General features: G+C 66.9%; 65 protein-coding genes and 2 pseudogenes (1 of these 67 running past the window's edge). 14 read left to right on the top strand and 53 right to left on the bottom strand.

Features of this window, described 5'->3' with window-relative positions; all coding sequences use genetic code 11:
* The 4 genes from ACWD35_RS17235 to ACWD35_RS17220 form a co-directional block, all read right to left on the bottom strand.
* Positions 1-1,477, bottom strand: the 5' portion of a protein-coding gene (locus tag ACWD35_RS17235) for a DNA primase family protein (RefSeq protein ID WP_451352074.1). 365 nt of this gene lie to the left of the window's left edge; 1,477 of the gene's 1,842 nt are visible here — the first part of the coding sequence; its start codon is at positions 1,475-1,477; the stop codon falls past the left edge of the window.
* A gap of 1,341 nt (positions 1,478-2,818) precedes the next feature.
* The gene (locus tag ACWD35_RS17230) at positions 2,819-3,211 is read right to left on the bottom strand and encodes a hypothetical protein (protein WP_451352073.1); all 393 of its coding nucleotides are present in this window, start codon (positions 3,209-3,211) and stop codon (positions 2,819-2,821) included.
* A 181-nt stretch (positions 3,212-3,392) separates the two neighbouring features.
* Positions 3,393-4,199 (bottom strand): CPBP family intramembrane glutamic endopeptidase, encoded by an 807-nt coding sequence (locus tag ACWD35_RS17225; RefSeq protein WP_451352072.1) that lies wholly within the window; start codon positions 4,197-4,199, stop codon positions 3,393-3,395.
* Positions 4,200-4,219: 20 nt separating this feature from the next.
* Positions 4,220-6,073, bottom strand: a complete 1,854-nt coding sequence (locus tag ACWD35_RS17220; protein WP_451352071.1) for a DHH family phosphoesterase — start codon at positions 6,071-6,073, stop codon at positions 4,220-4,222.
* Positions 6,074-6,274: 201 nt separating this feature from the next.
* Between ACWD35_RS17220 and ACWD35_RS17215 the strand changes: the two genes are divergently transcribed.
* Positions 6,275-6,610 (top strand): histone-like nucleoid-structuring protein Lsr2, encoded by a 336-nt coding sequence (locus tag ACWD35_RS17215; protein WP_451352070.1) that lies wholly within the window; start codon positions 6,275-6,277, stop codon positions 6,608-6,610.
* 87 nt (positions 6,611-6,697) lie between these two features.
* Here the strand turns inward: ACWD35_RS17215 and ACWD35_RS17210 are convergent, their stop codons facing one another.
* Positions 6,698-7,192 (bottom strand): SLOG family protein, encoded by a 495-nt coding sequence (locus tag ACWD35_RS17210; RefSeq protein WP_451352069.1) that lies wholly within the window; start codon positions 7,190-7,192, stop codon positions 6,698-6,700.
* Positions 7,193-7,303: 111 nt separating this feature from the next.
* Entirely contained in the window at positions 7,304-7,510 is a 207-nt protein-coding gene (locus ACWD35_RS17205; protein ID WP_451352068.1) for a hypothetical protein, read from the bottom strand.
* Positions 7,511-9,839: 2,329 nt separating this feature from the next.
* Here ACWD35_RS17205 and ACWD35_RS17200 point away from each other — a divergent pair.
* The 5 genes from ACWD35_RS17200 (at position 9,840) to ACWD35_RS17180 (ending at position 13,338) form a co-directional block, all read left to right on the top strand.
* Positions 9,840-10,310, top strand: a complete 471-nt coding sequence (locus ACWD35_RS17200) for a hypothetical protein (protein ID WP_451352067.1) — start codon at positions 9,840-9,842, stop codon at positions 10,308-10,310.
* A 58-nt stretch (positions 10,311-10,368) separates the two neighbouring features.
* The gene (locus ACWD35_RS17195) at positions 10,369-11,667 is read left to right on the top strand and encodes a ParM/StbA family protein (RefSeq protein WP_451352066.1); all 1,299 of its coding nucleotides are present in this window, start codon (positions 10,369-10,371) and stop codon (positions 11,665-11,667) included.
* Positions 11,667-11,888, top strand: a complete 222-nt coding sequence (locus ACWD35_RS17190) for a hypothetical protein (protein WP_451352065.1) — start codon at positions 11,667-11,669, stop codon at positions 11,886-11,888. The genes ACWD35_RS17195 and ACWD35_RS17190 overlap by 1 nt, the downstream gene beginning before the upstream one ends.
* Positions 11,885-12,643 (top strand): N-6 DNA methylase, encoded by a 759-nt coding sequence (locus tag ACWD35_RS17185; protein ID WP_451352064.1) that lies wholly within the window; start codon positions 11,885-11,887, stop codon positions 12,641-12,643. Before ACWD35_RS17190 ends, ACWD35_RS17185 begins: the two co-directional genes overlap by 4 nt.
* Before the next feature lie 62 nt (positions 12,644-12,705).
* Positions 12,706-13,338, top strand: coding sequence for a recombinase family protein (locus ACWD35_RS17180; RefSeq protein WP_451352063.1), 633 nt, complete (start codon positions 12,706-12,708; stop codon positions 13,336-13,338).
* A gap of 83 nt (positions 13,339-13,421) precedes the next feature.
* On the opposite strand, the gene ACWD35_RS17175 is transcribed toward ACWD35_RS17180, so the two are convergent.
* The 44 genes from ACWD35_RS17175 to ACWD35_RS16960 all read right to left on the bottom strand — a co-directional run bounded on the left by ACWD35_RS17175 (position 13,422) and on the right by ACWD35_RS16960 (position 42,538).
* A complete protein-coding gene (locus ACWD35_RS17175) occupies positions 13,422-13,682 on the bottom strand; it encodes a hypothetical protein (RefSeq protein ID WP_451352062.1) in 261 nt (86 codons plus the stop codon).
* Positions 13,683-13,721: 39 nt separating this feature from the next.
* Positions 13,722-13,991 carry a hypothetical protein gene (locus tag ACWD35_RS17170; RefSeq protein ID WP_451352061.1) on the bottom strand — a complete coding sequence of 90 codons (270 nt, stop codon included), beginning with the start codon at positions 13,989-13,991 and terminating at the stop codon, positions 13,722-13,724.
* A gap of 1 nt (position 13,992) precedes the next feature.
* Complete coding sequence (locus ACWD35_RS17165; protein WP_451352060.1) at positions 13,993-14,541, bottom strand: hypothetical protein; 549 nt, start codon at positions 14,539-14,541, stop codon at positions 13,993-13,995.
* Positions 14,542-14,702: 161 nt separating this feature from the next.
* Positions 14,703-15,596 (bottom strand): hypothetical protein, encoded by an 894-nt coding sequence (locus ACWD35_RS17160; protein WP_451352059.1) that lies wholly within the window; start codon positions 15,594-15,596, stop codon positions 14,703-14,705.
* A gap of 359 nt (positions 15,597-15,955) precedes the next feature.
* On the bottom strand, positions 15,956-17,008 hold the full coding sequence (locus ACWD35_RS17155; protein WP_451352058.1) for a hypothetical protein: 1,053 nt from the start codon (positions 17,006-17,008) through the stop codon (positions 15,956-15,958).
* A gap of 214 nt (positions 17,009-17,222) precedes the next feature.
* Positions 17,223-17,471, bottom strand: a complete 249-nt coding sequence (locus tag ACWD35_RS17150) for a hypothetical protein (RefSeq protein ID WP_451352057.1) — start codon at positions 17,469-17,471, stop codon at positions 17,223-17,225.
* A gap of 164 nt (positions 17,472-17,635) precedes the next feature.
* Positions 17,636-17,938, bottom strand: a complete 303-nt coding sequence (locus tag ACWD35_RS17145) for a hypothetical protein (protein ID WP_451352056.1) — start codon at positions 17,936-17,938, stop codon at positions 17,636-17,638.
* A gap of 182 nt (positions 17,939-18,120) precedes the next feature.
* Positions 18,121-19,800, bottom strand: coding sequence for a PcfJ domain-containing protein (locus ACWD35_RS17140; RefSeq protein ID WP_451352055.1), 1,680 nt, complete (start codon positions 19,798-19,800; stop codon positions 18,121-18,123).
* A 421-nt stretch (positions 19,801-20,221) separates the two neighbouring features.
* Positions 20,222-20,869, bottom strand: coding sequence for a hypothetical protein (locus tag ACWD35_RS17135; protein WP_451352054.1), 648 nt, complete (start codon positions 20,867-20,869; stop codon positions 20,222-20,224).
* Positions 20,827-21,369: a hypothetical protein gene (locus tag ACWD35_RS17130; RefSeq protein ID WP_451352053.1), complete on the bottom strand. Its 543-nt coding sequence runs from the start codon at positions 21,367-21,369 to the stop codon at positions 20,827-20,829. The genes ACWD35_RS17135 and ACWD35_RS17130 overlap by 43 nt, the downstream gene beginning before the upstream one ends.
* Before the next feature lie 745 nt (positions 21,370-22,114).
* Positions 22,115-22,759 carry a hypothetical protein gene (locus tag ACWD35_RS17125; RefSeq protein WP_451352052.1) on the bottom strand — a complete coding sequence of 215 codons (645 nt, stop codon included), beginning with the start codon at positions 22,757-22,759 and terminating at the stop codon, positions 22,115-22,117.
* Positions 22,760-22,790: 31 nt separating this feature from the next.
* Positions 22,791-23,414 carry a hypothetical protein gene (locus ACWD35_RS17120; protein ID WP_451352051.1) on the bottom strand — a complete coding sequence of 208 codons (624 nt, stop codon included), beginning with the start codon at positions 23,412-23,414 and terminating at the stop codon, positions 22,791-22,793.
* Between the two features lie 102 nt (positions 23,415-23,516).
* Complete coding sequence (locus tag ACWD35_RS17115) at positions 23,517-23,756, bottom strand: Panacea domain-containing protein (protein WP_451352050.1); 240 nt, start codon at positions 23,754-23,756, stop codon at positions 23,517-23,519.
* Between the two features lie 10 nt (positions 23,757-23,766).
* Positions 23,767-24,291 carry a hypothetical protein gene (locus ACWD35_RS17110; RefSeq protein ID WP_451352049.1) on the bottom strand — a complete coding sequence of 175 codons (525 nt, stop codon included), beginning with the start codon at positions 24,289-24,291 and terminating at the stop codon, positions 23,767-23,769.
* 55 nt (positions 24,292-24,346) lie between these two features.
* Entirely contained in the window at positions 24,347-24,604 is a 258-nt protein-coding gene (locus ACWD35_RS17105; RefSeq protein WP_362283471.1) for a hypothetical protein, read from the bottom strand.
* Between the two features lie 209 nt (positions 24,605-24,813).
* Entirely contained in the window at positions 24,814-25,218 is a 405-nt protein-coding gene (locus tag ACWD35_RS17100; protein ID WP_451352048.1) for a hypothetical protein, read from the bottom strand.
* 19 nt (positions 25,219-25,237) lie between these two features.
* The gene (locus tag ACWD35_RS17095; protein WP_451352047.1) at positions 25,238-25,672 is read right to left on the bottom strand and encodes a hypothetical protein; all 435 of its coding nucleotides are present in this window, start codon (positions 25,670-25,672) and stop codon (positions 25,238-25,240) included.
* Between the two features lie 661 nt (positions 25,673-26,333).
* A complete protein-coding gene (locus ACWD35_RS17090; RefSeq protein WP_451352046.1) occupies positions 26,334-26,636 on the bottom strand; it encodes a hypothetical protein in 303 nt (100 codons plus the stop codon).
* Positions 26,637-27,055: 419 nt separating this feature from the next.
* The gene (locus tag ACWD35_RS17085; protein WP_451352045.1) at positions 27,056-27,304 is read right to left on the bottom strand and encodes a hypothetical protein; all 249 of its coding nucleotides are present in this window, start codon (positions 27,302-27,304) and stop codon (positions 27,056-27,058) included.
* Between the two features lie 345 nt (positions 27,305-27,649).
* Positions 27,650-28,141, bottom strand: coding sequence for a single-stranded DNA-binding protein (locus ACWD35_RS17080; protein WP_451352044.1), 492 nt, complete (start codon positions 28,139-28,141; stop codon positions 27,650-27,652).
* 441 nt (positions 28,142-28,582) lie between these two features.
* Complete coding sequence (locus tag ACWD35_RS17075; RefSeq protein ID WP_451352043.1) at positions 28,583-28,900, bottom strand: hypothetical protein; 318 nt, start codon at positions 28,898-28,900, stop codon at positions 28,583-28,585.
* 190 nt (positions 28,901-29,090) lie between these two features.
* Complete coding sequence (locus tag ACWD35_RS17070; RefSeq protein WP_451352042.1) at positions 29,091-30,017, bottom strand: hypothetical protein; 927 nt, start codon at positions 30,015-30,017, stop codon at positions 29,091-29,093.
* A 34-nt stretch (positions 30,018-30,051) separates the two neighbouring features.
* Positions 30,052-30,225 (bottom strand): hypothetical protein, encoded by a 174-nt coding sequence (locus tag ACWD35_RS17065; RefSeq protein ID WP_451352041.1) that lies wholly within the window; start codon positions 30,223-30,225, stop codon positions 30,052-30,054.
* Positions 30,226-30,286: 61 nt separating this feature from the next.
* On the bottom strand, positions 30,287-30,865 hold the full coding sequence (locus ACWD35_RS17060) for a hypothetical protein (RefSeq protein ID WP_451352040.1): 579 nt from the start codon (positions 30,863-30,865) through the stop codon (positions 30,287-30,289).
* 41 nt (positions 30,866-30,906) lie between these two features.
* Positions 30,907-31,227, bottom strand: coding sequence for a hypothetical protein (locus ACWD35_RS17055; protein ID WP_451352039.1), 321 nt, complete (start codon positions 31,225-31,227; stop codon positions 30,907-30,909).
* A gap of 95 nt (positions 31,228-31,322) precedes the next feature.
* Positions 31,323-31,487, bottom strand: a complete 165-nt coding sequence (locus ACWD35_RS17050) for a hypothetical protein (RefSeq protein ID WP_451352038.1) — start codon at positions 31,485-31,487, stop codon at positions 31,323-31,325.
* On the bottom strand, positions 31,484-32,041 hold the full coding sequence (locus tag ACWD35_RS17045) for a hypothetical protein (protein WP_451352037.1): 558 nt from the start codon (positions 32,039-32,041) through the stop codon (positions 31,484-31,486). Before ACWD35_RS17045 ends, ACWD35_RS17050 begins: the two co-directional genes overlap by 4 nt.
* 2 nt (positions 32,042-32,043) lie before the next feature.
* The gene (locus tag ACWD35_RS17040; protein WP_451352036.1) at positions 32,044-32,583 is read right to left on the bottom strand and encodes a hypothetical protein; all 540 of its coding nucleotides are present in this window, start codon (positions 32,581-32,583) and stop codon (positions 32,044-32,046) included.
* A 72-nt stretch (positions 32,584-32,655) separates the two neighbouring features.
* The gene (locus ACWD35_RS17035; RefSeq protein ID WP_451352035.1) at positions 32,656-32,832 is read right to left on the bottom strand and encodes a hypothetical protein; all 177 of its coding nucleotides are present in this window, start codon (positions 32,830-32,832) and stop codon (positions 32,656-32,658) included.
* Between the two features lie 56 nt (positions 32,833-32,888).
* Positions 32,889-33,197, bottom strand: a complete 309-nt coding sequence (locus ACWD35_RS17030) for a hypothetical protein (RefSeq protein ID WP_451352034.1) — start codon at positions 33,195-33,197, stop codon at positions 32,889-32,891.
* Positions 33,198-33,242: 45 nt separating this feature from the next.
* Positions 33,243-34,142, bottom strand: a complete 900-nt coding sequence (locus tag ACWD35_RS17025; protein ID WP_451352033.1) for a hypothetical protein — start codon at positions 34,140-34,142, stop codon at positions 33,243-33,245.
* Between the two features lie 2 nt (positions 34,143-34,144).
* Complete coding sequence (locus ACWD35_RS17020; protein WP_451352032.1) at positions 34,145-34,822, bottom strand: hypothetical protein; 678 nt, start codon at positions 34,820-34,822, stop codon at positions 34,145-34,147.
* Positions 34,819-35,334, bottom strand: coding sequence for a hypothetical protein (locus ACWD35_RS17015; RefSeq protein ID WP_451352031.1), 516 nt, complete (start codon positions 35,332-35,334; stop codon positions 34,819-34,821). Before ACWD35_RS17015 ends, ACWD35_RS17020 begins: the two co-directional genes overlap by 4 nt.
* Positions 35,321-35,665 carry a hypothetical protein gene (locus tag ACWD35_RS17010; RefSeq protein ID WP_451352030.1) on the bottom strand — a complete coding sequence of 115 codons (345 nt, stop codon included), beginning with the start codon at positions 35,663-35,665 and terminating at the stop codon, positions 35,321-35,323. The genes ACWD35_RS17015 and ACWD35_RS17010 overlap by 14 nt, the downstream gene beginning before the upstream one ends.
* A gap of 110 nt (positions 35,666-35,775) precedes the next feature.
* The gene (locus ACWD35_RS17005) at positions 35,776-36,447 is read right to left on the bottom strand and encodes a hypothetical protein (RefSeq protein WP_451352029.1); all 672 of its coding nucleotides are present in this window, start codon (positions 36,445-36,447) and stop codon (positions 35,776-35,778) included.
* A gap of 2 nt (positions 36,448-36,449) precedes the next feature.
* Positions 36,450-37,037, bottom strand: a complete 588-nt coding sequence (locus tag ACWD35_RS17000) for a hypothetical protein (RefSeq protein ID WP_451352028.1) — start codon at positions 37,035-37,037, stop codon at positions 36,450-36,452.
* Positions 37,034-37,204: a hypothetical protein gene (locus ACWD35_RS16995; RefSeq protein ID WP_451352027.1), complete on the bottom strand. Its 171-nt coding sequence runs from the start codon at positions 37,202-37,204 to the stop codon at positions 37,034-37,036. The genes ACWD35_RS17000 and ACWD35_RS16995 overlap by 4 nt, the downstream gene beginning before the upstream one ends.
* 140 nt (positions 37,205-37,344) lie before the next feature.
* Entirely contained in the window at positions 37,345-37,929 is a 585-nt protein-coding gene (locus tag ACWD35_RS16990) for a hypothetical protein (RefSeq protein ID WP_451352026.1), read from the bottom strand.
* Positions 37,930-38,385: 456 nt separating this feature from the next.
* Complete coding sequence (locus ACWD35_RS16985) at positions 38,386-38,730, bottom strand: hypothetical protein (protein ID WP_451352025.1); 345 nt, start codon at positions 38,728-38,730, stop codon at positions 38,386-38,388.
* 904 nt (positions 38,731-39,634) lie between these two features.
* A complete protein-coding gene (locus tag ACWD35_RS16980) occupies positions 39,635-39,850 on the bottom strand; it encodes a hypothetical protein (protein ID WP_451352024.1) in 216 nt (71 codons plus the stop codon).
* Positions 39,838-40,308, bottom strand: coding sequence for a hypothetical protein (locus ACWD35_RS16975; protein ID WP_451352023.1), 471 nt, complete (start codon positions 40,306-40,308; stop codon positions 39,838-39,840). Before ACWD35_RS16975 ends, ACWD35_RS16980 begins: the two co-directional genes overlap by 13 nt.
* A 240-nt stretch (positions 40,309-40,548) precedes the next feature.
* Positions 40,549-41,310, bottom strand: coding sequence for a hypothetical protein (locus tag ACWD35_RS16970; protein WP_451352022.1), 762 nt, complete (start codon positions 41,308-41,310; stop codon positions 40,549-40,551).
* Positions 41,311-41,411: 101 nt separating this feature from the next.
* The gene (locus tag ACWD35_RS16965) at positions 41,412-41,948 is read right to left on the bottom strand and encodes a hypothetical protein (RefSeq protein ID WP_451352021.1); all 537 of its coding nucleotides are present in this window, start codon (positions 41,946-41,948) and stop codon (positions 41,412-41,414) included.
* 140 nt (positions 41,949-42,088) lie between these two features.
* Positions 42,089-42,538 (bottom strand): homing endonuclease associated repeat-containing protein, encoded by a 450-nt coding sequence (locus ACWD35_RS16960; RefSeq protein ID WP_451352020.1) that lies wholly within the window; start codon positions 42,536-42,538, stop codon positions 42,089-42,091.
* 789 nt (positions 42,539-43,327) lie between these two features.
* Between ACWD35_RS16960 and ACWD35_RS16955 the strand changes: the two genes are divergently transcribed.
* The 3 genes from ACWD35_RS16955 (at position 43,328) to ACWD35_RS16945 (ending at position 45,771) form a co-directional block, all read left to right on the top strand.
* Entirely contained in the window at positions 43,328-43,903 is a 576-nt protein-coding gene (locus ACWD35_RS16955; RefSeq protein WP_451352019.1) for a hypothetical protein, read from the top strand.
* Between the two features lie 285 nt (positions 43,904-44,188).
* Complete coding sequence (locus tag ACWD35_RS16950) at positions 44,189-44,599, top strand: hypothetical protein (RefSeq protein WP_451352018.1); 411 nt, start codon at positions 44,189-44,191, stop codon at positions 44,597-44,599.
* On the top strand, positions 44,596-45,771 hold the full coding sequence (locus tag ACWD35_RS16945) for a hypothetical protein (protein WP_451352017.1): 1,176 nt from the start codon (positions 44,596-44,598) through the stop codon (positions 45,769-45,771). The genes ACWD35_RS16950 and ACWD35_RS16945 overlap by 4 nt, the downstream gene beginning before the upstream one ends.
* Before the next feature lie 338 nt (positions 45,772-46,109).
* Here the strand turns inward: ACWD35_RS16945 and ACWD35_RS16940 are convergent, their stop codons facing one another.
* Both ACWD35_RS16940 and ACWD35_RS16935 read right to left on the bottom strand, forming a co-directional pair.
* Positions 46,110-47,141, bottom strand: coding sequence for an XRE family transcriptional regulator (locus ACWD35_RS16940; RefSeq protein ID WP_451352306.1), 1,032 nt, complete (start codon positions 47,139-47,141; stop codon positions 46,110-46,112).
* Between the two features lie 138 nt (positions 47,142-47,279).
* Positions 47,280-47,492, bottom strand: a pseudogene (locus ACWD35_RS16935) (helix-turn-helix domain-containing protein); the annotation flags it as partial.
* A 206-nt stretch (positions 47,493-47,698) separates the two neighbouring features.
* Here ACWD35_RS16935 and ACWD35_RS16930 point away from each other — a divergent pair.
* From ACWD35_RS16930 to ACWD35_RS16910, 5 genes are all read left to right on the top strand, one after another.
* Complete coding sequence (locus ACWD35_RS16930; RefSeq protein WP_451352016.1) at positions 47,699-48,700, top strand: Gfo/Idh/MocA family protein; 1,002 nt, start codon at positions 47,699-47,701, stop codon at positions 48,698-48,700.
* Positions 48,697-49,956 carry a DegT/DnrJ/EryC1/StrS family aminotransferase gene (locus tag ACWD35_RS16925; protein ID WP_451352015.1) on the top strand — a complete coding sequence of 420 codons (1,260 nt, stop codon included), beginning with the start codon at positions 48,697-48,699 and terminating at the stop codon, positions 49,954-49,956. Before ACWD35_RS16930 ends, ACWD35_RS16925 begins: the two co-directional genes overlap by 4 nt.
* On the top strand, positions 49,953-50,414 hold the full coding sequence (locus tag ACWD35_RS16920) for an NUDIX hydrolase (RefSeq protein WP_451352014.1): 462 nt from the start codon (positions 49,953-49,955) through the stop codon (positions 50,412-50,414). Before ACWD35_RS16925 ends, ACWD35_RS16920 begins: the two co-directional genes overlap by 4 nt.
* A gap of 83 nt (positions 50,415-50,497) precedes the next feature.
* Entirely contained in the window at positions 50,498-50,869 is a 372-nt protein-coding gene (locus ACWD35_RS16915) for a hypothetical protein (protein WP_451352013.1), read from the top strand.
* 218 nt (positions 50,870-51,087) lie between these two features.
* Positions 51,088-53,463 carry a DNA topoisomerase gene (locus ACWD35_RS16910; RefSeq protein WP_451352012.1) on the top strand — a complete coding sequence of 792 codons (2,376 nt, stop codon included), beginning with the start codon at positions 51,088-51,090 and terminating at the stop codon, positions 53,461-53,463.
* 639 nt (positions 53,464-54,102) lie between these two features.
* Here ACWD35_RS16910 and ACWD35_RS16905 read toward each other — a convergent pair.
* A pseudogene (locus ACWD35_RS16905) lies at positions 54,103-54,365 on the bottom strand (ISAs1 family transposase); the annotation flags it as partial.

Here is a 54,365-nt window from a genome sequence, read left to right as displayed (position 1 = left end):
GCCGCCCGCGGAACTCTTCCCAGAAGGCGCGCACGGGGTCGTTGGCCTCCTTGTACTCGGCCAGGACTTCCTTGGTGGCCACCGGCTCTGAGAGCTGGTAGTAGTCACCTGGAGATGACGCACCGGCGCGGTTGATCGCGTACCAGAAGACGTACTCCAGGACCTCGCGGCGCTGGAGGTAGTCGTCCTTGATGTACTTCTTCTCGGTTCCGGTGAAGCTCTTGGTGAAGGGCACGAAGAGCTGCCGGCGGTAGAACGACTCGGACTTGTCTTTCACGCGCGGGAACTCGTTCAGGCACTGGACCATGAAGCCGAAGAACTGGTAGGCGATCGGCATCCGGTACTTGCGGTTGATCTGGATGACGTCGTTGGTCACGATCGCCTTCAGGTTGGCCGCCTTGTCGATGAAGGTGCCGACATCGTTCTCGTCGACGATGATCGCGTTGGCGCGCACCAGCGGTTCGAGCGCGAAGTCCTTGCCGAAGTCCGAGAGCGGGATCGAGGTGTGCGCGCCGCTGCCGACGAGGTTGCGCATGAGCGCGCAGAGCGTGCCCTTACCGTTGTTGCCCTGCTCGGAGTAGAACCAGGCGGTCTTGCCCCAGCGCACGTGCGGCCGGATGATCGCGCCGATGATCTCCCAGATCAGGTCGGCGAGGCCCTCGTCACCGGGCTGGTCGAAGAGCTCTTCGATCCAGGCGACGACTTCCCAATCTCCGTCCTCGGGGTGCGTGATGACCTGCTGCGGGGCGTCGTCCACGTAGTCGACGTCGTTCTTGGTCAGCAGCACGATGGCGGGGTCGAAGGGGTGGACCTGCTTGGGCTCGAAGTGGAAGTCCTTGCCGAAGATCGTGACGTCCAGCGGCTCGGTGCCGTAGAAGACGATGCCGTTGCGCGCGGCGATGAAGTCGCGGTTCGTGCTCTGGTGCCGGCGCGGGCTGTCCTCGCGCAAAACGGCCAGGACCTCGGCGAACTCCTTGAGGGTCAGCTGGGTGTTGTACATGCGCGCTGTGGTGCGGATGTCGTCCTCGCTGGTGGTGTACGTCCCGCGCGCGCGGCCCGCGGCCTGGTACATCGCCAGCAGGTCGTACTCGCGGTCGGTGTCCTTGGCGTTGGGCGCGATCCGGATGACGTGGTGCAGGCGCAGGAGGATCTGCGCGACCTGCCAGTACGTCAGATATCTCGGCAGGGGGTACTTCTCGGCGGCCACGGCCGCCTTGAAGTTCTCGGCCTTGATGACGCCGCCCACGATCGCCAGCAGCTCCTTCTCCAGCACGCGAGGCGTCGGAGGATCGGTCGGGTCGATCTGGTCGAGATAGGCGGCGGTGACGTAGGTGACGATCTCGTTCTGCGGAGCCATGTCGTCGCGGTTCGAGAAGTACCCCATGACGCTGGCCAGGACGTCGGCGACGGGGTTGGTGCGCGGTCCGGCGCCGGAACCGGCGACAGGTACGGATACGGGGGCATCAGGAGGCGTCATGTTGCTGCTTTCTCGATCATGATCGAGTTCCTGCCGGCGATGAGTGGGAAGCCGATTGGACTCGTAATCGAATGGAACGTGATCTTGACCCTACGTCATCCGAGTGCTCTTTTGCAACGATTGCGCCACCAGTCAATAAGGGAATCAACTGAGGTCACGAATGATGACAAATGGAGGTCAGAAAGGGCCACCGACAGGTACCGGAGAGAGCGCGCGACCGCCACGGCCATGCCACACGCGCCGCGAGCCTGAGTGGGACGTGAGAACCAGTGACTCCGTCAGGCACATGCCCCACGGACTCACTGGCTTCTCGTGCTCGACCACGCACCCGCGGGCGGCGTGAGCCGCCCGGCCCGCGGTCGAGGTTCGGAGGAGTTCTTCCGACCGGCCGAGCCAGCTGCCACCAGAGCATCGACCGGACGCTCTCCAGGAGGATCCCGAGAGCCGCATGCCCACATACCCTCTAGGGGTAACCGAGCGTGTACCACTTGACGTGGTACACCTGTTTTCCCAGGTCAGAGCAAGAATTCCGGGAGTTCAAGAGCAAGTTGTACCACGTGGCATTTTCTACGTGGTACAGGTGTTTACCCAGGTCAGGCAGGATTTGCATACCCCCCGTACCACCTGTACCAGGAAATTCAGACTAGATACACGCGCGGGGGGATAAGAGAGCAGACTGGCGAGCTGGTGCTGGAGCCGCCTGGATCGCTCCCGAACGCGCCCCCTATGTAAACGGTCAAAAAGACGTGGTACTCGTGGTACATGGGCGGGAAACACTGGCTGACCAGACAAAACGTCGTACCACGTCGACGCTCCCACGTGGTACACCCGATGCGGGAAAGAGCCTCGCGGTACAGGTGTTTGCCCAGGTCACACAGGGTTTTCAGGGGTGTACCACGTCTCGTGGTACAGCTGGCAGCTCGATGCGCCCAGCCCCCTGGCGACCAAGTCGAGGCGGACTTCCACGCCGAGCCGCCGTGCGGCTCCCAGACGGCGCAGCCGAGTCTCAGCGGGACCGGAAGCCGCATGGAACGTCCTCGGCGTCCTGAGGCTCACAGAAGGCTCCTGACGCGTCCTCCGAGCGGGAGCCGGAACCCCGTCCGAGTCGTTCGCCCATAAGGCCCCACTGGAAGTGAGAGGGCATTTGACTGACATTCGCTGCTCATTGCGAGCGATCCACTACAGCTGCTATCGTTGACGCCAGGTGATCGATGTTGCACTGGAACGTGAAAACAGAGAGGCCGGAGAGCATCCCCGTGGGAAGGGAGCTCTCCGGCCTCTTTGCATGTGCTGATGAGTGCGAGGCGTGGATGGCGCGAATCACCCAGGGGTGACCGTGCTTCAGCCTCGCCGGTACCCCGCATTGGGGGACTCGGAACTGCGGCTACGGGATCGCTCGTCTGCTTCGACGACGTAGAGGATCTCGTAGGAAATCGTGGTGTTGAGGTTGAGCCGGTTCTTGCTCTGGCTCTTCTCCATCGTGATCTTGCGGAAGCCACGAACGGCCTCAGCGCGATCGAAGAACCGTCGTAGCCTCGAGTTCACGCGCTCACAGGCCCGTTCGGCCGTGACGCCCATGTCGGAGACGACGAAGACATGCGTGTGACCGCGATCGAAGGTGGGCTTCTCACCAGTGTCGAGGTCCAGACGGATCTTCGCACGGCTGATGTTGAGCGTGTCGGGACGGACGAGCTGTCCGCGCGAGTCGTACGTGCAGGCGCTGACGATGGCCATGGTGAGATCCTCTCCTCTCCTGATGAGTATGACTGAACAGTTACTTTCAGTCACACCGCCGGTGACCGGATCACCCCGGTCACCACGAGCATGCCCTCCGCACGAGGGACCGGCGGCCGAAAGGCCGCCAGGTCCTCGACGGAGGGCACCATCGTCTTTCAGAAGAGACTGAGGGCCTCACTCATTGCGTCGTGGACGCGTCCTTCCCGTCCCGGACTGTCGCCTTCGGCGCAGTCCGGCCGGCGACCCGCCGGTGGAGCCCCATGGCACAGCCAGCGAAGGCCAGGCACAGGAGCACCGCGGAGACGGGGTTCGCCAGTGCGCCGAGCACCTGTGCTGGGACAAGAGCGGCAGCGAGGTTGAAGCCCAGGTGCAGGAGCACGCAGGGCCACAGCACACGCGCGCGTTCGTAGACCAGGGCCAGGAGCACCGCCAGCGGCAGAGTCGAGGCGAACTGCACGGCGTTGCCGTGCAGCAGGCCGAACACCACGGCAGTGACCAGCGTCGAGGCAAGGATGCCCACCCGCTTGCGCAGCAGCGGGTAGATCAGTCCTCGGAACAGGAACTCCTCCCCCGCCGGTGCCGCGACCAGGGTGAGCAGAAGAGTTGCCACCGCTCCGGCCGCGTGCCTGGTCTGGTTCGACGCGTCGAAGCCGGCGGACCCGGCGGTGACGTAGATCCACAGGGCCAGCGACTGGCCGGCAAGGAAGGCCAGCACTGCGCAGCCCAGGACGGCCCACCCGAAGCCCGGGGTCTCTTTCCTCGGCAGCGGGGCCGGCGCATATGCGAGCCACCGGGGCCGCTGAATCCTCACCGAACCGACCAGGACGACGACGAGCATGCCCAGGACGGCGGTCGCAACGATCGGCTCTCCGATGAGGCGGACTGCGAAGGTGCCGAGGGTGAGGTAGACCGCGACGGCGGCGAACGGCACGAGGACGCACCACCCGATGCCGAGCAGACGCGAGGTGATCGGTGACGTCGTCAAGGTCTCCTCCTCTACGGGTCTCAAGCAGCCGTGGTGATCTGCTCGTTGATGACGGCCTGGACGCGGGTGTCGCCGCGGAAGGTGTTCAGCTGCAGCGTCGCCGTGAAGCGCAGCGTCCCGGGCTCTGTGCGGCTGGCGCGCTGCACGAAGCCCCGGAGCATGTCGAACTTCTCCTCGGCGACGTTCCACCACAGGCAGGACAGGCCGGACCGGGTGACCAGACGCAGGTGCTGCGATTGGGATCCGATCCGGTCCACGCGCAGGCCCAGGGGCTCGATCGCGATCTCGGCGACCGGCGCGGTGAAGCCGTGCCCGAAGGGCTTGAGTCCCTCGGTCCGGCGCACCAGCTCGAACAACGGCTGCAGGTCCTCGAGGCCGGCGTCGCAGTCGGCGTCCGGGCCGAGCACGAGATCACCGTTCGGTCCGTCGGTGCTGACGGCGAGCAGGGCGACCTGGGTGGCTTCCTGCAGCACGGCGACGAGGTCGCCGAGCTTCTCGGCTTTCGCGACGCGGACGCCGCAGGCCTGCTGGTGTCCGATGGCGCTGAGTCCGTCGTGCGGTTCCAGGCTGGTGATGATGTCGAACCAGCCCGGCGCGCGACCGGAGCCGCTGACGAAATCGTCGGGGCCGGCGGGACGGTTGATGACGACGACCGGGTGGCGGTTGAGCTCCATCATCCGGTTGGCCAGCAGCCCGTACATGCCCGGGTAGGCGTCCGAGAAGTACACCCACGGGGCCAAGGGTTGGTCCCCGGTGGTGAGTTCTTCCATGTGTTCGATGACCAGCTGCTTGCGCAGCTCGTTGCTCTCGATCACCTGGTGGGCGGCCTTGAGCTTGACGTCGGCACCGGCGGCCGTGAACACCGCGAAGCACGGCTCAAGCGAGGCCCCCGTGCGGCGCGGGCTGTTCATCGCCGGGGCGAGGTAGAAGCCGAAGAAGCCCTCGTCGAGGTCGTCGACGTCTCGGATCTTGCCGATCTGCGCGAAGGCCTTGAGCACGATCGCGAAGCCCTCGAAGGCCCGGAGGAAGACCGGGTGGTGCGGCTCGGTGCGCAGCAGCTGCATCAGGATCGACTGCTCGACGTCGATGGCATCGGGATCAGCGTCGAACCCACCCCAGGGATTGGGGATCGTCTTCGACGCGGCGACGCGCAGCAGGCGGGCGATCGAGATCGCATCGCGCACCAGCTGGCGGTTCTCGTACAGCACGGGCATGACGTCGGAGACGGTGCCCAGGCCGGCGAACAGGCGCAGCAGGTGGATCTCCCAGAGCTTCTCGGGCCGGTGCACGCGGGTGTAGGCCTCGATCACCTGGTAGAGCACGTGGGCACCGCAGATCCCGGTGTGGGCGTAGGTCTCGTCGATCCGGCACGGGTCGACGGTGATGTCCGCGGTCGAGCCCGGCGCGAGCTCCTCGTGGTGATCGGTCACCAGCGTCGTCCAGCCCAGGGCACGCGCGGCAGCGATACCGCGGTGGGAGTTCACTCCCCCGTCGCAGGTGAGCAGGACCCGCGCGTCGGGCCACTTCGCGTGGATCTCGGCGATGTCCTCGGGCGCGAGCTCGTGGCCGCGGCGGTAGTCGGGCAGGTGCAGCTCGACGTCGAAGCCGAGCTCGGACAGGCCGGCGTAGCCGAGGACACCGGAGGAGATGCCGTCCATGTCGAAGTCGGGGGCGATGGTGATCTTCTTGCCCGTGGTCCGGGCGTCATGAAGGGCCTCGACCATCTCGGCCAGGTCCAGGAGCTCGTCGTGTTCGGTGGCCTCGATCTCCTTCAGGTACTGATCCGACCACCCCCGGCGCTGGCACAGCAGCTCGAAGAGGTCAGTGTCCTCGTCGGTGAGCGAATGGCCGTCGACGGTATGGAGCGTGGACATGGTGGAGGCCTCTCGATCGGGGTCGTTGGGGAACGGGGTACGAGACCCCCTTGTCGATACTGTGATTTTAGCAGTGGCATTGCCTCTTTCTGCTCATTCAGCAGTACTTCTGAGTCTTATTCGGGCTCTCAATGGCACACTTATCCCGAATGACCGCAACAGACTTTCCAAGGTCCTTGCGTATCGGCTACTCTCGCCGGTATGGCCATTCGAAGCATTGTCGAGTCAGATCTCAGTGGTAAGCCGGATGCGGCTACACAGATGTTTGGCTTCGGTGACACCTGGTACGAAATCGATCTCACCGCTGACGAGCAGAAGAAGCTTGAGGAAGCGCTGAAGCCGTACCTGAAGGCTGGCCGGAAGGCCGGGCAGCCGGCACCCAAGAAGCGAGTCGTGCCCGAGACGACTGCCGAGGAGCGCGACAAGATCCGCGAGTGGGCCAAGAAGGAGGGCCACGAGTTCGCGGACCGGGGGCGCATCCCGAAGACAGTCATGAAGGCCTACGACGAGGCGCACGGCATCGATCGGAGCAAGTAGCGCTGAGCCTGGTGTTCGCCTCCTGGCAGACTCCTCTCATCCGACCCTGAAGGGCCCTGCAGTGTCTGCAAGGCCCTTCGTGCGTCTTCAGAGCGGCGGCAGCGACGGATGGATCACGTCGGCCGTCGTGATCCCCGCAGCTCGTGCGCGAGCCCTGCAGTGCATGGTGCCGTGCGAGAAGTGCCCCGGCGTATGCGGCAAGAGCTGCTCCCGGCCTCGCTGCGGGCACCCCGGTTTCCGGCAGAGGTCGAGGAAGGCCGTGCACAGCACCTGAGCCCCGGTCTCACGGAAGACCTGGGCGGCGTCAACCATCTCCTGGTTGCGCTGGAAGCCGGCTGTTCCCCCGTGGGTCGCCCAGTCGGCGGGGAAGGGGCGGATCTCGAAGCCGGCGGCCCGCCACAGGCGCTCGGCCATGGCGTCGGCACCCTCGGGGCAATGCCCCGAGATGAGTACCGGCCGGGTGACGTTCTCCGCTCCCCAGTCGCGCCAGGCGTCGTTGAACGCCGAGCGCATGCTCCGCTCGTCGTTCCAGCTGCGTGAACCGGTGACGAGGACGACGTGCGAGAACGATTCTGGAATCATTTCAGCAATCATTCGAGTCTCTTCTCCTTGTGACTCGGCGGTCTCCGGAGCTGGAGTCGAGAGCTGAGGCCACGCTGTCCGGGCAGGCGCGGCGGCCTGCATGTCGCTGGTTCATACCGGCCGGCTGGTACCGGGCTCAATGATGGCCAGGTCCATCTCCCGGTGGAGCTCGACGCGGATCTGGTCGTCATCACACATCGGCATGAGGTGGACGGTGTACATCCCGTCATCGCGGCGGGAGACGTGCACGGTGACGACCGGGCTGCTCTCGTCGTCGAAGTCGACGTTGCCGATGTCCTCGGGATCACCGGAGCGCATCACCTCGGCGACGGCTTCGCTGTTTCGGTTGCCACAACTTCGGCTCGCAGCGGGCTCCGGTGTTGTAGGGCGAGGTTTCGGGCTGGGACTGCGTCATGGTGGTGCCTCTTCGTGGACTCGGGTGCGGGTGGCGACCATCGAGTGCGGACTCCGGTGGCGTCCGTGTGATCTCGATGTTCGGCCCAGCCCCCGTGCCAGCTCCGCTGGCTGACGACCCGGAAGATCTTGCTGGCGTGATCTGCTCCCGGATGGATGCGCAGCGAGCCGTCGCACGGGTCGTCACTTCTCACCTGAGCCAGGCGCGCAGCGCCCGGCGATCCACCACTGCTGCACCCTCTGCTGCGGCGGCCACACCTGTGGACAACTGCAGCGGGGCAGCAGTGGGGATTCCTCTCTCAAGCGCAGCGCTGGGCATAGCCAGAGGGAGCGCCAGCGACCGACGGACCGGCGAGCTTGCGAGCGGTGGAACCCGTCGGCCATGCCGACTAACACGTCCTCGGAGCGCAGCGGAGAGGCCGAGCGGAGCGAGGGTCCGCAGGACACGTGTTATCAGGTTCCCTTATGCCCTTTTGCTTCCTTGTCGTCGTCCTCGCTGTTCCACGGCTGGAGCGTTAGCGGAAGCCTGGAACATCAGGGGAAACGGTCCGTACCTTCTTGATCCGTACCCCTCCCTTTCTTCCGCGTAGCGGGGGTACGGGTTCGGCTGTTTCGCCTGGTCATCGCACCTTTTGGGTGTACTGCTGTTTCGACGTCCGTGATACGGCCGTACCCCCACGCTGATCCGTCCTCGTGAGGCACGAGCGAGGCCGGGGGTACGGGTCTGCTCCTGACGGGGCGCAGCCCCGGTTCATCGCTCTGCTGCCGTCGGCGGCACAGTCTTCGCCGCGCAGCGGATCCGTCCTCTCGCGACACCGTCGCTTCGGCTGTGGATAACGCTCTGCTCCACCGCTCGCCGCGGCGGCGCAGCCGGCCTGGCCCCGTCGCGTCGTGCTGGCTGCACCGACGTGGATTCACCTCGCTCCGGTGCTGCCGCGGCAGCGTGCCAGCACTTTATGCACCGCGTCCGAGGCGGGTGTTCTGCACTGTGTCGACGACGCACGTTCCGGCCCCGGGCTGTGCTCCTTTTCGCGCTTGCGCGGCGAGCCCGGGGTGTTCCTTCGTGGACGCATCAGAAGGAGAGAGGCCCGACTGCTGCGACCAGCTGCCCATCGGGCACAGCGAGCAGCTCCAGCGTCATCAGGCCGTTGTCGTCATCTTCCAGGGGCTGCTTCCGCAGCAAATGCCTCTGCTCTTCCTCTACCTCACGGGCCTTTGCTGCGGAAGCAAGTCGTTCCTCGCACGCTCGCTGTGTGCGGGGGACTGCTCCCCCTTCGCCCCTTCTCCCTCTGCGCTCCTCTGCGCGACCATGACGGCCCGATGACGCCCCTGTACCGACCGTCTGTAACCATCGCAAACGACCCCAGGGTGGAGCCAAAACTTCCCGTTCCTCACCCGGGGCCAGAACTCCCCCCGTTACCCCGGGGCCAATTGAGGCCGTCCTAGACAGACCGTCGCACCAGCGCTGTGCCAGCACCGTGCCGACGGCTCATCGGCGGCTGTGCTGATCTCGCTCCGCCGGCGTTCCGTGGCTGCGCTGCCGTGCCCGCCGACGGGCTTCAGCAAGGGGCACAGACAGGCTTTTCGGCTCCATGAAACAGCAATGAAACAGCGTCTCCCTCGCGTCTCCGGGGTGACTCGTCGGTACACGAACGAGACTCGACGGGGACACCGATAAGACGCCGACTGATGCCGGTGTACCTCTTGGAGTTCTGCGCACGTCCCCACGGTGTCTCGTGCGCGCCCCGGCAGTACCACATTGGCGTTGCGCACAGAGCCTTCGGAGGACTCACCTGTGCGGGGATGTCGGGTGGCGCCTCCCAGGAGACACGACCGGGGCACCACAGGGACGCCGTTCGTACTTCGCTGTGCCTCTTCTGGATCAGTGTCGGTACCGCAGGTGTCTCGCAGGTGCCCCGGGTGAGCACCTGCTGCGTCGCAGGTGGGGCTCATAGGCGCATGATGCCGGCGGCTTGCGCGCGGCCGCCCCAGGCGGGGGCACTGCGGTGTCTCGTAGGTGTCCCTGCCAGCACTCGACAGGGACATTATTGGCACCTCACTCGTGTATCGAATGGGACTTGCATAGGACTCGATAGGGACACTAGGGTGGACTCGCGTTGATTCGCATTCGAGAGGAAACGCGAAGGGTGGTGAGTCCATGTGACAGAGAGAGAGGCATCCGGCGAACGATCGGATGAAGTGCAGGAGCGAGTGGCAGGGCGAGGTGAGTTCAATGCCGAATCAGTCGGGTGAACCTCGCAAGGTCCGCTGGACCGTGCCCGCTGCCGACACCTCGGTGATCGAGTGGCTCGATCAGCAGGAGAACATCTCGCAGTCGCTGCGACTGCTCATTCGGGAGTCCATTCAGCGCGACGGATACGTCGACGTCTACTACAAGCCCGTCGAGCAGCTGCCGCGTCGTGGTCGGCCGCCGCTGGAGAGCACCGAGCAGCACGAGGATGACGAGGCCACAACCGATCGCAGTCCGGCCGCCAGGCCGGTTCAGCCGCAGCCGCAGCCCGTGGTAACCGACCAGGCCGACGCCGTCGTCGAGAAGACAGCACCAGCGCCGGTAGCCCAGCCTGAGCCGGTTCCCGCACGGGTTGAGACGGCCGAGGAGCCCGCGGCAAGCGCCCCCAGCGCATCGCCGGAGCCGCCGAAGCAGGCATCCATCGACGAAATCATGGCGAGTACTCGGCGCTGAGTGACGCGGTGAATTTCATTTTCCAGGCAGACAACGCAGACACCGAGGGACCGAATTCATGAGCGCCAACAGCAACGACATCATCACTCTCACCGGCGGCATCGACGTCGGCAACGGCTACGTCAAGGGCGTCATCCAGAACACGAAGCAGGGGACTTTCGACGAGCTCGATCTGCCCAGCGCGGTCGTCTCGACTTCCCGCACCTCGCCGAAGGTGCCGCTCCCCGACGCGGATGCGGCCTCCGTGCTGGCCGGCGACTTCTACAACCAGATTGACTGCTCGCTCACCACTCCCCTGGTGGCGGCGTCGGACCGCCGGATCTTCGGCCGCGCAGCCCTGTCTGTGCGTGGCTCGAAGTTCACCGAGTTCGAGGTGTTGGGCAAGCACTCCAAGGCCGATCAGGAGCTGAGCAAGGTTCTGGTCCTGGGTGTCTTCGCCGCGAAGGCCCTGCGCGACTACGTCCGCGAGAACGGCGCGCTGCCCGATCACGAGCTGCGCGTGCAGGTGCGCGCCGGCCTGGCGTTGCCGATCTCTGAGTTCGTCGCGCGTCGCCACGCCTACGCCGCCGAGTTCATCGGTCTGCTGGGCAGCGCGGATCCGACGGTGCACCTGGTGACGATCAAGAACTTCAGCACCCCGGTCTCGGTGCGTCTGCAGTTCGTCGACGTCCAGGTGATGGCCGAGGGTGCCTCCGCGCAGTTCGCCATCACCGACAAGGGCGAGCCGCTCGCACAGGCCCTGCTCGATGATCTGCGCGCCCGTGACGCGTCCATCGTGGAAGGTGTCTCTGCCTCCGATCTGGTGGCGGTGCAGAACACCATCGGCGTCGACGTCGGCGAGGGCACCGTGAACTTCCCGGTCTTCACCGACGGCCGGTTCAACCCCGAGGCGGCCGACACCCTCGACGAGGGCTACGGCACCGCGCTGATGAACGCCATGGAGCGCATGAGCGAGTCGGACGCCACGCTGCAGTTCTCCTCGCGCAAGCAGCTGGCCGACTTCCTCCACGCGGAGCCGTCGGTGCTGGTGAAGAACCGTCACCAGCGCGCCGCCGGCTTCGTCGAGGACGAGGCCAGCTACCTGGTCGACGAGATCGTCTCCTCCTTCGGTGACGTCCTCTCCCAGGCCGGCGCGACGACCGAGGTCGTCTACGTCTACGGCGGTGGCTCGGGCCCGATCAAGCACCTGCTGCACCCGGCGCTGCTGAAGGCCGCCGGTGATGTGCCCGTGCTCTACCTCGACTCGAGCTACTCGCGGCACCTGAACCGCGAGGGCCTGTACATCGCGGCTCGCCACGTCGAGCAGCAGGCCCTCGCCGCGAAGCCCGCGGGCAAGCGCAGTAAGGAGGTGGCCTGATGTGTGAGGTACTGGATGCGACCTCGAAGGCCGAGGTCGAAGAGATCAGCAGCCGCATCGAGTTGTCGGACGAAATCGTGCTCGTGTTCATCCGCGATGGGGCGCTGGTTCTGCTTCGCGAGCAGGCCCTGCGGAAGCTGCTCGGGTCGGATGAGGAGCTTCCGGGCTCCGCCGCGGTCCTCACGGTCGGCTCGAAGAGCAGCCCCGAGCCGGGCGCATGAGCGGCTACCACGAGATCGTGAAGTTGCTGGCGGCGAACACCGGCGCGAAGCGGATGAGCGAAGTCTTCGACAACTTCGTCGAGATGGCGGCGCTGGCTCTGCGCAACGCCGTGGACGTCCGCGGGAGCGAGGCCTGGGAAGCGCGCGGAGGGCAGTACCTCCAGATCGCCGGCCGCTACAGCAGAACGGAGCTGGACCGCTTCGCGCACGCCCTGGCGCTGGTGACCACGGAGATGGAGCGCGAGCCCTGCGACGTGCTCGGCCGCCTCTACATGGAGTTGGAGCTCGGCAACGAGCGGCTCGGCCAGTACTACACGCCCTACGACATCGCCCAGCTGATGGCCGAGATGCAGATCGACTCGGTGGTCGAGCAGGTGCAGAGGGACGGCTTCGCCGATGTGTATGAACCCAGCTGCGGCGCGGGCGCGTTCATGGTTGCTCTGTCGCAGGCGATGCTCGAGCACGGCCTGAACCCACAGACGCGGCTGCATGTGACGGCAGAGGACATAGCACCGCAGGCCATGCACATGATCTACGTCCAACTGACGCTGCTGCACATCCCCGCGGTGGTGCGCCGTCGCAACGTCCTCACGCTGGAGACCTTCGAGTCGTGGCCCGCTCTCGCTCATGTCCTGGGCGGTTGGGGCCGGAAGCTCAGGGTGGTCCGGGCGATTAATGGATCACGGCGGTTGATCATCGCCCCGCCTCAGGAGACCACCGAAAAGCCCGCTGATGCTCTGGAGGTGCAGCGATGACGATCACGCAAGAACGAACCGATCTCTCTGACGTCGAGAGCGACGACGCGTCGGCCTGACGCGTGCACTCGCGATGCATCGGCGAGGACACCGAGATCTTCTTCAAGGGCGGCGGGTCCACCCTCAAGGCGAAGAAGATCTGCGGTGCTTGTCCGGTCCGTCAGCAGGGCCTTGAGCTGGGCCTGGAGCGCGACGAGTGCTTCGGCAGTCCGGTCCTGGCCGAGATGATCGCAGACCTGGAGCCGGGCGACGAGGTGACCGTCTTCAACCGCGAGGTCGTTGGCGACGACGCTGCCGCGGCGACCGAGGAGAAGGGCGCGACGCTGCACAGCGTCACGGAGTCGCATCAGCCGACGAGGACCTTTGGCTACGTGCGGACGGCGAACGGATCCGCGGATTCGCAGCGTGCCGACATCGTGAAGACGGTCGGCGCGATCCGGATCTTCTCGGACGAGGGCGTCTCAGGAACCACCGCAGGCACTGACCGCCCCGGGCAGGCCGGCGACGAAGTCGTCGTCTGGCAGTACGACAGGCTCGGACGGACCTTCGAGGCGATGCAGGCAGTCGTTGAGCTGATCACCACGAAGGGTGCGACGCTGCGCAGTCTCACGGAGTCCCCCGCCGAGGGGCTGTTTTCGATGAAGTTCATGATGGCCGTTGCCGAGTACGAGCACGCCGGGAAGCTGAAGGAGTAGGAGCACCGCCGTCCGCCGGCGAGAAAAGAAGATCCCCGTGGAGCACACGTCTCCGCGGGGATCTTCGGCGTTCAGTGTGGGTGTCAGGCACACCGTTCAATGCGCGTGGCCCCCGAGTCGCCCTGAAGCCCGGTGGCCAGGTCGTACCAGAAGCCGCTGCTCAGTCGGACCAAGGTCTTTTCCTCCCGACCTCCCCAGCCGGGGATGGCGGGGACGTCGCGTCGGTCGAGGACGGCGGTCGTGCAGATGGTCTCCCCGGTGTTCTGGTCGAGGCTCTTGACGACAACCTTGTCGCCGACCTGAAGGTTCGCGAGATCATTCGTGCTGATGGTGCTGGTGCTCATGGCGCTGTGTTTCTTTCGGATCGGATCTGGACTGCGGTTTCAGTTCTGGGTTGCGCTCATGAGTGCCTTCTTCGCGCGGTGCTTCTCGGCAAGAGCCCGAAGGGTACGCAGGAGGATCCACCAGCACACGCCACTGAAGGCGATGCTGACGATGATTGGCGTGTACTGGCCGGTCATGACGCAGAAGACTGCCGCCGGCGCGAGGACGATCACGTTTGTCGCGATCATGAGGGTGAGGAGCACCCGGCCGATCGTCTTGGCGGCGCGGTCGCGCCACGTCGAACCCGCGGTGCTGGTGGTGGCGTTCATGTCAGTGCTCTTCCTCGATGATGTAGATCTTCTCGGCGACGTAGGCGTCGTCCTGCTCCTCGGCTGCACTCTCGACTTCATGGGAGATCTGGCTGATCACGGGGATCAGCGTCAGCCGGTCGAGCTGGCATTTGGTGCGGATGGTGATCACGGCGGTGGAGAGGCCGGCAGCAGACGGGAACGTCACGTCGTCGAGCTCCGCGTGTGTGCCACGGATGCTGTAGCTCGCCGCAATGGGCGCCGTCTGTCGCGGCAGCTCCGGCATCTGCTCTGCGCGTGCGTGCAACGCGGCGCTCACTGCGCCGTGAACATCAGCGAACTCGCTGGCGTGCAGGACCACCGGCGCAGCGTGCTCGTAGCCCGCCGCCACCTCAAAGGCGACCTTGGCGGCCTCGACGGCGCACGTCGGACAGTGCGGTCCCGGGTAGACCTCGTCTCGCCCCGTCATCTCGGAGCACAGGTGGCAGCGCGCGGGCCCCCGGTCCGGAACGCAGTCGCAACACATGTGCTCCGTCGTCGAGAGATCAGTGTGTTCGAGGGGCTGGCTCATGGCTGCGCTCCTGGCGCTGGACGTGATCTTTCGAAGACCAGACCGGATCAGCTCCGCTGATCAGGCAAAGAGAGACCCCCGCCCAGCGAGCGTGATGCTCAGCAGGCGGGAGTTCTGCGGAGTTCACCTGCCGACGCCCAGAGGCAAGCAAGGCTGCTTCGTCAGCTGGTCTTCTTCGGTTTCGGGACGCGGCAGGGGCCAGGGCCTTCACAGCAGGCGGCTTCGCCGGGGTTGTCCCACTGGCAGGTCGGGCAGGGCCAGAGAAGGCCGGCCGCGAACGCCGCCTCGCGGATTGCCTGCTTCTGGCGGTCATCGGCTGCGTCGAGCAGCTTGTTCAGCAGATCCCGCCTGGGATTGCCCTCTGCACTGTCATCCAGTACCACGGCGTCTTCGACTTCCACGCGCAGCGGCACGGTGCCGTCGGGACGGACCAGCCGGTCTTCCGCGGAGTCGAGGTGCACGGAGACCCGGACGGCGCCGGCCTCGTGGTCGAGGTAGGCAAACACCAGGACACCATCGACCTCGACGCAGGGGAGGTCGTTGTCGTCGGTCTGCGGGTGGAAGATTGCGCCCCGGTTCGCCTGCTCGCTCGCCTCCTCGTCGGGGAAGCGGTAGTCGAGCGGCACAATGCGGGTCCGCCCGCGCCTGGCGATGTCCTGTGCGTAGAGGTTGTATCCCTCGTCCGGGCGGCTGTTGCGCTCGGGGCCGTAGTAGAGCCGCACGGCCTCGCAGTCGTCGGTGGGCGGCTGGTCGGGGACGTCTTCCTCACCAACGAGGTTGTCCCAGGCCCCGCGTACGTACTCAGCGAGACCGGCCAGTGCGCAGTCCTCGTCAACGTGGAGGGTCATCTCGTCCTGGTGGCGATCCCAGCGGCGCAGCACCCAGGCCTGGCTCGCCGGGCGTGGACTGATGAAAGTCACTACCTCGGGGAAGGAAGGCTGCTGGTCAGCATGCTCGGCGAGCATGGCATCGCGTGCACGGTCGAGGGTGTCCTGCTGGTGCTCGGAAAGGTCGCTGGGATCGATGTCCTCCCACAGCTCCACGGCCGTCTTCACGAGGCATTCGATGTCCATCGGGTTGAAGCGTGTCGCAATCACGGGGCTCTCCTTGAATAGGGATAGGGGGTGTGGCTCAGGGCCAGCACCGACGATCGCCCCTGCTCATCGCCAGAAGAGCGGCGTGATCGTCGGGGTTCTCGGGCGGGCTGGGCCGCACGCCGGTCGGTCGCGCGGCGGGGGGACCGGCCGCCAGTGGAAGGGACGGTCGGCCGTTCGGGTCGGCCTGCACCGGGGGTGGGGGCGTTCCGGCGCCGTCCTTGAGGCGGTGCGCCCCGGCGTGGCGCACCGAGCCCGTCCTGCGAGAGCAGGCCAACGGCCCCGCCCCCGCCGGTCGGCGCAGGCCGTGGGGGCGGGGTTCAGCGCAGGCCCATGCTGGCCTCGATCGCGTCGCCCTCCTCCTGCTGGTCCTGCCAGCAGGGCTCGCATGGGTCGCTCTCGGAGCACTCCGGGCGGGGCTGGCCGTTGGGGCACAGCTCACGGGCGGCCCCGGCGGGCTGGGCGGGGATTCCGCCGGTGCCGCACTCGCACGTGTGGGCGCAGCGCTCACAGTCCTCGCAGACCTGGTGCGGGCAGCAGCCGCAGGGCAGGAACCGGTTCGGCGGCAGGATGCAGCGGTGCATGGCCTCTGTGGCGGCATCGGCCTCCTCGCACTCCTCGCGCTTGCTGAGGAGTGCCTTCACACAGGCCTGGCACGACACGTCGGTGCCGGGGGCCTCGAGGCTGCTCTCCGTGTCCTGCGGGAAGTACGTGCCGCACGCGCCGGTGTCGCCGATGCCGCCGTCCATCTGCCTGGTGGCGTGTACGGCGTAGCCGCGGTTCGCCTTCTTCCGGCTCGGGTAGCCGTCGCGCCCGGCATCCCGCTCCAGCTTGGCCAGGGCCTGGCGTACGGCGTCGGCGTCGGCGTCGGTGCGGATCCCGACGGCGCGCAGCGACTTGCACGGCCACGGCACCTGACCGCCGATCGTGTGCTCGCTGCTCCGGCACTCCGGCCGGTGCGTCCCCTTGCAGACCTTCGGCGTCGCGCAGCACCCGTGCCGGGGGTTGGCCGTCTTCGGGTGCAGGGCGAGCATCGCGCCCTGGAGACAGAGCGCGCCCACCGCGGCGGCGGCCCGGACCGCGTCCTCGTGGGCGTCGAGCAGCGCATTCGCCTCCTCGTGGAACATGGGCCCGCCGGCCTCGGGGGCGACGAGTTGGTTGAAGATCGGGCGCCGGGTCCCGTTCAGGGTCGGATCCGGAGTCTGCCCGCCCAGCTCGTCGGCCTGGTCGTCCAGCCGCAGAGCTGAGATGAGGATGGCGTCGTGGGTCTTGGAGTCGGCCGTGTCCGGCAGGTTCAGTTCCGTGCGGCGCAGGAACTTCGCGGCCCGGCGCAAGGCGGGGATGTCCTTCGGGGTGAATTCGACGGTGACCATCGGCGTCCTTATGTTGTAGGAGGGTTGATTCCGGCCACTCGTAGGATCGGGAGACCCAGGAATGCCGGGTGTGGCACACAGGCGGCCTCGTCGGTCCGCTGGCGGCGGAGCCGATGCCGACGACTGGCTCGTGCGTGAGGTTCACGGCGACCTGGTCGTACATCAGGGCGCTGTTGAGCCGAACGGAATGCGTGGGCCACGTTCGCCGGGGTGTTCAGCTCGGTATGTCCGGGAGGTCGAGCACCCGCCACTGCTCGCCGTGCCAGAACTGCCAGGTGGCGGTGTCGGGGTACTGATCGTCCAACTCGCTGGCGATCTCGACGAGGAACGGTGAAGCAGCGTCAGCGTGCAGGCCGAGCCACAGTGGCGGGATGGTCAGGCGAACAAGGACGCCGTTGAAGCAGTGGATGTCGATGCCGCGGAAGACTCCCATGCCCAGATTGGCGGCGACGGTCTGGGCCAAGCTGTGCTCGGCGAGGAGGTGATCGAGGACCCGTCCAGGTCCCGCCGCGCGACCGGCGCGGCCATCGTGGTCGTGTTCACCGTGTGCTCTCCCCCCTCTGTCCGTGCACAGGCCCCCGCGCCCCGGTGGCGAGTTGCCGGCGGGGCTCGAGAGTCTGGGCACGGTCAGGAGTGGGCGCCCTGGTTGATTGCGTCGCGGGTCTGCGCCGTCGCGGCGTGGACGGTCCACGCAGTCTGGCCCGCGTCGGTGATCGTGTAGCCGTGCCCGTCTTCTGTGTACGTGGCGAGCCCGAACCTGACGAGATCGCGGCAGGTGGTCAGCGTCCTGGTGTGGTGCGCGCGGTAGGGCGTGCGGGCCAGATCGCCGAGCACTGCCCAACGGTGCTCGGTCATCGGGTGCCGGGTGGTGGTGGTCACGGTGACGTCAACGAACGTCTTTCCGGCGTGGTCAAGAGCAGTGGTCTGCACGCGGAATCCTCTCGTCTCTCAATGTGGGGATGTGGGCCGCGCGTAGGAGTCGGTGTACGGAGTCGCCTCGGGGGTCGCCTTGTCCCTGCAGTCCACGTGCTCCTCCGGCATTACGGGTAGCAAGAGAAGGACCCCGGCCTGATGCCGGAGCACCAGGTCGGGGTCCCCGTAGAGATTTGGCGTCAGTGAGTCCTCTGAGGCAGTCGCAGCCCGTCCACGCCCAGAGCATCCGAGTGGAAGCTGACTTCCATGGCGCCCAGCCCGTCGACGACCTGCTGGGCCGCTTCGCCGAGCTCACGCACGGCGTCGCGGTTGTTCTTCCCGAGGATCTGCTCTACGCCATGCGACTGCGTGATCTGCAGGTTCAGACGCACGCGGCCGTCCGCTTCGCAGACCGCGGCGAACACATCCAGCTCCAGCTCTCTGGCGTACCCGCCGATGCAGTTGTTGAGCATCGCACCCCAGCGGGAGAGCGTCTCGGCATCACGGGCGACGACGAGGCTCAGACCGGGGGCTGCTTCCCGGCCATCCAGCAGTGCGGCCGTCTGCAGTGCCCATTGGTGGCGCTGGGCCTGCTTCGCGATCCGCTCGAGGCGGCGGGCCTCCTCGCGTTCGTAGCGCTCACGATCGCGGGCAGCCATCAGCTCGCGCCGATGCTCCTCGATCAGACCCAACGCCTGCACGCGGAACGCCTCGTCCTTCCAGAGGTCCCAGTCAGCGACCTGGGCCGTGCCCTCGGAAAGCAGCCGGATCTCGCGGTTGTAGTGCTCCATCTCGCGAAGGGCGTAGATCTCCTCCTGCATGACACGCTGGGCCATGCGGCCCCGGGGGTCGTGCCAGCGCTCGATTGCGGGCAGGTCCCGGACCAGGTGCTCGAGGTCACGGGAGCCGCGGACCCGGCGCTGCCCGCGGGCAGCGATGATCTCTGGAAGGAGGTCGAGGTCACGGGTGACGGCCAAACGGTGAGCCGTGCAGTCGGCTGCATCGGCCAGCGTGCGCCGCGCCTGGTGGACGGGCTCCTTGAGGATCCGTCGCAGCACCGGCTGCGGAGTCCGGCGCAGGATCGAGCGGATGCCTCGCCGCTGCAGGGATGTGAGCGACAGCTCGCGCATCAGGCTGCGACCGCTGGCTGTTTTCGTGGTGCCCATTGCGTCGATGAGCCAGTCCACGGGCACCAGCCCGCGGAACATGGCGAACCAGCTCAGGGTGCTGATGTCCAGACGCTCCACCTCGCGGGCCAGCGGCCGGCGGTAGGCGCGCACGCCGAAGAGGTTCTTCGCGACCTGCGCATGGTCGTGGGCATCGAGATAAGGCAGGTAGGCGGAGGCCGGACGACCCTGCCGGTCGTCCTTGAGCAGCGGGAAGCGGTCGTTCCAGTTCGGCAGCTCGCCGATGTGGTCGCGGATCGCGGCGATCGCCTGGTCCACGGCGTTGTCGACTCCCTCGGGCTCCGGTCCTTCGAGCCGGCGGGCCTGCGGGTTGCTGTGCATCCACCGCTGCAGTGTCCCGGACAGCCCGTGGATCCAGGACTCGACCACGGTCTCGGAGAAGACATGGCAGGTGGTGGATTTGCCGGTGCGGCGGTCGATCTCGCGCAGGACGACGAGGTCCTTCTTCGTGCGGGCCATCGACGTGAGCTTCTCGGCGGTCCAGTAGTGGAATGCCTTGCCCGAGGCGCGCATGCGGTGCACGCGCTTGTAGAGCGAGACGGCGACGGACGTCCGGCCGTCAGGTAGAGCCCGCGCCAGGATCCTCAGACTGATGCCGGAGATCGCGCCTTCGACTGCGGCGACACCCTGCTCGGCAAGGGCGTCGTCGACGTACTTGATGTAGAGCAAGGCGTGCTCGGTGCGCTCGGGCATGGCGGTCTCCCCCGGGAAGATGTGATGGATTCGGTAGTGAGACCCCCGGCGCTGCTTTGCAGCGCACTGCCCGCGTCTTATCCGATTCCCTCTTCCCCAACTCGTCCCCCTGTCAGGCCATTCAGGATCGCCTGTCGATTCGAGGCCATGTCATTCGAAAGGGAGGCTTGGCTGTCCTGTTCGTCAGGCACACCGTTCGATGGGCGTGTCCCCCGAATCGTCTGGGGAATAGGGACCGGCTCCGGTTGTGCATGTCCCGGGGCCGCATGGCGTGTCAGGTGGGGAGCTTGGCCAGGACCGCGCGGTTCAGGCGCGGGTGAAGCGGGCGGCGCTGACCGCGCGCCGCATGCTGGCCGTGTGGCGCCGGACCAACCGGCCGTGCACCGCGGTGATCGTGACCGTCATCGTGTCGGATCCCGTCTCAGTAGCCCTTGCGGGCCGCCGCGCGGGCCTGCGCTTCGGCGTCACGGACGGGGATGGTGGCGAGGAGTTCGCCGGGGCTCGCGGCCCTGGCGAGGGACTTGGTACGGGCCGGGTCGGCGTACAGGGTCCACACGTCGCCGCCCATCCGGGGCCAGTAGGAGAGCTGCCAGAACCGGCGGTTGGCGTAGCAGATCTGCCAGGAACGCGGGCCGGACGGGTGCGCGCTCACACCGGCCGGAAGGTCCGGCAGTTCCGGCGCGGGACCGTACGCGCGGTCTATGTAGGCGAGGTGTTCGGCCGTCGCCGTGATGGCGACGCGCACCGTGTGCGGCCACCGGTGCCCCTCGGGCAGCATCGGCGCCCACTCCTTCCACTGCGCCTCGCTGCTCGCGCAGCCGGTGTACGGCACCCAGGCCGCGCCGCGCGCGTAGTTGAAGCCGAGCCGCATCAGGTGCCACCCAGCCGCGATCTTCAGCCCCTCCGTGTTCGCGCCGTCGGTGATGGCGTCCAGGTAGATACCGGCGGGGTCGTTCTCCCGCCCGGCCGCACCCCGCTCCGTGAGCGGGATCATGTGGCGTTCCGCCGTGCTGCCCTCGGCGGTCATCAGCCGCAGCGTGGCTCCCCCACCGGCGAGCGGGTACGCCATCCGGATTCCGCGACGGTCGGCAGGGCGGCGAGTTGGCCCGCACGCATCCGCTCCAGCCGCTCGGTCATGGTGGCCGACACCTGGGAACACTCGCCGCCCTCGGCGGCCAGGCGCCACGCGGCGCCGTGTGCACGGGTACCCTGGTCGCGAGTTGCCGGCGCGGCCGTCACGGTCGCGGCCGTCTTCTCCCGCTCGTGGGCAACCGCGCCGACCGCGAGCGCGAGAGCGCCCTTACGGGTGGTGCTGTGGCTGCCGACCTGCCGCCGCTCGCCGCCGACTTCGCGCACCTGCCAGAACAGCATTCCGCGTTCCGATACCTGGTAGGCGGCATACGTGCTCTGTGGGAACCGGCGCCCGTTGAGCGTCTCGCCGGGCAGCGTGAACAACCAGCCGTCGACGCCGTACTCGGTGCCCTCCGGCGCACGGCCGTTGGTCGGGGTGTACCGGCGGTACGAGCGGGTGACGATCTCTCGAACGATGCTGCGAGCCTGCGTGGTCATGCTGGGGGTTCCTTCCGGGATTGCTGCCGTGGTCGGGGACCCTGTGCCGGTCGGAGCGGGTCCGGTGTCCCCGCTCCGTCTTGCTTGGGGTGCCGGTCGTGATCCGGTCGGGGGCTGTGGGTCTTAGAACGGGGGGGCCGTCGTAGGGACGGACGACGTACAGGCGGCCGTCGTCGTGCACGGCCAGGCGCTCGCCGTCCTCCAGCGTGAAAGTGTCGTGTCCGGCCTTGTAGCCGCAGCCGCGCGCCGTGCACACGTAGACCGGCTGACCGTGGCTGAACAGGCCGGTTACGGGGGTGTAGCCGCCAAAGCCGCACTTTGCGCACACCTGGGGGCCGAACTCCTCATCCCCGATCACCATTTCGCCGGTGTGCCGCTCGGCCGCCCGCGCTGCGGCCTTCTCGCGTCGGTCGGTGCACGCGGGATCGTCGCACGGCCGGTGCCCGATCAGACCGTCCGTGGACGCGTGGCGGATCTCGATCAGGCCGTAGTCCCGGCACGAGCCGCACAGCGGCTCCGGGGCGTGCGGCTGCTCACCGTCCACGCACCCGGTCCGGTTGGACGAGTCGTACCAGGCGCCTTGTCCGTCGGCCTCGATGTACTCGATTTCGCGGGCGCAGTGCAGACAGGTGCGGGTCTCGGCGGTGGTGCTCATTTGCGGTGGTCCTTTCGGGGGTTGGGCCGCACGCCGGTCGGTCGCGCGGCGGGGGCCGGCCGCCAGTGGAAGGGGCTGCCGGTCGCGGGTTCAGCGGGTCTCGGCGGTGAGGTCGGCCACGCGCCGCTGGTAGGCGCCCCAGACTTTGGCGGTGTCCAGGCTGGGGCCGGTGGTGTAGCCGGTGGGGGAGGATGCGTGCGCCCACGTGCCGTGTGCGGTGACGAATTCCCGGTATTCGGTGCGGCTGGCCGGGTGGGATGCGATGGTGACCCACTGCGCGCCAATCAGGGACGGATAGGCGGCCAGGTGGGCGGCGACGGCCGATGCCATGGCGTCGGCGGCGGCCGGGTCGGTGATGTTGGCGGGCGCCTCGGTGAAGTCGCAGTGCACGTGATGGGTGTTGAAATTGTCGGTGATCACAGCGCTGATGCCGAACAGTCCGGCCAGTGGCACGTCGTAGCCGGACACGGCGGAGCGGTTGGTGTGGGAGTACGCGTCGATCCACACGTCCGGCTGGCCCGGGGCGGTGGTCACCAGGGAGGCGCCGGGCAGGGAGCGCCAGGGCTTGACCACGCGGAAGGTGACGCCGTGCGTTGTCAGCGCGGCCTTGAGGATCGTGCCGGTGCGCTCGGCGACGGCGGGGGCGGTCTTGGTCAGGTCGTGGGGCCAGGAGGTCAGAGAGACCCCCGCCCGGCGAGCATGATGCTCAGCTGGCGGGGGCTCTGCGGAATTCACCTGCCGACGCCCAGGGTCAAGCCGCAGTCGGCTACGGCTGGATGCTGCCGTCCGGCACGAGGATCGTGATCCGGTCCTGGCACAGCTGCTGGCCGCCGTTCGAGAAGAGACCACTCAGGCTTCCTGCGTCCGTGCCTTCCTGGTCGGACCCGATCTTCAGCCGACTCCTGCCGTGCGGGTCGCCGGTGTAGCTCGGCTTCGACGCATCGACGGGCTCGACCGTGCAGCGCAGCCGCTCGACGCGCGGCGTCTGGTCTGCTTCGTGTGGATAGATGACTCGGACTGTGATGTCGTTGATGAACGTCGAGTGGTGCCACGGGAACTGACGCTTCTCACGTTGTTCTTTCACCGACACTCTTCTGGGTACGACGACGTCTTTGTCTTCGATGGTCGTGTAGTCGTAGGTGCCGGTGTCCGGAGTCTCCGCCTCGGGGGTCGCCTTGTAGTAAGAGCCGTCGGCGCGCTTGACGAGCTTCTGCACGGGGTCCGCGACGTAGACGATCTTCGTGTTCGCCATGGCAGCGCGCTCCTGGGCGTCTTGCTCCTTGATGTGGTTGAGCCAGAGGAACACGCCTGCGACCAGGGCGGCAACGATCGCGATCGAGATCGCCCAGTCACGCAGGCGTTGGCGTTGACGTAAGGGGGTGTTGTACATGGTGCTGGGTCTCTCTCATTCTGGGCGTGGTCAGGTGGTTTCGACGTCGCTGCGCATGCGCAGCCGTTTGGCGAAGAAGCCGGCCTGGACGGTGAAGTAGCCCTAGTGCAGCTCATAGAGCTCAGGGCAGACGGGCCCGGAGGCCCAAGCCTGGATCGCTTCCGGGAAGAGGGCTCTGCCCTCCCAGGCGAGGTGCCAGGCCTGGCGATAGTAGACAAGCTTCTGGAGCTTCATCGCCGTCATCGCCGGCCGGTCGGGCTCGGCCACGGCGTGTTTCTGCAGGATGTGCTTGGCGACGTCAAGGACGGATGTCTGAGACTGAGCGATGGTTCCAACCTTCATTCCGCTTCGATCACCAGCAGTGCCGGAACAGGTAGTCGCCGCGCGGCAGTTCGCCGCGGCGGATCAGATCGGTCAGGACCAGCCGCAGCGACGGCGAGAAGGCGCGATCGGCGAAGAACCGGTCCTCGAACACGGCGTTCTCAAGGTCTTGCGTCGCCGGCGGGTTCGCCTCGACGGTGGCTGGTGTGTTTTCGTCGGCGACGCGGATGCTCAACCAGTAGTCCAGCTCCGTCATGCCGGTCTTGAAGACGCTCTCGCCGGTGCGGGAGTCCCAGCCCAGGTAGATCTCGGCGTCGTCGAGGTCGCCGAGTGCCTGCAGGTAGTCCCCGTCGGAGGTGAGCTCGTAGAGCTTCACGCTGTCATTGCCGATGTGCTCGTCGTCCCGCTGGCATCCGCGCAGCGAGCTATACGGCTTGCCATAGACGCGCTCGGCGATGGCCTCGATCGGAATGTATCTGTTCTCAGCGGTCACAAGATCAGCGTGCGGCTCCAGCATGTAGATGCTGCGGGGCGTGTATTCGGGTGCATCGGGCATGACGGAGCCTCCTGTGGGTGGTTCGGTGGTGATTGCAGGAACGAGCGCGTGCGGCTCAGTGCTCGCCTCGCAGGAGGTCCGCCAAGGCCTGAGCATGGGCGTTCTTCGCTTGTTCGACGGCGGCCTGCTCCTGAAGGGAGTGGATCTTCTCCCCCGCCTGGATGCGCTCGTCGACGGCGTCCATGGCGAGAATGACGGCAGCGAGTTCGAGCCGGGCGTCCGCCACGCGGCGCTTCAGCTCGGGGTGCCGCTCGGACATCACGCCCAGCCGGTGGACGGCGTCGATCTTCTGCTCTTCACTGACGGTGGACATAGCGGAACTCGCTTACTGCTGGGTGGTGTTGAGGAGCGTGGGGTCAGGGAACAGAACGCAGCGCCACGAGGACGAGGAGGACGGAAGAGGTTCTGGTGCGGGACATGGCGTCTGCTTTCTGCTTCAGTCGAGTGGGGCGAGAACGAGGAGCCCCCGCGCGGCGTGATCCCTGCGGGGGCTGATGGTGCGGATGCGTTGCGCTCGTGGGGTCAGGCCTGGGCCGGTACCCCGGCGAGGTCGATCCTCCGGCCGCGGGCCAGCTCGGCGGCCGGGACGTCGATGCGGAAGCCGCCGGCCGGGTAGCTCGGGTGGGTCGAGAACACCACGGCGCACATCCAGGAACCGGAGTGGCGCTTACGTGGCACGGGCTCTTCCTCAACGCCGTCGGGCAGAGCCTCCTTCCGGAACTCCATCGGCACCACGACGACGCGGTAGGACTGGTTCGTGCGCGGCGGCTCCCAGGGCAGCTCGACGAGCAGGTCCTTGGGCCACTCCTCGATGGTCACGGGTCGGGTGGACAGGTAGTGGTTCAGCGAGCCTTCGGGGGCCTGGGCCAGCCGGGTCCGCTCCTGCTCTTCGGTCTCGATGAAGCCGATGCGGCTGAGGAAACTCATGATGGTCAGTGCTCCTTGGTCAGTGCTTGTGCTGGGAGTGGGCCGCTGGCATGGGTTCGAAGAAGGCGAGCTCGTCGAGCTCACAGCGCACGCCGTAGATGCGTGCGTCCTCCAAGACGGCGAGGTCCTGGTGCACGAGGTCGTCCGGCTTCGTCAGCCAGTGGACGAACACCCCGGTGTCGTCAATGCGGTTCCAGGAATGCCGGACGATGATGCCGATGCTGCCGGGGACTGCACCGAACCCGTATTCGAGGTATCCGCTGGGCTCGGCGAGGAGGACGTAGCTGCCGACGGCGGGCCGGGCGCGCTGCTCGGTCTTGCTGCCGTGGTTCTTGGCCCGCGGCTTCCGTCCGATCAGGTCCGGCAGGAGGAAGGCGAGTCCCATCGTCGCGAGGGCGGCAGCGAAGACGATGAGGATGATGGGCAAGCCGGGCATCGTCTGGAGCGTGTTCATCGGCGTGGTTTCCTTCGCGACCGCAGTGGAGGGGAAGAGGAAAGGCAGGGCGAAGAAGCCGCTGGTCAGCGAGTCTCGCTGTAGCCGCACTCGGAGCACGTGTGCGTGACCTTCTCGGCCCTTTTGCTGGCGCGGACGCCGTGGGCGTTCGACTCCATGTCGATGGCGCAGTTCGGGCAGTTCATGGCTCGGCTCCTGACGTGACGAGGATGTTCTTCAACGCCAGATCCGGATCAGCTCCGCTGATCCCTTGTGCTTACTGCCTTCACGGGACGAGCAAGGCGAGCCACGAAGAGGAAAAAACACAGCACCCCGGCGCAGCTGCTGCCCAAAGGCAGAGCGCGCACCGGGGTGCTGGGGAAGCCGGAGCCGCGGAGATCTCCAGGGACGCGCCGCAGGGATCAGCTGCAGCGCTCAGGAATCGAACCTGTTCCGCGGTCGGTCTGCACGGTGTGCCCACTGGCGCACGCCGAGGATCAGTCGGCGCACTGCGGATTCGAACCGCTCCGTACAGAAGTCAGTGGCGGCTCTGTTGTCGATCGCCCGGATCAGCTGTGCTGATGACTCGAGAACAGTCGAGGTTTGGCCGGCAGTGGGGTCAGATCCGGTTGAGGGCGTCGAAGAGCAGGCCGCGCCAACGGGCGCCCCCGGAGGGGCGGGTTTACGAGTGGTGGGCGGCGGTGTTGGGGCACGCGGCGTGGTCGAGCGTTCCCTTGCCCTGGCGGACAGGACAGCGGGTGTTGAGCATGTCCAGCAGCAGCGCGTTGAGGGCCTGGACGGTCGCGGCGTGGGTGCGTTGGTCGCGGTCGTGCCCGATCGCGGCGGCCTCCAGCATCCTGCGGGCGAAGAGGTCGATGGCCTCGCGGACGCCTCCGACGCTGCCCAGGTCCAGGGCGGCGATCTCGGTGTTTACGGGCCGCTGGTGGGAGCGGCGGGCGGGGACGGTCGGGGTGGTGTTGCTCAACGCGTTCTCCTGTCCAGACGAGTTGGGTGGGTGGTGCCGGGGGGAGGGGCCCGGCGGACCTGGGGCAGCCCCCGATGAGGCCCCAGGTGATGGAACAGTCCTTGGGGCGATGACGATGGCGATGGTGCCTCGGTATTCGGAGCCGGGGATCAAGGGGGTCTCGGCCTCGATGCCGTGACGGGCCGCGCCGTTGACTTGCACCGTGTAGGTGCGCGGAACGGTGTCCGTATTGCGGACGCGGTAGCCGACCTCTACCGAGTGGTCGCGGTCCGTGCCGGAGGTGATCTCGCCTGCTTCGGTGGCGTCGTAGGGAGTGGACTGGAGGGGTGGTGAGGGTGGTGCGGGTGGTGAGGGCGGTGCGGGCGGTGAGGGTGGCCCGCGAAACAAGAGCTGACGGCCCCACGCCCTCTGCCAGGGTGTCAGTCAGCCTGTTCGTCTCGGCTCTGGACTGCTGCTCCGATGATTACGAAGGTCACGGGCACGGCCGCAGGCAGCCAGATCCACTCGTCGGCGCCGCGCGCCCAATCCGTAAGCGTAAGGGCGGCTATGCCGAAGACGACGAAGCTGAGGTAGCCGGCGTTCAGCAGGTGCCGGCCCTGCCCCTGCAGGAGCCTGGCGCGACGCCGGGCGTGGGGACGGAGCACGTGTGGGCCGTCGGGTGGGATCACGGTGACTACTCCTGTTCGTGGGTGTCGCGTCCGACAACGTCGGCCTTCAAGACCACAACCAGGTGGTCCTGAGGGCCGACGCCACGCAGGCCCCCTGAACTAGCCAACAGCATCGGTGCCGAGAAGGCGGGCCGGGGGCACCGATCGAGGTCTTGGAGTGAGAGGCTGGGCCGTTGTCGGCGTCGGCCAGGCCCGCGGCGTGGGTTACTTGTCTCGCTTGCCGGTGAGGTTGATCCGGACGCGGGACTTGGGCATGTGCTGCTCCTTCGTGTGGTGAGGGCGATGGGGTCCGTTCTGTGAGCTCGACCAGGCCCACCGCCGGGAGGGGCGAAGTTCTATAGATCGTCAAGCGGTCTGAAAGGGCAGCTGCTCGTCCTGCACGGCGCTGGCGTGCGCGACGGCCGGAGCGGCAGCCGCGACCGGGGCGGGAGCCTGGGCCTGCAGGTTCTGGTTCTGGGCCTCGGCCTTGGTGACGCGCTCGGCCAGGCGGGCCTGGGTGGTGGCGCGGGACTCCAGGAAGGAGATGTTCTGGATCTCGAGCTTGACCTCGAAGACCTCGGCACCGTTCTTGGTGTAGCGGTTCAGGCGGGGCTCATAGCTGAGGCCCACCAGGTCACCCTTGTGCACGTGGGCGAACGGCCCGGTGCCCTGCGTCTCGGCACGGACGAAGGCCTCGAAGGGCAGCGCGTCGGAGATGCGGTTGCCCTGACGGTCGGTGTAGCCGCGGTCGACGAAGGCGGTGAGCATGACCTTCTTGGAGCCGTCCTTGTTCTCGAAGACCTTCGGGTCGTTCGCCAGGCGGCCGATGACGGATGCGGTGCTGTTCGGGTTCGACATGATGGATTCTCCTTGAATACAGCGCAGCGCCCGGATCGACGTCGTCGTCCGCGCGCAGTTGGGTGGGTCGTTGAGATGTTCAGTTGTCTGTCATGCCACCATCCGGATCAGCTTCGCTGATCAGATGATGTCCTCTTCCAGTGCTTCTTCCGAATCAGCTGTGCTGATCGAATGCCTTGTCACTCCGAGGCCCGAATCGGCTTCGCCGATCAAACTCGCGCTCTTCGCTGAGTTATCGGCCACTCCCCCGACCAGACTCCCGACGTGATGCCCGGATGTCTCGTAGCTCGGCCTCCGCCTGGTCTGCTCTGGCGGTATCGCCCCTCTTGCAGGCCAGCCGATAGGAGTACTCGAGATCGGCGATCCTGCCTCGGCGGACGACCGCCAGGATGAACCAGAACAGCAGCAGGACCAGCCCGACGGCGATGAGGATCCCGAGACTCACAGCGTCACCTGCACTTCGTAGGCCGTCGAGCGGTAAGGCCCAACGGTGAGTGTGTGCATGGGCGTCACCAGACCTGCCTGCGCCAGGCGAGCCGTCAAGCCCGAGTGTTCAGACCAGTCCTTGATGAAGACGTTCCCGGGTTCGGGTGTGAAGCCGTAGCCCTGTAGGCTGATCGAGATGGGCTCGGCGGGGCCCTCTGCGTTTTCGAGTTCCAGCACACGGTTCTCGTCGTCGTGCACGAGCGCTCCGGTCAGCTCGATGCCGCCGAAGGCGATGGTGACGTCGTGCTTCACGGTGGTCGTGGACTCAGCCATGGTGGTCTCGCTCTTCTCGTGATGTGGATTAGGCACGCCCAAGGGCGCGATCAGCTGATGCTTCGCACAACCGGCCTCATGAGCTCCAGCACAGCGGCGGGATTCGAACCCACGAAGCGATCGCGCCCGTGGGCGAGGGGATGCAGATGCCTCCGCAGATCTACTCCCGGATCGACTGCGTCGATCCAGATCAGTCACCAGCCAGCGCCTGCTCGCGACAAAGCTGGCCGATCCGGGCGACGGCTTCGGTCGGAGGCTCGTAGGCCGGCGGCAACTCGCTGATCGTGACGTCGAGTTCCCGAACACCCGGCAGTGGCGCGGGTCGCGGCATGGCCTTGCCCTCGGCGGTGTCGAGGTACTGCGAGATCGCTCGCTCGATGCGTCGGTTGCGGGTCAGTACTCTGTTCATGCCACCGACCGGATCGAGGTTCAGGTCGAGGGTCACCGCCCGGTTGAGTGTCTGGCGCATGCGGTACTCGATGGTGCGGTGCGCGTTCAGATCGATGACGGTGTCCTTGTATCCGAGCAGAACCGTGTCGAAGACACCCTCGATGCTGTCTGGGAGCTGCCAGCCGGGCAGGTGCCCGAAGGTGCCGTTGGTCTCAGGGTCTTCAGCGTCGAGCAGAGAGTTCCAGTCGTCGCGCCGATGCTTCCACTCGTCGTCCGAGACCTCCGTCGGCCGGTCAGCCTGGTTCTGGTAGTGGTAGTCGACGAAGATCGGGTGGCCATCGGCTTCGAGGGCCAGGAGTGCGTCGGTGTACGCGCGCTTCCCGGCGAAGGGGTACGCCAACCGGTGTGTGCCCCACTCGTCGTCGACCTGGCCGAAGACGATGCTGAAGCGCAGCGGATCGTGGAACGTCATGCGGTCATCGAGTCCGGCCTGCTCGTCGAGCCAGAGCTTCCGAGCCCGGTAGACGAGGTAGTTGTGCAGGGGGCCGCCCATGTCGCGTTCGCGCACCTCGGCGTCGTCGACGACGCGGGCGACGTTCCTGGCGATGATGGGTACAGCCAGCTCGCGGAAGACCTCGCGCATGCGCTTGGAGATCACGCGGGTGAGTTCGAAGAGGTCGGGCGCGTGCGCGGTCAGCCGCAGCCCGTCGTACAGCTTGGCGCTCATCGGATTTTCCGTTCTCGGGACGCTCATATAGCTGTCAAGCAGCTGGAGCAAGGTCGTTTTGAGTGATGTGCGTGGCCGGTGTACTGGTCAGAGCGCGGTGGACCTCGCGGGCGACGATTCGCTTGCGGCAGCGCATGATGTCCTTCTTGGACAGCCCTCTCTTGGTGCGGCGTTCGACGTAGGCGCGGGTGTGTTCGTCGAAGCGCATCCGGACCAGCACGATGGTGTGCAGCGCGATGTTCGCGGCCCGGAGAGGATTGCGCGCCGGCTCAGAGGGCGCGCTCCCGGCACAGGGTCTCGGCCTGGGCGAGGTGGCTGTGCACCAGCGCTGCGGTCGCGCCCTCGGGGGAGAGGAACGGCTCCGTGATACCCGGGCCCGTCCAGCGCCCGTCGTCGGTGCGGCGTACCGGCTCGAGCTCCCTGGTGTCCACGCGCACGGACCGTTCGCCGGCGCCGGTGGGCGGACTGACGCAGGCCCGAGCGAGCGCGTCGTTGATCTCGGGGACCGTGCCGAGCCGTCCGGTGTCGTCGAGCAGCAGTGCGGTGGCTTCCAGACGTTCGACGGTCTCGGCGGCCAGGGCCGACAACTCCCGCAGCAGCGGGCGGCCTTCCGCCAGGTCGCCGTCCGAGGACCTCGCCGCGGTCTGCTCGGCCGCCGTACGGACGGTGTCCAGCCGGGCGGCTGTCGTGCGGCAGTTCTTCGCGGACCGCGCGAAGCGGTCGGCGGGCAGCGTGGCCATCGCCGTCTCGATCGCCAACAGGTGGCCGGCCGCGGGTGACGGCGTCGCCTGGAGGTCGTGCCAGATCCGGCGGAGGGGGGCCACGTCGGCGTCGGCTCCGTGAGGCACGGCGTACCGACCCTGCAGTCCGGCGGGCGCGCGCCGCTTCGTCAGGCGCCGCGCAGCAGCAGCCGCAGCGCCTCGGGGCGGACTTCGTCGTCACGCACGATTTCGCCGTCCGGGGTAGCCCAGTACGCCTCGGCGCCGCCGTCCCGGACGACGACCGTGCGCATGAGGGTGCGGGTGCCGTCGGTGACGACGTCGCCGCGGCGGAACCGGCCGAGGAGAACCTCGACCTGCAGGTCGTCCTCGGACTTGTAGTCGATGCACGTGCGGGGGCTGAGCTCGAGGTGTCCTGGCGCATGCCGTTCGATGATGGCTTCGACGGTGACGCGTACGCGGTCGCCGGGGGACAGGCGGGGGATGGGCATGGATTCTCCGTGGTGTGGTGGGAAGAGCCTCTGGACGGCCGGCGGGTGCTCCTGAGACCGGCCCGGTGGCGACGGAAGCAGGCGGATGATCTCGATCAGGTGCGGATCGTGCCCATCGGGTCCGGCGCCTGCACCCGCAGGCGCACCGGCTCGCCTGGCACCGGCGGGATCAGTTCGGTGGTCAGGATGTTCTCTGTACTGCGTGCCGCCTGCGCGTTCAGGTCCTTGTGAATCAGCGTGCGCAGCTCGATCGGGTTCATCGGACATCCTTGACGCTCGGGGTGCCGTTGAACTTCGCGACCCACGATCCGGGCGGTCCGGTCAGGCGGGCCGCTGCGGTGCCGTCCGGGCTCGGCGCCCAGCCGGCCATCGCCGTCCGGCGCGCGTCCTTCTCGTCCAGCGCACGGACGGTCGTGGTGATCGGAGCCGTGATCGTGACCGTGAACGTCTTCAGCGGCGGCGCCGTCCTGCGCCACTTACGGTACTGAGCAACGGCGTGCTGGTAGCGCACCAGCTCCCGCACGTACTGCTCGATGCGTACGAACCCGCGGGCCGCATCGTGGCTGGTGGTGTCGATGTCGCTGAACCGCACCCGCTCTCCGGTACCGACCCCGCAGGGACCCGAACGCTCGTACAGGGTGTCCAGCGGGGCGCCTGTGGCCTTGGCTTTCGCGCACCGATCCTTGATGTACTCGGCGTGGGACCCGATCTCTACGGCCCAGGCGACCATGTGCAGGTAGCCGTGATGCTCGGCGGGATCGGTGACGTGGTTGATGGCGCCACCGTAGGGCGGGTTGAACTTCGGCTCCTGCACGGTCAGCTCTCCTTCGTGCTCAGGCTGTGGGCGGTCTCGACCTCGGCGCTGTCGTCGTTCTTGCCGACGGAGGTGGGGCGGCCGAAGAACCCGGCGCTGATGAGGTCCGTGTTGTGTTTGACCATCAGGTCGTAGAAGGCGGCCTGGGCTCGGTTCATCACCTCGATCTCGTCGGCCAGTGCGCCCTGGATGGTCTCGACGGCAACGTTGTCGTCGCTGCCCTCGTTGTCGAAGTCCTCGAAGGCGAGGTATGCGGTGTCAGTTCCGGCGTGGAAGAGGTCGAGCCAGACGTAGGTGGTGATCTTGTAATCTCCGCGGCCGTCTTGGTCGTTGGGGAGGTTGAACTTGGTGTCGAGCTGGGTGAACAGGCGCGGCAGGCTCTCCTCGACCCCGTAGCGTTTGGGGCCGCCGCGGTGCTCGACGCGGTGGTGGTCGTGGTCGACGGAGGCGATCTCCAGGGTGGGCGTGAGGGTGTCGAAGAAAATCAGGTTGATGTTCGTACGGACCAGGTAGTGGGAGTTGTTGTCGGGGTCCTCGGACACGGGGTTCCTCCTGGGGTGGTTGGCCGGGCGGCCACCGCCACGCCCCCGAAGGGGCGGACGGAAGCTGTCCGGTCAGCCGCGCAGGCGCCGCTTCGCCGCGTACAGCTCGCGGGCCGCGAGCGCGATCTCGCTGTGCGCGTTCGCTTCGGCCTCCAGGAAGTTCTCGTCCTCCTCGTCCCAGGGCAGACCGGCCTCCTCCCAGGCGAGCCAGTCACTCAGCTCGGGCTGCCGCTCGCTCCCTTCCGGCATAACAAAGGCGGCCCACCGGGATGGTGAGCCGCTGAGTTGTTGTGGTGTCCTTGGGTCTACTGTTCTTCGTGACAGAGCCCGTTGTCGATCAGGTACCTCTTGTCGGCTGCAAGCTGCCGGATCTTCTCGATATAGCTGGAGCTGGTCCTGGCCCGTGCTGCGGCTGCGTCCGTGATGATCCTCATTGCGGACTGCCACTCTTCTGTGCTGCCTTCTGCCTGGTGCGCCTGCTGTATCCGTTTGAGCAGGCGGTAGGACCGCACGAGATCCTGGGCCAAGTCGCTCGGTGCGGGAAGCGGCATGTGGTGGAGGCTGCTCCACGGCGCGGTGAGCAGCGCGGTTGAGCTGACAATAGCGATCTTCATTGGCCGGGGCTCCCTCTTGAAGATGACGGAACTGGCGAGCCTGAGTCATTCCGTCTCGCCGTACAGTCGGTCCTTGAACGTGAGGTCGGCGATGGCGCCGAAGGTGTCGCACACGGCGTCGGTCACCACGGCCAGGCGCCGATGGCGCGTGCCATCCAGTTCCGTGAAACGGAGCACCGCACTGATCGCGCCCTCGGGAGCATGGAGGATGACGTCCTCACGGCCCGGGGTGTAGGCGGCGAAGTACCTGCTCCCGTACTTGTTGACCACGTCGTGGAAGTGGAAGACGACCTGCTTGTAGTTCTCGCGGTACTCGGGGTTGATCGTCTTCGGCTCGGGCCGGCCCCGGTTTTCCAGCTTCTCGGCCCAGACGTACACGATGTTCGGGGAATACCGTAGGCCGTACTCGCGGTCGCGGAAGGTGAAGGTGGCGGCGAAGTCGGGGTGGTCCGTGATCGGACGCCAGTCCCCCATGCCCATGCCGACCTGGTGGGTGGTGTACGTCCACCACAGGTTGGCCAGCTCATCGAGCGTGGTGTCCGGGCCGATGCTGGCCTGCGGCAGCTCGCGGCTGTTCACAGACTCCGGCCGGGCGCGGCAGCCGTGGAGGCGTTTGTCCCGTCCCTGCCTGAAGTACTCCACCGATCCGAGCAGCATGCAGTCGTGGCAGGCCGCCTCGTGGTACGGGTGGTCGACCAGCCGGTGGCCTCCGGCGATGTCCTTGAACTCGGGGGTCGGGTTGTAGATGCGGAGCGGCACGATGCGTGCCTTGAGGGCGGGGCGCCGCATGTACGCCTTGCCGCAGGGCTCGCACACGGGGTCCTGGTGGTGCTCGCGGTCCCCAGGCTCCCCGGGGACCTTGGGCATCGAGTACAGCATCAGGTGTGTCGCAGTCCCGGTGCACTCGTCATCCATGTCGGTGCTGCGCAGGGTGGAACAGCGCATGATCAGTTGCCCTTCCGGTCGGGGTGCGGGTTACGGGTCCAGCTGCTGCGCCAGCGCTCTTCCTCGGCGTTGTAGTTGCCGTCGTACACCAGGGAGAAGCGGTCGCCGGCCACGCGGGCGTGCACCGGGCCGGCCGTGCTGATCACGGACGCATACGCCTGGTGCAGCTCGGAGTCGACCTTCCACTGCTCCTCTTCGCGGAACGCCTCGCTCACCGCGTAGCTGCGGCGCATGTACTGGAGCAGCTCGTACTTCGCCTCGACGGCCGGGAGCATGTAGGTGTAGCCCCGCACATCGCCGGTCAGACCCGGGTGCACCCAGTCCGCCGACATGTCGTGCACGCCGTCCAGCGGTACGCGCTTGGCCCAGTGCCGGTCGATCGCCTCACCGGCCCGCTGGTCGAAGATGCCGTTCCAGCAGTCCGCGGCCTCCTTCGCCAGCCGGATGTACTCGCTCAGCGCGCGGTGCGCTCGATGGGCCTCGTGCTCGGACGGCGAGTCGTAGTAGGACACGCACCACCACTCACCCTTGGGGCCGAAGCCGTCGCGCATGCTCTTGCCGGGCAGCTGGCGGCCTGCGACCCAGCTGCCGTCGCGTTCGCCGAGGAATACACCCTGGAACTTGTCGCGCCACTGCGAGCGCTTCGAGTGGACGAGCGTCCAGCCTTGTACGGTCTTCATGCCGTTCCCTTCTTGGTGATGCTCAGCTCGTGCAGCGGAAGCCGTTTGGGATTGCAGGGGTTGCCGCTCGGCGCGTAGTCGATGCGCTGGCAGACCGCGTAGCCGGTCAGGTAGCCCTCGTCGGCGTACTCCCGGTCGGTGTCCTCCAGGCGCAGGACCTGGTACACGCGGCCCCGGAAACGGACCCGATGACGCACTAGATCACGGAATTCGGAGGCCCACATGTCCGTGGCGTCACGGCGCAGGTACGGGTCAAGGATTTGTTCGGGATGGCTGTAATTGCCGACGGATTCGGGCGAGGCGACCCGGTTGTAGAGCGTGTCCAGCACGGCCGGACGCGCTTTGGCGCCGACCTTTCGGATGAGCTGGACTTCCAGCATCAGCGCTTTGCCCGCGCGGATTTCTGCTGCGTCCGCGTCTTCCAGATCCTCGATGTTCATCCGGGAATCGAGGTACGCACCGGTGGGTTTGCTCTGCGGTTTGATACGTACGCTCAGTTCAGGCCAGCTCACGCGGATTCCCCTTTTCGGTCGGTTCGGCCGGCACGTCGTCAACAGGCTTACGGTGGAACGAGCGCGTGTGCTCGACACTTTTGATGCGGCGCTCCCAGGCGCCGATGTGGCGCAGGCAGGCTATGTAGTTGCTGAGTGAGGTCCAGGTCTGCCCGTTCTGGCAACTCGACCAGTACGTGTTCCAGAGTTTGCTCAGCTCCGCGCACTTCGTGGTACGCAGTCCGACGAAGTGGATCGTGCCGCCGGGGAAGTAGACGAAGATAGCGCAGCCGCACGGCAGCGTGTACCGTCCGGTTTCCAGTCCGATCGTGTCGGCCACGAATTCAGCCATGCTGAAATCCTTTCGCTCGAATAATGGAAGTGGCGCCCGGGCCGGAATTCGAACCCGCGAATACGTTGGAGAGGGAGGTGTATTCGGTGACCCGCACGACCGGACCCGGATCACATACAGATCTGGGCGTTGTCCTGGAGCTGGTGGGTGTGTTTCTCGTTGGCAGGCACGTCGGTACCGCACGTCTCACAAGTGACCGTGTGCTTTTCCCAGGGCTGCTCGCAGTACACGCACTTCTCGTCGTCGTACTGCGGGGTGCGGATCAGCTCCGTCTGGGTACTGTCCGGTCCGGTGAACTGGTAGCTGGCCCACTCGTGCGGGTGCTGCGCGGCGGCCTCGCGGACGTTGTCCTCCGTGATGAACTCCGGGTGCGACAGCCCCCACTCGCGCAGCGTCGCGGCCACCAGCTTGAACAGGGCCTGCGGCAGCTCGTAGGAGTTGCGCACGTGCCGGGTCAGCGCGGTGTGGCTGGGCGACTTCTCACCCAGCTTCATCCACTTCCCGCACCGGTCGCACCGCTCGTCCGAGATCTGTCCCCGCTCGCCGTTCGGCAGTTCGGTCAGCTCTGTGCTGGTCATCTGGCTGGTGATCACCTTCGGGAAGTCGCCGGAGTCGTAGGAACCCTCGTCGCTGAAGTCGACCCCGACCCGCTCGGCGGCCCGCCGGATCGCCTCTTCGTGGTTACTGCTGTGGGCGACCTTGATGCCATTGGCCCGCATCCGCCCGATCGTGCAGGACGGGCACAGGTTGTCGTCGTAGTACGTGTAACCGACTACGGCCATGGTCAGATCTCCTGGAAGTGGTAGCGGCCGGCGAACAGGTTGTTGTGGGTGGGCAGGTCGATCCAGGTGTCCCGGTAGGTGCGGGAGACCTTCTCGAAGGCCGACTCGGTGTCCAGCGGTACGACGACGGACCTGGACCAACAGAACGACAGGTGGCGGCTGTTCTCCACGAAGCGGACTTCAGCGGTCTCGATGCCCCGCTCGTGCATGGCACGGGCCTCGTCGCGCATCTCCTCGAAGCGCGGGGACTGGACGCCGTAGACCTGCTGGCCGCCGACGTAGACGTAGAACCGGCCGGTGGTGTGCGTGACGGTGTGGCCCAGGCCGATCTCGTAGACGTCGTACGAGTGCCAGCCCTTGTCGTCCTGGTAGAAGTTCATCCAGCCGAGCGGGTTGGGCATGGAGAAATCGCGGCCGGTCTCGGGATTCAGGAGCTGCCCAAAACCCTTCTCCTCGTCCATGATGCGGACCGGCATGAACTTGTTGTACAGGCCCATGCTCGTCACGCATTCCGATGCGCCGAGCTTGACGAGCACGGTGTCTCCGGCCTTGACGTAATGATTCTCGGGCCTCTTGTAGTGCAAGCTCATATTTCCTCCCTGAAATCGAGCATCGCTTGCGACGTAGCCGCCGTTGCTGCTGCATCCTGGATTACTGTGCGCGTTCCATCGCTGTGCACGAGAAAAGTCTGCCGGAATTCGCGGCCGAGATATTCCCGGACCGTGACGCGGAACGGGACTCCCTTGCGGCTGTTCATGTGACGGACCGCCCACGCTGCGACCGGGTCCAACTCACCGGAACTTCGGCGGGGCTTGAGCTGCACGTACCGGGTCGCTGTATCGGTCCACGCGCCCTGGCCCTCGTACTGCTGGAGCGTGAAGAAATACAGCCCGGACGTCAGTTGTCCGGCACGACCCTGCCGTCCGGGTACACCGTGTGCGGTCGGCCGGCGAACTCGCTCACCCATACCGAGACCCGGCCGCGCCACTCGTACTTCGGCTGCTCCTCCGGCAGCCAGCGCAGGAACGCCAGCGCCTCAGCCTTGAACTCGTGTGGCTGCCCTGCCAATCCGGTGGCGCGGATCGAGAACCCGGACTTCCAGTTCTCCCACTCGCCGTCCGAGCCGACCGGGCGCCGCTGCTGCTGCATGATGTAGAGGGATATGCCCTGACGCGCGTCCGCCTCACCGAGCGGCCAGCACACCATCCGGTCGAATCCCTCGCCGAACACCTTCTTCGGGTTGACGTAGGCACATCCTGTCTGCCAGCGGTTGCCGTGGTCGTCGACCAGGCTCGCTTCGCTGCGCGGCATGGTGGGGCGTGTGCCGAGGATCAGGTAATGCGTCGTGCTGGCGGGCGTACTTCCGGTCGCCGTGCGGTGGTAGACCAGCTCATCGCCCTGGATCTTGATCGAGATTCCCATGTCGGCACGGTTGATCCTTTTCTTGCCGTCCCATTCGTACGGCAGACGCGGACGCGTCATCGAATTTCTCCACTCAGGAATTCGGCTTGGCCTGCGGGTCGGGGATTGCGCGGATCGGGTCGTACGTCGACATGCGATGGCCGTTCAACCTGCACCATGTCTGGTCGTCGTGGGTGACGTCGTACCAGCCCTTGAAGTGCTCACCGCCGTGGTCAATGCTTTGATCGCGCGTGAACTGCTCCGGCTCGGCCGTCCCCCACTTATGCTCGACCGGGTAATCCGGCCCGGTCCGGCGTTATTCGCAATACGCTGTCGAAAGCCAGCGTTTGATCCGCCAGCGCTCCAAGTCCTCCCACCAGACCGCGAGTTTCTCGCAGCCCATGCGATGGCACAGGATTTCACCGATGCGTCCCCGCCGGCCCGTCGGCCGGCCGATCCACAGCTCGACCATGCACGGCGCGCACAGCCACGGCCGGCGTCGGTACCTCCTACGCACCGAGCCCGACCGGAAGCCATCTACGCGTCCTGCTCCTCGACCTCGACAACCTCGATCATGGACACCTGCGCGTAGATGTCCTCGACCGTCCGCAGCAGCGAGAGCGCGTCGTTCTCCTTGACGTCGTCGGCGTCCAAGTCGATGAGCATGTCGTTGACCAGGGTGCGTGCCCACTCCAGTTGATCCCGGACCGTCGGCTCATCCTCCGAGCGCTCGGTGGGCCGCTCGACCATGCGCGTCGCCGGCGACAGCAGGGACTTGACGACGTCCCGAACGCTGCGCCGTTTACGCCGCCTGACCTCCGGCACCGCCGGCCGGGATGCCGGATCGCTCTGCCCGTAGACGTACGGCTTGGTCAGATTCACCGGCGCCAGATGTGACTCGTGACGGGTCGGCGACTGGCCGCGCGCCATGGCCCCTTGCCGACCCTCGACTGTGTTGATTCGATTCCGTCGGGAATTGGTCATGCGGTGCGAATTCCTTCCTTCCGATGATGGACGGCGGCACCTTCGTGGCGGTCTCGGCCAAACCGCCTGCGCCCAGATCGGGCACAGCGGCATGGGCGGAAGCGGCAGGGCGCGAGACAAGAGAAGTCATGGTGAGCAGCCCTTCGTGGGGCGGGATGAGAAGCCCACGAGCAGCCGCCCGGCAGGGGGCCACCTGCGACCGACACGCGCACGACGTGCCACAGAGTCCTCCGGATCAACTCCGTTGATCACCCAGCGCCGAACAGACCCGCAAGCACGCCGCGCGCCCGAGCCCCGCTCGTCGCGCCCTCTCCACCCCCTATCATGTGGCATTCTGACTCATCGCCGACCGTCATTCAATAGGCATTCGAATAAGATGCCCTCGAAGACCAGCCGATCCAATCGGACTGGTCGGCGACAGTAGAGGCAAGGCGAGAAGCGATGAAGACCTGGAGGACGAGGAAGGCTGGGCTCTCTGCTGCGGCGCCGGCTGCGGGCGCGGGCGCCTTGCTCGTTGGGTGTTCCGGCGGCAACGGCGGAACAGCCCAGGAGGCACAGCCGTCGCCTGCGCCAAGTCCGACCACGGGCACCGCCAAGGTCACTGACAAGATCCTCGGCGAGGCGCTGGGCAAGCTCGCCTTCCAGGGCACCGGGAGTTCCGGCTAGTCCGAACGGCAGCAGCCATGCGGTGGAAGTAGCGGTTTTCGAGGCGGGCACGGGTCAGGGTCATGGTGGATCTCTCTTTCAAGGGCGGCCCCAGGCACGGGAGTTGAGGGCGATATCACGAATAGAGTGCTGGTCTTCAGAGACCGTGCTTCTCGTGGTCGTAGGGCTCGCCCGGCCGGTGGACCGCGATGCGCACCATGGGTGTGGACCCGTCGATCTCCGGGCGCTGCGCGGCCGGTGCCGGTGTCCGGGTCTGGGTGCTGATCTCACGGGCGATCCAGAGGATGCAGGCGACGATGGCCAGCACGATGAAGAGGAGCGCCAGGCTCTGTAATGGCGTCAGGGGGTACATGGGGAAGGTCCTCGGTGAGTGGAGCGTGGAGCCGCCGACTCGCAGAGCTCGGCGAGGGTATGGCCGCAGGAGAGGTAGGTGAACTCGTACAGCGGGCCCTGGCCCCAGTCCGGGTCCCAGTCCTCGGGCGGCAGGGCGGGTTCGACGGTGCGTTTGACGATGTCGCGGGGCAGGCCCGGCTCGCTGGTCTCGTCGTAGGAGCAGAAGGGGCACCACTCCAGCTCAGGCGGCTGCGCGGCGACGCCGAGCAGTTCAGGTGCGGTGACTGTACGGGCCATCCCGGCCGACGCGGCGTCGGTCAGGAGGAGGTCAGTGATCGGTGCGGCGATGACGGTCATGGGGTCCTCGGCTCGGTCGTAGTGGGGTTTGCGCAGGGCTGGACAGCGCACAGCGTGAAAAGAGGGGTCTTCATAGTTGAGCAGCGCGGGGGTGTCCGCGGGCTCGGCGAGTGGTGACACAGCGTGTCCGTAGTTGCTGGTTCTCGGCGTTGCGGAAGGTCGGCACCAAGGGGCCGGACATGTTCCTGCCCGGCTGGGACTACAACGTTCTAGGCGGCATCGGCTGGGGCGGCGCCGCCTCCTGGGTGCAGCCGCTGGAGGCGCGGCGGATGCGCCCCACCGAGCAGGCTGGTCGCCCTGCCATGGCTCGGATGCCCGACCGGATTGGAAGAGAGGCTGCGAGCTCCCAGAAGTGGCGATTCAGTCCTCTGTGCGGGCGACGCTAACGATCAGCGCCATGTCGTCGGCGTCTCGCCATTCGCCGATCACTCGCCACCCGGCATCACTCAGAAGCAGCTCAGCCTCGCGCCTGCCGTCCTCGGGGTCTCCGCCTTTGGCGGCGATCGTGGTGCGCTCGCTGAACGCAGCAGGCGTGTCATAGTCGGGCGACCATGCCCGCTCGTCCCCCGGGTGCTCGCCGGTCAGCTTGTCCTGCCATACCGAAACATCCATGTGTGGCTGAGAGAGGTGACCGGTGCCGTAGGTCATCCAGGCACTGAAGTGTGGGCGGCTCGACCAAGCGGCCTCACGCTCGTTCTCCAGGTCCCAGCGCTTGAACAGCTCGCCGAGCTGAGCGTAGATATCGCGGGCCTGCGCCTCACCCAGGGTGAGTGTGCCGCCCCGGAGCCTTCCGTCTTCGGTGGGGGCAATCGGTGCGTAGTACTCAATGCCTGCGCGGTACCGGGTGATGCCGCCGATGATCAGTTCATGGCGACCGAGCAACGACTGCTCCACCGGCAGCAGATGGTTGAGGTCGGCCTTGTAGTAAGGCGGAAGCTTGCGGACGTCGATGATGTCGCGTTCGGACATAAGGTTCCCCTTTGGGGTCTTCTCGGTCCAGCACACCTGAGCCGTACTCGGTTCAGGCTCCGGCACGCCATCCGGATTATCGTGGTACGGAGGCTCGTCGTGCAGGGAGTCAAACTGCTGCCTGCCCCACTCTTCGAGAACTTCCTCAGACATGTTCCTCCCCTTTCCAACCGCCCCCGGAAATCGGGGGATTGAGTTGCCTAGCCGGACTCGCACCGGACTAGGAGACCTTGATGTCTCTCCAGGACTGCTGGTTAGCGCGGTGCTTCGAACCGCAGCGTCAGTGTGGACGCTCGACCGCCGGTGTACGCATGGTCAGCCTTGTACTTGGTGATGGCAGTACCCTCGATGGTGAAATCGTCACCTTCCAGTGGCCATGTGTACCGGCTCGGCGCTCCCTTGGTCGGATTCACCCTCACTTCGGATGCACTGACTTCGGCAACGCTCAGTTGCCCCCGGAACTCGTTGGCCTCGTGACTGGTCCAGTGCACGGTCCAGCCCGATTGGACAAGCGCGATCAGTTCCCGGAGGCTTTCCATGTTTCCGGGGAAGATAACGTTTGCACCAGAGACCTTGGCGGATGTCTCTTTGACTCCCGGCTCAGCAAACAGCGGGCGATAGGCCACACGATGATCCGGAAATTCCACCCCAGGCGGAATCTGATCGGCGTTCGGTCCCGGTTCGGCATCCCCGAACGGAACCAGAACCGGGGGAGCCGAGACACGCTCCACCTCGTAATGGCCAGCGTGCTTGTGACCATCGCTGTAGCGGACCCTGGCGAGCCCATACACGGTCTCACCCTTCACATGGACACGTACGCGGAGACCCGTGAGAGGGCGCTTTTCGGTTGACACAACAGTTTCCCTTTCCAGATCCTTGCGGTTCAGCGCCCCATTCGGGGACCGAACGGTGTCGCAGATACCGATGGATCTCAGCCGCAAGCCAGCTCTGTGGCCCGCGACCAACTGCCCATCCGGAAGCGGATGGTGGTGGCCGGCGGGACATCACCCTTCAGGCCCGCCGGATCCGTGCGCCAAGCCTCGTAGGCCGCTAGCGTCGCGGATCCCGTCTCCCTCAGGCACTGCCGGATCGCGGCAATGAGCTGCTCCTGGGTCCACTTCGTCGTCGCAGCCTGGAGCTGCCGGGGCTGTTCGATCACGGCGAGACCCGCGAGCTCCAGCGCACGGTTCCAGCTGCCGAAGCGGCGCTCGTAAAGCGGAGCCGATGGATCGGTGCCCCTGCGGCGCTGTTCGAAGGTACGACGTCCCAGGGTGTTCTCTCCCTGCGCCAGGTGGATGAGCACGTGCAGGAGCTGCTGGTCGGTGTAGACGACCGGCCCGGACTTCATGGGCGCAGGGACGTGCACAGCAGACAGAGTCATGGTCGGTCCTCTCGTTCTGAAAGCGGGATGCGCGTCAGAGCGTCTGCACCTGCACGAGCTGCCGGTCGCGGGCGATGGACGCGAACACCTCGTTGAAGCTCCTGGGGGAACTCGCTGTCGAAGTCGATCGGGTGCCAGGTCTTCTGGTCATCGCTCACGTGCAGCGTGAGCGTCACCGGATCGGCGTCGGTGGTGGCCGGGGCAGGAGCAAGAGCAGTCATGGCGAGCGGTCCTTCGCGGGATGAGATGAGAAGCCCGCGCACAGCCGCCCGGCAGGGGGCCACCCGCAGGCGACACGCGCATGACGTGCCACAGAGTCCTCCGGATCAACTCCGTTGATCCCAAGCGTCAGACAGACCCGCAGGCACCCTGCGTGCCTGAGCCCCGCTCGGCCCGCCCTCTACACCCCCTATCTCGTGGAATTCTGACTCATCACAGACTGTCATTCAATGGACATTCAGATAAGATGCCCTCGAAGACCAGTCGATCCAATCGGACTGGACGGCGACAGGAGAGGCAAGACGAGAAGCGATGAAGACCTGGAGTACGAGGAAGGCTGGGCTCCCTGCTGTGACGTCGGCGGTGGCCGCGGGGGTTGCGCTCGTTGGATGTTCCGGCGGCGACACAACCCAGGTACGGCCGTCATCCGCCCCGAGTCCGACTGTGAGCACCGCCAAGGTCACCGACAAGACTCTCGGTGAGGCACTGGACAAGCTCGTCTTCCATGACGCCGGAGGCTCCAGTAAGGACAGAGGAGCCTGCCTAGCCAGCGCAGCACGGAAGGCGGGAATGCCGGAGGAGGCGCTGGCCTACATCGTCAAGGCCGGCGGCGACAACATGGGTGCAGTCATCGACGGACTGAACAAGGTGAGCGAGGACGACGCTGCGCTCCTGGCCTCGCGGTCGCTGCGCGAGGACTTCGACGCGTGCATCGACGCGGCTGTACTTCCGAACGGCAGCAGCCCCAAGACTCAGAGTTACGTGGCGCCGAAGGCAGCCGCGAAGCCTGTAACTGGTAAGCCGAACCTGAAGCCGGCTTACCAGGTCCGCGCGGATCAGTCGGTCAACTCGTCCATTGAGCTCACCAAGGGCCTGGTCTCGATGTTCTCCTCCTACGCCCGGGACGAGGGTCAGAAGAAGACCTACGCGGCGGCCGGCCAGTGCCTGTCGACCTTGGTGTACAACGCGGGCTTCAGCCAGGAGGCGCTGCACTTCTTCGCCGGCGGCGCGTCCCTCGGCGCCGGGTCGATCGTCGAACACCTGCCGAACGACAAAGACAAGGCGATCTGGCAGTCACCGAGGTTCACCCAGGGGCTCGTCGACTGCACGACGAATGCGACGGCGACTCCCGTGCCTGGCTCCTGAGCGGGAGTCCATCAGCCAGACGAAAGGCCCGGTGGCACCGGGCCTCTTCTCTTCTCGCCATCACGCGAAGGCGGGTGTGGTCCGCAGCAGGTGACCCCGCCCGAGAGGAAAGGAATCGAGCAGGGCTACCTGCTGCGGCGATGCGCCGCCAGGAGGGGGCTGACTGGACGCGGCCGCGACTCTACTGTTATTCGAGCGGAAGTACAAAGAGTGCTAATAGCTTATCTAGTAGTGTTGATATGATGGCCTCATAGATCAGCCAAATAAGGCAAGGAGAAGCCGCGCATGGCCGTCATACAGGAGTTGGAGAAGACGACGCAGCCTGCGCGCGGCACGAAGAAGAAGCCCCCGGGTGCGACGCAGAGCAACAGCGGCAGCGGCCGCCAGGGCATGTTCGTCCGGCTGGACCCGGACGACAAGCAGCGCGCACAGTACTGGGCTGACAAGCGCGGCTTCTCCTCGCTGAATGAGTACGTGGCCGAGGCGGTGGTCGAGAAGATCCGGCGCGAGAACCTCGACTACGACCTGCCGACCCTGGAGATCGCGCGACTCAACGAGCTTGTCGACCAGGTCGCGGCGCTGGCGAAGAACTCGGCGAACCTCGAACGCGTCGTCACCACAGGCTTCGACTCCCTCATCGGGCTCACCCGCGGCGACAACTACCTCCTGGATGACGAGGACGGTGAGCTCGGATGAGCCGGGACTTCGCAGAGATACTGGAAGCGGCTACGCCCACCGACGAGGTGATGGAGGTGGACACGTCCTTCCTCGACGCCTACCGGCGCGGCGGGAGCGAGGAGCTCAAGCGCGTCCAGGCCCGGGCGGCACAGCCTGAGCCTGAGGTGGCAACGCCCGAGCCGGAGGCGCAGCTTGATGAGGCCGGAGACGTCGACTCTCAACCCGAGGTTGAAACTCTGCAGGCCGATCTCGATGAGGACGCCGAAAAGGATCGCCTGGACCTGGAGCCGGACTACGAGCCCGACGCCGGCGACTCCGAGCGGGCCGGCGGATCCAACCAGCGTGGTGGTGGTGACGGCGGTGGACAGGGAGGAACCGCCGGGGTGCTCCCGGGCGGTGCGTCGGCGGGCCCTGCGGCCGATGCTGTTCCGGCTCCCGGGGCACAGCCAGACGCCGAGGACGCTGCCACAGCCGAAGCCGCTGCTCATGACGTCGTCGCCGCACCGGATGAACCCGAGCATGTAACACCCGGCTCGCTGCAGCTCACCGACCATCAGGACGCCGTGCAGAGTGCGGCGTCGAAGGGGGGCACGGGTAGCACCACCGACGCAGCCGCCACACTCCCCCAGTCGGGCTTCCGGCTCGCCGGCGTGCAGAGCCAGCCGCACATCAAGGCGCTGCCCGCGAGCATCATGAACGCGCTGCGGGAGCAGCTGCGAGCAGCCGCAGTCCGCGAGCTGGGTGTGAGCGGCAGCGCTGCTCGGGAGTTCAGCCAGCGGTTGAGCCAGGGCACGCTGGTGACGGCGTTCCTGCTGGCGCAGCTCGACCTGCACCTTGATGCCGATCCTTCCACCGAGCGCGCCGTCGAGCTGTTCCGCTCCCGCGACCCGCTGCTGGGCAGCGTGGTGGCACGCCTCGCGAACATCGAGGCCGCTGAACGCGAGCGGGACGGGTTGCTGCGCAAGCTGCGCGACGAGTTGGGCGAGGTGCGCCAGACCAGCGCGGTGGTCGAGCAGGCGCTGGCGTACTCCATCGCCGACCGTACGGAGAACTTCCTGCGGGGCTCGCACAACCTCCACGACGCACCGATCACGCACAAGGAGGCGATCTACCTCCGGGACAAAGCCCGGGAGGCGACCAGGAAGCAGCTGAACCTTGAACGCGAGCGGGAAGGACGGCCGATTCGATGACCACGACGAGCAAGGAGAAGCTCTTCCCCGCCCGGCAGCGCTGCAAGACGTGCGGCAAGGGCCTGGGCCTGGGCCTTAGCGCTCAGGATCCGGTGTACCTCGGCCTGTACTGCACTCCGCGGTGTGCGGGTATAGCCGCGCCGGCCTCGCGGCCCGAGGACGCGCCGCGCGGAACTACGCCAGCTCGTGACCCACCTGACGCTCGCCAACGCCGTCCTCCAGCAGCAGAGCGCACCGTCGCCGCCAGAGGCCGTGGCAATGCCCGACAACCTCGTTCCCTTGCGCAGACGGTGATGCAGACGGATCGGTGCCCAGTGGGAGCGGCCCTCGCGGCCCCGTTACGGGAGGGCGCCAGCGCGGGCGGCGAGGGCGCGGAGTTCGGGTGTGGCGCGACCGGACAGCAGGAGTCCGGAGATGAGGGACTTCACTGCGGGGCGGGAGTGCGTTTCTTGCGGTGCCTGGTATTCAGCGGCAAGGAGCGCGCGCACGCATTCGTCCCGGCGTCCGCGTTGAGCCAGGGCGGCGGCGACGTCGGTGTAGTAGCGCGCCCGACGTTCCATGCTGGGCAGACTCTGCGGCGGCAGTGCACGGGCGGCGGCCAGGGCCGCGGAAGGGTCGCCGGTGGAGAACTCGGCGGAGATCCGGTGAAGCTGGACGGTGGCCGGGCTGAAGCCGCCGCCGTGATCACGCAGCGCGGTGGTGCCGCCGAGGCCAGCGGCGATGGCGGCGGCCTCGGCCGTCAGCTCCCGCATCCCCTCCCGGTCGCCGCCCCTTGCGGCACTGTATGCGGCTGACTGGATCAGCAGGCCGCGTTCGGCGGCGCCGCTGCGGGACGCGCGAAGGGCTGGGTCGTCGGCGGCGTTGAGCGCGATCGACAGCGCCTGGTCCTCCCAGCCGGCGCGGCGGGCGAGCACCGCCAGGTTCCGGGCGGCCTCAGCCACCGCGAGGGGGTGCCCGGCGGCTTCGGCCACCTGGCGTGCGCGGTCAGCTGCCATCCAGCCGAGCTGCTGCTCATCGAGCTTGACGAGCATGCGGGTCGCGAGCAGGTAGCTCTGCCCGAGCAGGTCGAGGTGATCTCCCTCGTCGGCGGGGCCGAGTGCGTGTCCAGCACGGATCAGGCGTGGCAGACGGACGGCGAGGTCGGCGTAGTGGCAGGTGTGGAAGTCGACATGCACGCGGGCGAGTTCGGCAGGCAACTGCTCGGGGCCTGGCAGTTCGTGGTCCTGTCCGATGCCGAGCATCGCGTCCCGCAGACGGCCGACGAGGAGCTGTCCCACCGGGAAGTACTGAGCCGCTGCTGCCGCCGTTGCCGGGAGCGAGACGCTGGCGGTCGCCGCGGCCGAGAGCGCAAGGAACTTCCGTCGCCGCACTGGGTCGTCGTCCTCCTCCCGCTGAGTTCGTCCCACCCTAGGCCCGGGAAGGCGCGGGTATGCGAGACCAGGGGCGACAGGGTATCCGTGTCGGGTCTGTGCAGGGGGCGAAGTCGCGGTGAGCCCGAACTCCTTGGGCGGAATATCGAGCACATCAGCGAAGCGTCTGAGGACGTCGACGTCGGACAGGGGCGAGAGGCCCCGCTCGTACCGGGAGACCTGGGAGGCGGAGTAACCGGTCCGGTCACCGAGGTCAGCGAGCGTCCAGCCCCGGGCTTGGCGCCTGCTGCGAATCAACTCGCCGGGTGTTCTTGGCCGTTCGGATCGACCTCGCGCTGTGCTGACTGGCATTCACGCCCCCGTCGATAGCCGAGGTGGCCCCCGTCCACCGTAGACCGGTCCCATCGGGCAGCAACAGCGGTTTTGCACCAGATGCAAACGGCTTTGCGGCCTGCGGCAGCGCCCCTGCCGCTGCCGGACCACGTGCGGTGCTCTGGAGTTGCCAAGGCCCGCAGCTGGCGGGCCGACGTGCTTTCACCCGAGGGGCGTGAACGCGAATGAGCGTACGCAAGAAAGCAGCCGTCATCGGTCTCGGCCACCAAGCCCTGGACGACCACCTGCCGGGGCTGGCCGACTCCCAGTTCGCCCAACTGGCCGCGGTCTGCGACACCGACCCCAGCAAGGTCGCCTGCCAGGCCCAGCAGCACAACGTGCCCGGCTTCACCGACATCCGCTCCTTGCTCAAGGACGTGCACCCGGACTTCGTCATCGTCGCAGTGCCCCACTACGCCGGCCGCGAGGTCATCGAGAGCTGTGCGGCGGCTGGGGTGCACGTGATGAAGGAGAAGCCCTTCGCGACCGGCCCGGCCGAGGCCGCCGAGTTGGTGGCGCTGTGCGACAAGGCCGGCATCGAGCTGATGGTCACCGTCCAGCGCCGCTTCCACCCGGTCTACACGGCGGCGGTGCAGTTGCTGGAGCAGATCGGGCAGCCGTACCTGGTCGAGGGCCGCTACACCTTCCACTGCCTCGACCCGGCCGCCGGCTGGCGCGGCCGGGCATCCCTGGCCGGCGGCGGTGCCCTGATGGACATGGGCTACCACCTCATCGACCTGCTCATCTGGTACCTCGGTCTGCCCGACCGCATCCTGGCCGACACCTCCACCGCCGCCCACCCCGACGCGGACTACGACGCCGAGGACACCGCGCTGGTCCACCTCGCCTACGACTCGGGCCTGTACGGCTCCCTGCTCATCTCCCGCTCAGCCGGCCCGAAGGCCGAACAGCTGACGGTGACCGGCCCCCGCGGCGCAGTGGTGATCGAGCGAGGACGGCTGCGGCGCCTCGCCCCGGACGGGCAGCTGATCGAGTCCCTGACCCGTGAACCGGCCTGGCCCTCCGCCGCGACCGCGCAGATCGACTGCTTCTGCCGCGTACTCGACGGCTACCGGACCAACCCCTCCGGCCCCAGCACCCACGTGGCGCACGCCGCGTTCCTGGCCGCCGCCTACACCTCCCAGACCGCCCACACGCCCGCCGATCCGAAGGAGTTCCTGCTGTGACCGCCACCTCGCCCCTCGCCCTCCTCGGCGGCCCGCCCGTCATCGACACTCCTGGCCCCCATTTCGCCTGGCCCCCGATCGAGGACCGCGACGTCGAGGCGGTCACCGGCCAGCTGATGTCCGCGGTGTCCATCCCGGACCGCTCCGGCGTCGTCGCCGAGCTGGAGGACTCCCTGGCGTCCTTCCTCGGCGTCCGCCACGTCGTCACCACGTGCACGGGGACGGCCGCCCTGCACTCGATGTACGCGGCTGCCGGCATCGGCCCGGGTGACGAGGTGATCGTGCCGGCACTGACGTTCCACGCCACGGCCACCCCGCTCTTCCACATCGGCGCCCGTCCCGTGCTCGCCGACGTCGACGAGCACGGGCAGCTCGACCTCGACGACGCCGAGCGCCGGATCACGCCGCGGACGAAGGCCGTCGTCGCCGTCCACCTTTGGGGCCTGCCCGAGAACATGGACGCCCTCGCCGCCTTCAGCACCCGGCATGACCTGATGCTGCTGGAGGACGGCTCGCACGCCCACGGCGCCACCTGGCGCGGGCAGCAGGTCGGTTCCTTCGGCCGCGCCGCGGCCTTCAGCCTGAACGGACCCAAGCCACTGTCTGCGGGTGAGGGCGGATTCGTGGCCACCGACGACACCGAGCTGTACTACCGCGTGCTGCTGCACGGCCAATACAACAAGCGGTGCCGCCGCGAAATCCCCGCCGACCACGCCCTCGCCCCGTACGCGGTCACCGGCATGGGGCTCAAGCTCCGCATTCATCCACTGGCAGCCGCACTGGCACACACCCAACTTCCCCGCCTGAGGGGCTATCTCGCCGGACGAGAAGCGGTCGCCGACCGGATGCGGAGTGCTCTGCGCGGAGTGCCGGGCATCGACGTACCGCACCCGCCGTCCCATGCCGGCCCGGCCTGGTACGCGCTGCCCCTGCGCTACCGCCCCGACCAGCTCGCCGGCCTGCCCGTCAAACGGTTCCTCGAAGCCGTCCACGCCGAGGGCGCCAGCGAGGTCGACCTTCCGGGCTCCACCCGCGCTCTCGGCGATCACCCGCTGTTCCGCACCCCCGGGGAACTCCTGCCCGGCTACGCTGACCATCAGGGCCCCGCCGCCGACAGCTTCGCCACCGCCCGGCGCGTGCACGGCAGCACGGTGAAGCTCCCGGTGTGGCACCGCGACCAGGACCTCCACCTCGCCGACGCGTACACCGGGGCCATCATCAAGGTCGCCGAACACCACAAGGAACTCGTGAAGTGAGCGCACCCGTCGACGCCGCCCTGCTGGGCAACCTCATCCACGCCGCCGATGCCGACGGCATCACCAAGCACGTCGTTGGCGCCGTCATCCCCAACACAGAAGGCAAGGTGCTGCTGCTGCGCCGCGCCACCGACGACTACTTCGGCGGCCTGTGGGAGCTGCCTTCCGGCGGCGTCGACGCGGGCGAGACCCTGACCGAGGCCCTGCACCGGGAGGTCACCGAGGAGACCGGTCTCACAGTCACCGCGATCGGCACCTACCTCGGGCACTTCGACTACCTCTCCAAGAGCGGCAAGACGACCCGCCAGTTCAACTTCACCGCCACAACCACCCACGACAGCGACACGGTCAAGCTCACCGAACACGATGCACACCGGTGGGCCGACCGTACGGAGCAAGAACAGGTCTCCAGCGCCGTACAGTCCGTCCTCGCCACCTGGCGGGAGGATGGCGCGTGATGGACCCGTCCACCGACCAAGGCACCCGCCGATCGCGCGGAGCTCGTCCTGGACGCCGCAAGGTCGTCCTCCAGGGTCGCAACTTGCTGCTGGAGCACGGCAGTCTCCGCTCGTGCCTCGTCCCGCTCGCCGGTCAGCCGCTGCGCGGCCTCGGTCAGCTCGTCAACCCGCGCCACCAGGTCCGCGTTGCCGAGCTGGTCGAGCTGATGGCCAAGGCTGCGCTGCAGTGCCGCCTTGAGCTGGTCGCGTTCCTGACGCAGTGCGCGGGCCTCGGCCCGCGCCAGTTCAAGGTCGGTCTTCAGGCTGGTGGCGCTCGCAGAGAGGCCGGCGTGCGGCCCGTCCGACTGAAGGAGCTGGAGGAAGGCCTGAAGCACCCGGAGGGACTCGAGACTCTCGGCAAGGTGCTGCGGGTATACCGCGTCCGGCTCGGCGTGGCGTTGCCGACTGGGCGGTGACAGCGCTCGACAGATGACGACCCCGAGAAGCACAGCTTCTCGGGGACTTCTCTTTTTTTCACAAACGGTGATTGCTCGAACAGCGTGCCGGCGTCGGCTTTCTCTGCATGACCCTCGCGCCATTCAATACCTTTTCAATCACCTCTCTACTCCCATTCGATCACCCTTTCCGAGTAGACTCATACTCGCTTCTGAGTTAATGACGAGAAGGAGTCGACATGGTCGCGATCGTGGTCGCAGAGAAGCCAAGCGCAGCGAGGAACATGGCCAGCGCCCTCGGCGGGACGAAGGGCAGTTACAAGGGCACGGCCTACGAGGTGGCGAGCCTGCGAGGTCATCTCTATGAGTTCGCCCAGCCGCACGCGATGGTGGACTCCTCGCTCGCGGATGCCTATCAGAAGTGGGACCTGGGCAACCTGCCGTGGCACCCGGAGGACCTGACGTGGAAGCGCGAGCCGCAGAAGAACGTCGCGGACGTCATCAAGGCTCTGCGTGCGGCGCTCGGCCGCGGTGCCGAGATCGTCATCGCCACGGACCTGGATCCGTCGGGCGAGGGTGACCTGCTCTTCTGGGAGGCGATCGACGAACTCGGCTTCCACGGCAAGAAGTTCAGCCGCATGGAGTTCACCGATGAGTCGAAGGCGTCGATCCAGAAGGCGTTCGAACAGCGCCGGCCGGTGAAGTCCATGCAGGACGAGGGCGACTACCGCAAGGCGATGTACCGCTCGCAGTGGGACTTCCTCTCCATGCAGTTCACGCGTATCGCCACGGCGATGGGCCGCCAGTCCGGCCAGGACCTCGTGCTGCGCCAGGGCCGGCTGAAGTCAGCGATGGTCTCTCTCGTCGGCGACCAGCAGAAGGCTTATGACGCGTACGTGAAGAAGCCGTTCTTCCAGAACCGCTTCCGTGACGAGAGCGACGTCATGTACACGAACCCGGACGAGCTGCGGTTCGACCAGAAGGGCCAGGTGCCGCAGCAGTACGGCCCCTCCCCTGTCGTCCTGGACAGCAAGGCGGACAAGAAGACCGCGCCGCCGAAGCTGCTCGACCTCGCTTCCTTGTCCTCGATGCTCGTCGGCAAGGGTGTGAAGGCGAACCTGACGCTCTCGACCTACCAGAAGATGTACGAGGACCAGGTCGCCTCGTACCCGCGCACGGAGGACAAGACGATCACGCCCGAGCAGTTCAAGGACCTCGCGCCGCTGGTCGACAAGATCGCCGCCGTGGTCGGCGTCGACGCTGGGCTTCTGACGCATCGCCAGCCCCGGTCCACACACGTGAAGCCCCAGGGAGCGCACGGTGCGAACCGTCCGGGCCTGAAGGTGCCTTCTTCGCTGGACGAGGTCGAGCACAAGTACGGCAAGGCCGGACGTCTCATCTACGAGATGCTCGCGAAGAACTACCTGGCCATGCTCGCCGAGGACTACCTCTACGAGCAGCAGAAGGGCCACGTGGAGAAGTACCCGGACTTCGTCGGTATCGCCAATGTGCCCAAGAGCCCCGGCTGGCGGGCTGTGTTCGATCCGGACGCCGGCGACGACACGGCCGAAGGCGACGAGAACGAGTCCGGCAAGGGCCTGGGCCAGACCGCGGAGCCGTTCATCTTCGAGGGCGCGAACAAGCGCCCCGAGCATCCGACGATGAAGTGGCTGATGAAGCAGCTGGAGAAGCGCGACGTGGGCACGGGAGCGACCCGCACCTCGACGTACTCGGAGGTCACCAACGACAAGGCGAAGTACCCGCTGCTGACGGAGAAGGGCCGGAAGCTCAGGCTCGCGCAAGCCGGCGAGATGAGCTGGCGGCTCCTGCCGGGCACGCGCATCGGCGACCTCGGGCTCACTGAGAAGGTCTACGCCGACATGCGCGACATCGCCGCCGGGACGGCGACGGCCGAGGAGCGCCTGGCCGTCGTCGCCGACTGGGTGCGCGAGGACATCGCCACGATGACGAAGAACGCCGCCTCCATGCGCGCCGAGCTGGGCCTGAAGAAGCAGGTGGTCGCTGCGCGCGCCGAGGGTGTGTGGCAGGCCGCTCCGGGCGGGCCGAAGAAGGTCGCCTTCAAGAGGATCTGGTCGGGCCACGAGTTCAGCGATGACGAGGTGGCGAAGCTGCTGGCGGGCGAGACGATCTCGTTCGAGGCCACGAACAAGGCGGGCAAGCCCTACACGGCCACCGGAACGCTCGGCGTCGGCGACTACAAGGGCCGCAAGTTCGTCGGGTTCCAGCTGGAGGTGCTGGACAGGCCGACGAAGTGGTCTGGCCGGACGTTCACGCCGGCGGAGGTCACGGTGCTCCTGACGGGCCAGGCGCTGGAGATCGACGACTTCATCAGCGCGCGGACTGGCAAGACCTTCGGTTGCAAGGTCAGCTGGGACGCGAAGGCCAAGAAGATCGTCCCTGACTTGGGCTCTGGCGACGAGCCGCCGCGGTCCTGGTGCCAGGTGACCTTCACCGATGCGCAGCGCAAGGACCTGGCAGCCGGCAAGACCATCCAGGGCACGGGGTTCGTCTCGTCGAAGGGCAAGACCTTTGACGCGAAGGTCGCCTGGAAGGAAGAGGGCGGCAAGAAGAAGATCGTGCCGTCGTTCGGCTGATGCCCGGACAGGCACTGACGAGCAGCAGCGGGTCCCGGACCTCGGGACCCGCTGCAGCCTTTTCACGACAGCGACGACAGGAGGATGTGATGGGGACGATGAACGAAATCGTGCAGCTGGGCGATCGGGTGGCCTGATCGGCGGTGTCCATGGCGACGCCAGGTTCTTGCGCGACGCAGTAGTAACGCTGGCGTCGAGAGGCTGCACCTCGTTGGTACATCTGGGCGATTCCCTGTCAAGTCCTCGTGTTCACGTCTTGTGCCTCCTCTGCGTGGTGGCGCGCGGTGGTGGTCGTGGAGAGGCTGGGACAGCCGCCGAACGGTTCGGAGGAGCAGTTTCTGCCAGGTCGACTCTGCCTTGTTTACCGGCGTGATGTAGGCAGCTTCCATGAAATCGATGGGCCTGTTCGTGGTCCCGGCACCGAGCAAGTTCCCGATGCAGAGCAACATGCAGCGGGCGGCTCTCATTTCTTTACTGATGGCCTGATGCTCCACTCATCCAGATTCATCGAAGCCGCCCGGAATTCTCAACATCCTGGGATGCGGTCTCACGCCTTCGCCTCGGCAGGTGTTGACGGCGGGAATTCGCCTAGGAAGTAGCCCAGGGCTTCGGCGTAGTCGCATGACGTCCGGTTCGTGGTCATCCGAGGCCGAGGAGTGCGAGGGGGCGGCGAGGGTCGCGGGCGTTGCGGCGGAGGCCGGCCGCGATGTTCTTCACTCCGGCCGTGCGGAGGGCTCCGATGGCGAGGTTGCGCCAGGTGGCCATCGCGCGAGGCGCGTTGCCGGTCCGCAGCTGGGAGGCGTCCTCGGCGAAGGTGGTGTCGCGGACATGGTGCAGGGCCTCGATCTTCCAGTGGGCGCGGACGAGTTCGGCGAGCTGGGCCGCGGTGGCCTGCTCGGCGG

This window comes from Streptomyces sp. NPDC002671 (assembly GCF_053592475.1).
Note: the sequence above shows the minus strand (reverse complement) of the source record. Positions and strands in the feature narration are given on the sequence as shown.

Coding starts and splice junctions, on each gene's coding strand:
- ACWD35_RS17230 (WP_451352073.1), bottom strand. CDS start 3,211: ATGGCCATCGTCAGCGCCTGCACGTACGACTCGCGCGGACAGCTCGTC.
- ACWD35_RS17220 (WP_451352071.1), bottom strand. CDS start 6,073: ATGTCCACGCTCCATACCGTCGACGGCCATTCGCTCACCGACGAGGAC.
- ACWD35_RS17215 (WP_451352070.1), top strand. CDS start 6,275: ATGGCCATTCGAAGCATTGTCGAGTCAGATCTCAGTGGTAAGCCGGAT.
- ACWD35_RS17210 (WP_451352069.1), bottom strand. CDS start 7,192: ATGATTCCAGAATCGTTCTCGCACGTCGTCCTCGTCACCGGTTCACGC.
- ACWD35_RS17205 (WP_451352068.1), bottom strand. CDS start 7,510: ATGCGCTCCGGTGATCCCGAGGACATCGGCAACGTCGACTTCGACGAC.
- ACWD35_RS17200 (WP_451352067.1), top strand. CDS start 9,840: ATGCCGAATCAGTCGGGTGAACCTCGCAAGGTCCGCTGGACCGTGCCC.
- ACWD35_RS17195 (WP_451352066.1), top strand. CDS start 10,369: ATGAGCGCCAACAGCAACGACATCATCACTCTCACCGGCGGCATCGAC.
- ACWD35_RS17190 (WP_451352065.1), top strand. CDS start 11,667: ATGTGTGAGGTACTGGATGCGACCTCGAAGGCCGAGGTCGAAGAGATC.
- ACWD35_RS17185 (WP_451352064.1), top strand. CDS start 11,885: ATGAGCGGCTACCACGAGATCGTGAAGTTGCTGGCGGCGAACACCGGC.
- ACWD35_RS17175 (WP_451352062.1), bottom strand. CDS start 13,682: ATGAGCACCAGCACCATCAGCACGAATGATCTCGCGAACCTTCAGGTC.
- ACWD35_RS17170 (WP_451352061.1), bottom strand. CDS start 13,991: ATGAACGCCACCACCAGCACCGCGGGTTCGACGTGGCGCGACCGCGCC.
- ACWD35_RS17165 (WP_451352060.1), bottom strand. CDS start 14,541: ATGAGCCAGCCCCTCGAACACACTGATCTCTCGACGACGGAGCACATG.
- ACWD35_RS17155 (WP_451352058.1), bottom strand. CDS start 17,008: ATGGTCACCGTCGAATTCACCCCGAAGGACATCCCCGCCTTGCGCCGG.
- ACWD35_RS17140 (WP_451352055.1), bottom strand. CDS start 19,800: ATGCCCGAGCGCACCGAGCACGCCTTGCTCTACATCAAGTACGTCGAC.
- ACWD35_RS17135 (WP_451352054.1), bottom strand. CDS start 20,869: ATGGCGTACCCGCTCGCCGGTGGGGGAGCCACGCTGCGGCTGATGACC.
- ACWD35_RS17130 (WP_451352053.1), bottom strand. CDS start 21,369: ATGACCACGCAGGCTCGCAGCATCGTTCGAGAGATCGTCACCCGCTCG.
- ACWD35_RS17120 (WP_451352051.1), bottom strand. CDS start 23,414: ATGTACAACACCCCCTTACGTCAACGCCAACGCCTGCGTGACTGGGCG.
- ACWD35_RS17115 (WP_451352050.1), bottom strand. CDS start 23,756: ATGAAGGTTGGAACCATCGCTCAGTCTCAGACATCCGTCCTTGACGTC.
- ACWD35_RS17110 (WP_451352049.1), bottom strand. CDS start 24,291: ATGCCCGATGCACCCGAATACACGCCCCGCAGCATCTACATGCTGGAG.
- ACWD35_RS17105 (WP_362283471.1), bottom strand. CDS start 24,604: ATGTCCACCGTCAGTGAAGAGCAGAAGATCGACGCCGTCCACCGGCTG.
- ACWD35_RS17100 (WP_451352048.1), bottom strand. CDS start 25,218: ATGAGTTTCCTCAGCCGCATCGGCTTCATCGAGACCGAAGAGCAGGAG.
- ACWD35_RS17095 (WP_451352047.1), bottom strand. CDS start 25,672: ATGAACACGCTCCAGACGATGCCCGGCTTGCCCATCATCCTCATCGTC.
- ACWD35_RS17080 (WP_451352044.1), bottom strand. CDS start 28,141: ATGTCGAACCCGAACAGCACCGCATCCGTCATCGGCCGCCTGGCGAAC.
- ACWD35_RS17075 (WP_451352043.1), bottom strand. CDS start 28,900: ATGGCTGAGTCCACGACCACCGTGAAGCACGACGTCACCATCGCCTTC.
- ACWD35_RS17070 (WP_451352042.1), bottom strand. CDS start 30,017: ATGAGCGCCAAGCTGTACGACGGGCTGCGGCTGACCGCGCACGCGCCC.
- ACWD35_RS17065 (WP_451352041.1), bottom strand. CDS start 30,225: ATGCGCTTCGACGAACACACCCGCGCCTACGTCGAACGCCGCACCAAG.
- ACWD35_RS17055 (WP_451352039.1), bottom strand. CDS start 31,227: ATGCCCATCCCCCGCCTGTCCCCCGGCGACCGCGTACGCGTCACCGTC.
- ACWD35_RS17050 (WP_451352038.1), bottom strand. CDS start 31,487: ATGAACCCGATCGAGCTGCGCACGCTGATTCACAAGGACCTGAACGCG.
- ACWD35_RS17035 (WP_451352035.1), bottom strand. CDS start 32,832: ATGCCGGAAGGGAGCGAGCGGCAGCCCGAGCTGAGTGACTGGCTCGCC.
- ACWD35_RS17030 (WP_451352034.1), bottom strand. CDS start 33,197: ATGAAGATCGCTATTGTCAGCTCAACCGCGCTGCTCACCGCGCCGTGG.
- ACWD35_RS17025 (WP_451352033.1), bottom strand. CDS start 34,142: ATGCGCTGTTCCACCCTGCGCAGCACCGACATGGATGACGAGTGCACC.
- ACWD35_RS17020 (WP_451352032.1), bottom strand. CDS start 34,822: ATGAAGACCGTACAAGGCTGGACGCTCGTCCACTCGAAGCGCTCGCAG.
- ACWD35_RS17010 (WP_451352030.1), bottom strand. CDS start 35,665: ATGGCTGAATTCGTGGCCGACACGATCGGACTGGAAACCGGACGGTAC.
- ACWD35_RS17005 (WP_451352029.1), bottom strand. CDS start 36,447: ATGGCCGTAGTCGGTTACACGTACTACGACGACAACCTGTGCCCGTCC.
- ACWD35_RS17000 (WP_451352028.1), bottom strand. CDS start 37,037: ATGAGCTTGCACTACAAGAGGCCCGAGAATCATTACGTCAAGGCCGGA.
- ACWD35_RS16995 (WP_451352027.1), bottom strand. CDS start 37,204: ATGAACAGCCGCAAGGGAGTCCCGTTCCGCGTCACGGTCCGGGAATAT.
- ACWD35_RS16990 (WP_451352026.1), bottom strand. CDS start 37,929: ATGACGCGTCCGCGTCTGCCGTACGAATGGGACGGCAAGAAAAGGATC.
- ACWD35_RS16980 (WP_451352024.1), bottom strand. CDS start 39,850: ATGTACCCCCTGACGCCATTACAGAGCCTGGCGCTCCTCTTCATCGTG.
- ACWD35_RS16970 (WP_451352022.1), bottom strand. CDS start 41,310: ATGTCTGAGGAAGTTCTCGAAGAGTGGGGCAGGCAGCAGTTTGACTCC.
- ACWD35_RS16960 (WP_451352020.1), bottom strand. CDS start 42,538: ATGACTCTGTCTGCTGTGCACGTCCCTGCGCCCATGAAGTCCGGGCCG.
- ACWD35_RS16955 (WP_451352019.1), top strand. CDS start 43,328: ATGCCGGAGGAGGCGCTGGCCTACATCGTCAAGGCCGGCGGCGACAAC.
- ACWD35_RS16950 (WP_451352018.1), top strand. CDS start 44,189: ATGGCCGTCATACAGGAGTTGGAGAAGACGACGCAGCCTGCGCGCGGC.
- ACWD35_RS16945 (WP_451352017.1), top strand. CDS start 44,596: ATGAGCCGGGACTTCGCAGAGATACTGGAAGCGGCTACGCCCACCGAC.
- ACWD35_RS16930 (WP_451352016.1), top strand. CDS start 47,699: ATGAGCGTACGCAAGAAAGCAGCCGTCATCGGTCTCGGCCACCAAGCC.
- ACWD35_RS16910 (WP_451352012.1), top strand. CDS start 51,088: ATGGTCGCGATCGTGGTCGCAGAGAAGCCAAGCGCAGCGAGGAACATG.